The organism is Pseudoalteromonas sp. SG45-1, assembly GCF_014164135.1.
GTDB lineage: Bacteria > Pseudomonadota > Gammaproteobacteria > Enterobacterales > Alteromonadaceae > Pseudoalteromonas > Pseudoalteromonas distincta.
Genome location: NZ_JACJEP010000004.1, coordinates 1 through 57,671 on the forward strand (window position 1 = coordinate 1; position 57,671 = coordinate 57,671).

Consider the following 57,671-nt stretch of genomic DNA (forward strand, 5'->3'; position numbering starts at 1 on the left):
TTTCAGTTTTGACTTGTTCAATGAGTGTATTCATGACTTACCTCCAAGTTATGGGATAACCCCAAGGTAAGTGTGGCTCAAATGGTCAGAATAGGATCTCCGCGTAGCGGCTTAGTTCAACAATTCAATAGTGCGCTCATCGCGCATATTTTTGCCGACGCTACGCTCATTTTTCTGCATGATATAGTTTTAACAAATAACCTAAGGTATTACTATCACTAAGTTTTCTAAGACTTTAAAGAAAAGTTAAATAGAACAATATGAGCGCGTCGCTCATTTTCATGAATATATGCGCAAAAAGCAGTTTGACCAATCAATTAACTACTATATTTAGCCAATCTGAATGACCGCTTCTCGCTGTGAGCTCAAACCAGACCATTCTAATTGGCTATACAAGCTCAATAAACGTAATGGCTAATTGAAATATAATGGCAAACACACCCAGCAATAACAAATAAATGCCAAATAGCGTGGCTAAATTGGGTGCTTTTAGCGCTGTAAAATAATGTACCTAAACTATAAAAAATGCCGCCGGCAAGTAGCCAGTAAAGTGCCTTCACATCAACACTTGAATAAAGCGGATATACAATAGCCAGTGCAAACCAACCCATGAGCAAGTAGGTGGCGAGTGATATTTTTTTATTACCGTTTTTTACAAATATTTTGTACGCAACGCCCGCCAGTGCCACCGCCCAAATAAATGTAAGTGTTGCCCATGACCAAGCACCGGTTAATGAGATTAATAAAAAGGGAGTGTAGGTGCCGGCAATTAATAAGTATATGGCGCAGTGATCGCACTTTTTATAAAAGGCTCTTAAGCGCGGTTGAATACTGCCATGGTACAAAGTGGACGACAAAAACAGCACAAATAGGCTGCTGCCGTAAATTGCAGTACTAATATATGCTTTAGTGCTGGTGGCTAGGCTAAATAAATCCCACATAACAAATGCGGCAAATATAATACCGAGTGCATGGCTGATTACGTTTAGTTGTTCTTCTTTTTTAGAATAGGGCGCTTCTAACGACATGACAGATCCTACCACTATTTGAATGAATTTTAGTGTACAAGTGTACGCTGAGTTTTTCAATATTATAATTTTTATATGAATACAATAATTTATTGTTTTTCATAAAGTTGAAACATCAATTTAACCAATGCGTAATTAATAAGACGTAAAAAAGTCGTAATAGTTCGTTAGATTACTGGTAATTCCTAAAAACAATTAACCGGACGAACAGTGAAAAACATGAGAAATAAATTAACAACACGGCCTTTTCTTAAACTTACTAAATTGTCTGTGGCGATGATTTGCGTTACATCAACAAATAGTTTTGCAGATCAAACCATAAATAAAGAACTTGATGAAATAGTGGTTGTTGCTCAAAAGCGTGCGCAATCAATACAAGATGTGCCCGTAACAATAAGTGCCTACGATGGCGACTTTTTAGAAAGCTTAGGTATTGGCGAACTAGATACTTTATCTGAAATAACACCAGGGCTTGTTATTCAAGAGCAAAGCCCTAACAACCCGGGTTTTGTAATTCGTGGTATTACGTCTGATAGTGGGTCGTCTCAATCATCCCCTCGTGTGTCTATTTATTATAACGGAGCAGATGTATCACGCTCTCGTGGCTCATACTTTGAGCTTTTTGATGTAGAAGGGATTGAAGTTGTTAAGGGACCACAAGCGACACTGTTTGGAACAGCAGCTTCTGTAGGTGCTATTAGTGTAGCAACACGTAAACCAGAAAAAGATTTTTCGGCTCAATTAAAAGCATCCGTTGGTAATTACTCAGCCAAAGGTGCTAGTGGCTTTGTAACGGGTGGCAATGATTTATTGCAAGGCCGTGTTGCTTTTACTTATCGTGAACGTGATGGGTTTATAAAAAATATTGCAGGAGATAGTAACTCCCAAAATCCGGCTGGGTTTAAGCAAGATGACATGCATGCTATTGAGCGTTTTTCTTATCGTCCGTCTTTACGTATTACACCTAGTGACGATGTAACGATTGATTTGGTGTATACGTATGAAAAAAATGATGACTCGGGTACATCTTTTAAAAATGGGCTTTATGCACCCACCGGTGGTGATACAAGTCCATATAGCTTTGTTGAAATGCCAGGTAGTCCGTATGCAGAGTCTGTGTTTGGAAAAAAAGACTTAGGTGTGGAGCGCACAGTTAACGATTTAAATTTGACTGTAAATTGGGATGTAAGTAACGATTTAACAATCACCTCAATTACTGCAGGGCGTAATTTTGATTCTTTAGAAGTGTTTGATGCTGATGGTACGCAAGCATGGTTTTTAGAATTTGCAGAAGCTGCTGAGGGCGATCAATTTAGCCAAGAATTACGCGCTGTTTATACGCAGAATAAGTTCACTAGTATTTTTGGTGTGAGTTACTTTGAAGAAGATGGTAGCCAGCGTATTACATTTAGTACAGAGGAGTCTATATTTTTAAATTGCTTAGGCGTATTGGGCTCAGGTGTTCCTTGTATTAATAATGATGGTAGCGTTAATATTTTAACGCCAGTATTAACAGGTGGTGTAGTAAACGAGTTGCCATATTCACTAGAGTTTACAAACTATGGTGAAAACAAAGCGTACTCAGCGTTTGCTGATGTAACTTATGCTGCAACTGAGGCACTAGAGTTAACAGCGGGTCTTCGTTATATAAAAGAAGAAAAGCGCAGTGGTTATAGCTCTGCAGCACCCAATAGTGTTTTAACACAAGCGCCATTGTTTACGGTTGATACAAATGGTGAAACATTCTATGGCGATGCTGATTATGATGATTGGCTGCCACGTTTTAATGCGCTTTATATAATAAACCCTACTACAAATATGTATGCGACTGTTTCAAAAGGGCGTCGTTCGGAAGTACTTGAAGTAAGTTCGGCTAACGATGAACAAGGGAGTGTCGAAGCTTCTATATCAGAAGTCCCAGCGGAAATTATTTGGAACTACGAAACCGGTATTAAAGGCAAAGCGCTTGACGGGCGTTTAGATTACTCTGTCGCTGTATTTTATCAAGATTACTCTAACTTTCAGGTTACGTTACAGGATGATGAAGGCGTTGCGTTTTCTGCAGATGCGGGCTCTGCCACTAATGTTGGCGCAGAGGCTGAAGTAAGGGCGTTAATTAATAATGAGTTTGAGGTATTTGCCAATGCGGCTTACCTTGATGCTGAAATAGATAATGATAGTAATAACGGTAACCTCGCAGGCAATAAATTTAGATTACAACCAGAGTGGACGTTTAGTACGGGGCTGTTTTATTCAACAGAATTGTCGAACTCACTTAATTTAACGAGCTCTTTAATATATAGCTACCGCTCTGAAGTGTATTTTGAGCCAGCAAATGCGCCAATATCAGGCTTAGATATTAGCCAACCTGGGCTTGGATTAGTCAGTGCGCGCTTAGGAATTGCAAGTGATGATGATTGGGCCGTTAGTGTATTTGCCAGTAACTTATTAGATAAAGAGTATTTAGTTGATGCAGGTAATACTGGAGGGGGATTTGGCAACCCAACATTTGTTGCAGGGGCACCTCGCTTTGTTGGTATTGAGTTAACTCTCGGGTTTGGCGGACAATAATACATTTAACTACTTGATATTTTAATTGAGCCACTGCAAAGTGGCTTTTTTATGTGATCACGTTAAAGTGAATTTATATTAGGTAAAAATGAAACAAGATCTAAAAGCTGCTTTACTTACCGCCATTGTTTATCCTGGAGCGGGGCATTTTTCTTTAAAAAAACACCTTATAGGCGCTATTTTTGCGGGTGTATTCTCTGTTCTTTTAATTTTAACCTTTCAAGATATATTTGCGATTGCACAGTGTACTGCAAATGAAATTGTAAACGGAAAAATACCCATGTCGGTTACGGCCATTTTAAAAGCCGCGCAACAACCTTCTGACGCCTGCGCTCAACTCGCTGAATATAAGTATGTACCTTTAATGATTATAATTTGGGTGCTGAGTATGCTGGATGCATATCGTTTGGGCAGAAAAGCGCTGCCTACTAAAAAATAAGCCAGTTAATCAGAACTCGGTTTGGTTGGCTTATTAATATTTACTCTGATATTTAGCTATTATTGATGGCGGTAATAATTATTACCGCTTTTTCCATTTTTATACATATTTTTTGTAACCGAGATTTTTGCCTGCACCATGTAAACATCGTGTAAATACCTGTATATACCCAGTAAAATCCTCAAACCTCGTTAAATTGCTCACTTGTTGATACTTAGTTAATTAAAACCCTTCTCCTTGTACCTTTTTGTTCATTTAATGCTAATAAATAAATGGTACTTTCTGCTCGCCAAATTAACTTTGCTTAGCTATTAAGTATTGGTTTGGTATCAATTTATTACGTCAAGCAATGACGACTGATAATTTCAATTTAAGGAAATACGATGAATAACAGTTCAAATAATCACAAAAGAAAGGATTTTAAAGTGGCGAGCTTATCGTTAGCTTTATTATTAGGATGCTCAACAATAGCCAATGCCGCTGTTGAGAAGTTAACGGTGAGTGGGAACCAAATTCTTGCAGGTGGAGAAAACACAAGCTTTGCAGGACCTAGCCTATTTTGGAGTAATACGGGGTGGGGCGCTGAAAAATTTTACACAGCAGAAACAGTAGCAAAGGCAAAAACTGAATTTAATGCAACATTAATTCGTGCAGCTATTGGGCATGGTACGAGTACCGGTGGTAGTTTGAACTTTGATTGGGAGGGCAATATGAGCCGTCTTGATACTGTTGTAAACGCAGCTATTAGCGAAGATATGTACGTTATTATTGATTTTCATAGCCATGAAGCACATACCGATCAAGCAACTGCAATTCGCTTTTTTGAAAACGTAGCGACCAAATATGGGCAGTACGACAATGTTATTTATGAAATTTATAATGAGCCGTTACAAATTTCGTGGGTTAACGATATTAAGCCTTACGCAGAAACAGTTATTGATAAAATTAGAGCAATCGACCCTGATAACTTAATTGTGGTTGGTACGCCTACGTGGTCACAAGATGTGGATGTGGCATCACAAAACCCGATAGATCGCGCCAATATTGCTTACACTCTGCATTTTTATGCTGGTACGCATGGTCAATCGTATCGAAATAAAGCACAAACTGCACTCGATAACGGCATTGCACTATTCGCCACAGAGTGGGGTACAGTTAATGCTGATGGCAATGGTGGTGTTAATATTAATGAAACCGATGCATGGATGGCATTTTTTAAAACAAACAATATTAGCCACGCTAACTGGGCTTTAAACGATAAAAACGAAGGTGCATCGTTATTTACTCCAGGCGGTAGTTGGAATTCACTAACCGCTTCAGGCACTAAAGTTAAAGAGATCATTAAAGGTTGGGGTGGTAGTACGGTTGCTTTAGACTCTGATGGCGATGGTATAAGTGATAGTAACGATCAGTGCGATAACACTCCCGCAGGTACAACGGTTGATAGTATTGGTTGTGCAGTAATTGACAGCGATGGTGATGGTATTAGCGATAGTGTTGATCAATGCCCTAATACACCTGCAGGTGAAACTATTAATAATGTAGGTTGCGTTGTTGAAGTAGTTGAACCACAAAGCGATGTGGATAACGATGGTGTGAATGATGATATTGATCAGTGCCCAGATACACCTGCAGGTACTAGTGTTGATACAAATGGATGCAGTGTTGTGAGTTCAACCGATTGTAATGGTATTAATACATACCCTAATTGGGTGAACAAAGATTTCTCAGGTGGTCCGTTTACTCACAATAACACCGACGATAAAATGCAATATCAAGGCAATGCATACAGCGCAAATTGGTATACAAATAGCCTTCCAGGAAGTGATGCTTCGTGGACGCTTCTTTATAGTTGTAATTAAGCACGTTTTATAAAATATGCGAAGAAGGTAAATAATACATTTACCTTCTTTTTAAAAGTATTAGCCTTTATAAACACTTTGATGCTGGTTAACTATGTTATAACTTGGGGAGTTTATGTTATCTATATAACGCCAATCGGTTGTGATTTGCTCTTTAGTAATCGTCAGTAACATATATCCACGGTGTGATAAGTCACAATAGTTTAAGTCGTTTATTAGCAATGAAAGCGAGTCTGCCATTTGTTTTGCTTGTGCCGTATTAAGCGCTAAATAATGCTCCATACCTGGGGATGTAACACCTGGTGTTGCAAACTCTACTCCTACGCTTTCGCCTTTTGCATTTTTTAATGTGCCATGCCACGCATTGTGCGTATCACCTGCAACCACAACTAACTTTTTATTTAATGCAGTAACGCTTTTGTATAATGCTTCGCGCTCGCTTGGGTAACCATCCCACGCATCTAAATTGTAAGGCATTAAAGTATTTACGCGTGCGAGTTGCGCGGGTGTTACCGCTTTATTTGCTAACACGGCTTTTTTAATGGCAACAAGCTCTTTTAACACCTGGGGTATTTTGGTGCGATCGGATTGCGAGAATATTTCAGTAGGTAGCCACATTTTAGTCATCAATACTTGCTGGCCTAATATTTGCCACTTTGCATTCGATTTAGTTATTGCACTCGTAAGCCAGTTAAGTTGTGTGTTACCTAGTAACTGCCTTTTTGGATTATTTAAATCACTGGCAAAGCGAGCAACATCCATTTGTTTGGTCTCTAGGTTTTTATAGTCGCTGTAAGCGAGTTGTTTATCGCGTGCTATTACGCGAGTATCTAGCATGTGTAAGCTTATTAAATTACCAAAATCGAAGGTGCGGTATATTTGCGGGCTTTGTTCGCCCATTGGCGGCCTAATTGGCAGCCATTCGTAATAGGCTTGAATAGCTGCTGCACGGCGCTTAAAAAAGTCACCTTCATCAGGGGTATGATTTTCAGCACCACTTTTATAGGTATCGTTGGTAACTTCGTGATCATCCCATATTGCGATAAATGGCGCTGCAGCGTGAATTGCTTGTAAGCCTTGGTCTGTTCTGTAAATAGCATAACGCTTACGATAGTCGCCAAGGGTAATAATTTCACCGCTGTTATCGGCTGCTAATTGGCGGCCAATGTTTTCAGCATTTTCGGTAGCGTATCCGCCCATTGGGTATTCGTAAATGTAATCTCCCAAATGCAGTACTACATCTAAATCTTTTTGTTTAGCGGCATCGGTGTAGGCATTAAAGTACCCAGCAGGGTAGTTTGAGCACGACACAACAGCCATTTTTATTTGTTCAACATTGTTTATTGGTAGTGTTTTAGCCCGGCCAATTGGGCTTTGTGTATTTAAACCCACAAATCGATAAAAGTACTCTGTGTTTGGAGCAAGTTCTTGCACATCTATTTTTATTGTAAAGTCTCTGCTTTTATCTGTTTGTTCGCACCCGCTGCGGATGATGTTTTTAAATTGAGAGTCACTTGCCAGTTCCCAAGCAACAGTAACTTCAAAATTTGATTGAGAAGTAGTTGCACGTGTCCAAATTATTAAAGCATTACTGAGCGGATCGCCACTGGCTACACCGTGTTTAAATTCAATAGCCGATAGAGGTTTTTTTGTTAATGTTTGAGCACAACCTGTAATGGCACTCGATACTGCGACGGTAAATATGCTTGCTGCTGAGGTTTTTAAAAAATTTCGACGTGATGAAAGGGTCATACTGCACTTTTTGAATTATTTATAGTGGTGTGCACTTTAGCGGGTAGATATGACGTTTTTATAAACGCTAAATGTATTTAGTGTGACGGTATTAATACATTTAAACCCTTTTATTTATTAACTAAAAAGTAGTCAAAAAAATAAATTAAATGGTTAAATTAACAAGCTATGAATTTTTTAAATTAAAGCGATGCATATAAAATTGTTTAATTACAGTTGCTTACGATTTGTTTTTATGTTGGCACAACCCTTGAGTATGTAACTACGTCTAAACAATACACAAACAAGGAATACCATTATGAAACATTCAATTAAAATCGCTATGGCAAGTTTATTAGTATTAGGTTCTGCGCAAGTACATGCAACAGAAGTGGACCTAGATGTAACTGATATATTAACTCAAAGTGTAGCAAGCTACGTAAAGCAAACCACAATCGAGCTTGAAAAATCACTAAAGGAAACGCTTTATTTTGATGCTAAAACTGTTTTAGAGGGTTTATTAGATAAGCCCGCTTTAACAGATAGCACAGCGCTTAAAAATACTGACACTAGTATAAAAAACGTAAAATAAATCATTTAAAGGATTAAAACGATGAGCAGTGAACTTGGATTATTTGCATTAATGTTAGCACCCGTAGTCAGTATGATTAGCGCTTATTACTCGGTTCAAGTGTTTAAAGCTATGGGAGGTTGGTTTAATCTTTAGCCAATTATATAGCTGGTAATTAATTCGATTCATACAAAGCTGATCGACTTAGCAAAAGCGCACGTAAATAAAGGCAGAGTGTTTGAAAGAAGTAGACTTTATGAAACGTGCGATTTTTCCATTACCCATTTTTATGTTACCAGAAGGCTATACGCGATTACGCATATTTGAGCCTCGCTATTTAAATATGGTTAAAACCGCATTAAAAAACAATACAGGGTTTGTGCTTTGTACATTTGAGCACGACACGCCATTTAATATAAGCGCGCAAGGTTGCCTTGTTGATATTATTGATTTTGACCAAGACGACAACGATGTATTATTAATCGATGTGTTTGCTTCTCAAAGCGTTCAAATAAATGACGTTTATCAAGACGAGGACGAACTGCGACATGGTTTGGTGTCTTCTTGTAATACGCCATATTGGTATAAGGATTCTAACAACTCAGTTGGCGAACATGACTTATTGCATGATGCGCTTTTAAACGTGTTTAAAAGTAATCCAGAACTTAATTTACTGTACAAAAAAACTCACTTTGACAAACTGCCTTGGATTGCAGCCCGTTGGCTTGAGCTCCTACCTATTTCTATTGAGAAAAAACAGCAACTTGCGTTTGAAACGAACTTTGATAACTTACTGAATTTCCTCCATACTGTGATTAATAACGAATTTGCCTAAATTTTATGATCCTAAATTAATTATTGCCCGTATTACTTAATACAAAAGCAATAACGGGATAAATTATTATGGTAAGTCAACAACAATCACCACGTTGTGAACCTAATACAGGTAAGTACACTGCCATGCCAGAAACGCCGAGTAAAGAACTCATGCAAGCGCTTATAGATGTTGCACAGTCACGCGATAAAAAAGCATTTTCCTATTTATTTGAATACTTTGCGCCAAAAATTAAACGCTTTGGAATTAAGCAATTTGGTGTTGAAGCTCAAGCAATGGAGCTTGTGCAAGAGACGTTAACATCTGTTTGGCGTAAAGCACATTTGTATCACAGTGATAAAGGTGCGGCTACTACGTGGGTTTATACCGTTATGCGTAACGCTTCATTCGATATGCTTCGTAAAATGAAAAGTAATAAAGAAGAAAACATAAGCGAAGATATTTGGCCGTTATTAAACGAATCACAAGATACACATCACGAATACAGTGATCATTTAGAAGATAAACAAATTAAACGTTATTTAGACAAATTACCTATTGCTCAACGCGAAGTGGTAAGAGGCGTTTATTTTCAAGACATGTCGCAAGAGCAACTTGCACATCAACTTAATATTCCAGTAGGCACGGTAAAATCACGATTACGTTTGGCCTTGCAAAAATTACGTAATGAAATGGGAGATCAGCATGATTAAACATCACCCGAGTGAAACTTTACTGACACAGTATTGCGATGCATCACTTGCTACATCATTGAGTTTAGCCGTTTCTATACATGTAGATATGTGCCCTGTGTGCCAAGCTAAAGTAGCTAAAATTGAGGCAAGTAACGCAAACGCATTATTTAGCGAAGAGCCAGCGCAGTATGAGAAACCTCAAGCTGAGCAACCTGAGTTACTTGAAGAATTTGAATTGAATGTGCTTGATATGATCACGTCTGATGATTCTATCGACGAAGTTTATGAAGTAGAGCCTGTTTCTATTAAAGTTAATGAGCATAACTATCAGCTTCCACGTGCGCTAACGCGTATTTCTCACAGTAAATTTACCCAAGTGGGTAAGCTTGCGAGATCGCGTATTGCACTTGATGATGGCCCATTACGCTCTAGCTTGTTACATATTGATGCTGGTGGTGAAATACCAGAACACACGCACACTGGCTTTGAAGTTACTTTACTCCTAGATGGCGAGTTTAGTGATGAAGAAGGAAAATATGTCCCAGGTGACTTTATATGGCAAGATGGTAGTCACCAACATACACCTTTAACAAAAGATGGTTGTTTGTGCTTTACAGTTGTCAGTAGTGCGCTACATTTTAATAAGGGCTTCAGCAAGTTACTAAATCCAATAGGTAATTTGATTTACTAAGAGAATTTATGCACACAGATATAATAAAAATAGGTATAAGCGCCTGCTTAGCAGGCGAAAAAGTTAGATTTGACACAGGTCATAAAAAGTCAAATTTCTGTATGGATGAGTTAGGTAAACACGTTGAATATACACGGTTTTGTCCGGAGGTAGCGGTAGGTTTACCAATACCTCGACCAACTATTCGCCAAGTTAAAGTGGGAGATACTATTAAAGTATGTCGCCCAGATGGTACTGGAGACGTAGGCCAGCAACTTACCGAATATGGTAAAAAAGTTGCAACAGAACAAGCTAAAGAGTTGAGCGGGTTTGTATTTTGCGCAAAAAGTCCAAGCTGCGGCATGGAGCGCATTAAAATATACAACGAAGCAGGCACGGGTAATACTTCTGAAGGCGTTGGTTTTTTTGCTGAGCAAATAATGAAGCACAACCCATTATTGCCATGTGAAGAAAACGGACGTTTAAATGACATGCACTTACGTGAAAACTTTGTAATGAGAATTTACGTATTTAAAAACTGGCAAAAATTAGTACAAGAGCCGCTTACGGTTCACAAGCTTACTCAATTTCATTCTCAGTATAAGTACTTGTTGATGGCTCACAATTACCAAGCTTATCGAGATTTGGGTAATCTGCTTGGAACGTTCGTAGGTGACAATATAAATGCAGTTGCGGATGAATATATTTTAGGTTTGATGACGGGTCTGAAAAAGCCAGCTTCTCGCAGAAATAATTGCAACACCCTAATGCATTTACAAGGCTACTTTAAAAATGATTTATCGAAGGTTGAAAAACAAGAACTTCGTGATGCGATAGACGAATACCGCGAAGGATTGGTGCCATTGTATGTACCACTTACCTTGTTAAAACATCATTTGAAAGTTCATCCGAATGAGTACCTTGAAAAACAAGTGTTTTTTAACCCATACCCTCACGATTTAAAACTACGATTTGGTATTTAATGGATACATTATTTTGGTTTAGGCGCGATTTGCGCCTTTTTTCTAATGAAGCGTTAATTCAAGCGCTAAATAATGGCGCTAAACACGCCATTTTTTTTGTGTCTGAAAAACAGTGGCAACAACACCAAGCTGCGCCTATTCAGATTGACTTACTCAAGCGCCGAGTTACTTATCTTCAATCACAACTTGCTGATTACGGTATTACTTTACATATTATTGAAGCGCCTAGCTTTAGTGATTGTACGCGCGAGCTGATTAACTTTTGTAAAGCAAACGATGTAAAACACGTAATTGCTAATACAGAGTATGAGCTTAATGAAGTAAACCGCGATAAAGCAATTTTGCATGAATGCGATGAGCTTTCTATTACTTTTACTTTGTACGAAGGTGATTTAATTGCACCTGCAGGCTCTGTCAAAAATCAAAGTAATGAAATGTATAAAGTGTTTACTCCCTTTAAACGTGCATGGTTAAAGCAGTATCAAGATACACACTTTAGTTTGCCACAATGGCCTTTAACTTCTGAGCCAATAAAATTTGATGAAAGCGACTTACTAAAAAGTGATGGATGCTCAGATAAGTGGCCGGTTGACGACGAAACACTCTCTACCGTGGTCGATAACTTTATATGCGACAAACTTACAAGTTACGACGACCAGCGTGATATTCCCAGTGTAAAAGGCACATCGGGTTTAAGCCCGTATTTAGCACTAGGTATTGTAAGCACAAAGCAACTGCTTATTAATATTCAGCAGCGTTATCCTGATATTTTAACTACATCAAAAAGTAAAACGTTTACTTGGATTAACGAGCTTGTTTGGCGCGAATTTTACAGACATTTAATTGCTGAATTTCCGAAGCTTTCGCGCGGCGATAACTTTAACGAAAAGTATAATGCTGTAGTGTGGCGTAAAAGTGAAAGCGATTTTAAAGCATGGTGCGAAGGGCGTACAGGTTACCCATTAGTGGATGCAGCAATGCTACAACTTAAGCAAACCGGTTGGATGCATAATCGTTTACGAATGGTTGTTGCAAGCTTTTTAACTAAACATTTATTAATAGACTGGCGTGAAGGTGAACGCTTTTTTATGCAGCACTTAATTGATGGCGATTTAGCCTCAAATAATGGTGGTTGGCAGTGGGCTGCAAGTACGGGCTGTGATGCTCAGCCTTATTTTAGAGTTTTTAATCCTATCAGACAAAGCGAGCGCTTTGATCCAACGGGCAAGTTTATCCGTAAGTATTTGCCAGAGCTTGAAAACGTGCCAGATAAACACATTCATTTTCCACACACTTATTTAGCCGCAACAGGCAAAGATAAGGAATGTTACTGGCCAGCAATAGTTGATCATAAAGCGGCACGAGAACGTGCACTTGCTGCATTTAAGGTGTGATATGGATAACCAGTTACCAGTAGATAAATTTGTTGAAATATACCAACAGCTTGATAGCACTAATCTTGATTTATTGAGTGATATTTACTGTGACAAGATACAGTTTATAGACCCGATGCATGAAATTAACGGCATTGTAGAATTGCGCAGGTACTTTGCTAACTTATACAGCAATGTTAAGCATTGCCAGTTTGATATTAGTGATTCGTTTAATAGCGGTAACAATGCTTTTATTTATTGGACTATGCATTATGCACATCCAAAGCTTTCATCAGGTAAAACTATCTCGGTAGACGGTCATAGCAAGCTTATTTTTAAAGATGGCAAAATTATTAAGCACAGAGACTACTTTAATGTGGGCGAGTTGTTATACAAACACATTCCTTTACTTGGTAGCGTTATAAAGCTAATTGATAAAAGGGCAGGTTAATTATGATCACACTTATAACGGGTGCTACATCAGGTATTGGCGAGCAGCTAGCAATTAAATATGCACAGCTAGGAGACACTGTTATAGCTTGCGGTCGTAATAGTGATAAGCTCGCCGAGCTTGCTAAATATGACAATATCCAAGCATGTAAATTTGATGCAACTAACCTGCAAGATATAAAAGAGTCGACAGTTGGCTTTCCTCATTTTGACCGTGTTATTTTAAACGCTGGTAATTGTGAATATATAGATGATGCGCGCAATTTTGATAGCGCGTTGTTTGAGCGTGTAATAAACGTTAACTTACTTTCTATCGGGTATTGCCTTGAGGCGTTACTTCCTAAAATAAATCCAGGCGGCCAACTTGTTTTAGTTAGCTCAAGTGTTACTTACCTTGCGCTACCTCGTTCAGAAGCTTATGGCGCATCAAAAGCGGGTGTAAGTTACTTAGCAAAAAGCTTAGCGGTTGATTTAAATGATGTTGATGTGACTTTAGTTCATCCCGGGTTTGTAAAAACGCCACTTACTAATAAAAATGATTTCCCGATGCCTATGGCCGTTACTGCTGAAAAAGCAGCTGACTACATGATTAAGGGTATTCAAAAACGCCGCAAAGACGTTCATTTCCCTTATCGTTTTACACTTATATTAAAAGCTTTACGCATTTTACCACTGCCGATTTGGCTTAAAATCGCAAAAGGATTAGCCCGTTGAAAAAAATAGCAATAATAGGAACTGGTGTATCTGGTTTAACATGTGGGCATTTGCTTCACAAACATTACGATGTAACCGTATATGAAAAAAATGATTACATAGGTGGCCACACAGCAACGGTTGATGTTGATGTGTGTGGCATCAAATACGCAATAGACACTGGCTTTATTGTATTTAATGACCGAACTTACCCATATTTTGAAAAGTTACTTTCGCGCATTGGTATTGATAAACAAACAACCCAGATGAGCTTTAGTGTGCATAACGAAGCTACTGGTTTTGAATACAATGGACATACGTTTACAAGCTTATTTGCACAGCGTCGTAATATTTTTAGACCTAAATTTTGGCGATTATTGTACGACATTGTTAGGTTTAACAAACTGTGCAAAGCAATGCATGAAAAAGGTGATTACCAGTCTGATCAATCATTAGGGCAATTGCTTAACGATAACCAGTTTAATGACTTTTTTAAATACCATTATATTCTTCCTATGGGCGCGGCTATTTGGTCTACCAGTATTAAAGAAATGGAAAACGTAGGTGTTGAGTTTTTTGTTAAGTTTTTCTTTAATCACGGGCTTTTAGATGTAACCAATAGACCACAGTGGTATGTAGTACCAGGAGGCTCTCGTCAGTACATTAAGCCGCTGATCAGAGGTTTTGCCGACAAAATTAACCTCAATGCAAATATTAAATCAGTTACGCGTCAAAATGATGAAGTAACAATAGAGTTTGCCAATGGTGAGCAAAGTAAATTTGATAAAGTAATATTTGCTTGTCATTCAGATCAGGCGCTTGCACTACTGGGTGATGCTACTGAGCAAGAAAAGTCAGTATTGGGTGCAATAGCTTACACTGAGAACTCAGTGGTGTTGCACACCGATACAAACCTTTTGCCAGATAGAAAAGCGGCATGGGCAAGCTGGAACTACCTACTTAACAACAACACTGATAAAGCTGCTGTTGTAACTTACCAAATGAATATTTTGCAAGGTATACAATCAGATACACAGTTCTGTGTAACGCTTAACCATCTTGAAGGAATAAGCCAAAGTAAAATTTTGCGCGAGTTTACTTATCACCACCCTGTATTTAACCAAGAGTCTATTGCGGCTCAAAAACTTAAACACAGTATTGACGGACACAACAATAGTTATTTTTGTGGCGCTTATTGGTACAATGGTTTTCATGAAGATGGCGTACACAGTGGTGTAGATGTAGCCAAGCAACTTGGGGTCGAATTTGACTAGTGCAGTGTATTTAGGCGATGTTAAACATCGCCGTTTTGCTGTTAAAGAACATCGCTTTAGTTACCCTCTGTATATGATGTGGGTAGATTTAAATAATCCTCAACAACTAAATGGTGTGCATAAACACATAGGTACGTCAGGCTTAAAGGCGTTAAAGTTTAATGAAGCTGATTATCTTAAAGGCACCTCACAGCTTGCTAAACGTCCTCTTATTGAGCGTGCACACGAACAACTTGCCAATTTAGGTATTACTGAAACCTTTACTCATATTTACATGCTTGGGCAACTTCGTTGTTTTGGTGTGTATTTTAGTCCTGTTAATTTTTACTTTTTTGGTCATAACGACACCCGTTTTAAATACATGATTGCTGAAGTAAGTAATACACCATGGAACGAACGTCATTATTATTTAGTACCTTTAGAAAAAAAAGTGAACTTTAAAAAGGTTTTTTCCGTATCACCTTTTATGAATCTAGATATGAACTATCATTGGCATGTTAAGCAATCGCCTGATAAAACATTGATACACATTGAAAATAAGCGAAATGAAGAGCTATTATTTGATGCTACACTTCGCTTAAAACGTAAAGAACTTACTAAAGAAGAAGTTAATAAGTTATTTAAACGTTTTCCGGCCATGACATGGTCTATTTTCAAAGGTATTTATTATCAAGCGTTAAAGTTGTTTATTAAACGAGTTCCTTTTTTAGGCCACTCAGGCAAGCCATAAAGCACATAGATAGTCAGGACAATTAATAGGTATTTCAATGGATAAAGTGTCGAGCTTAAATTGCGAACAAAGCACAAACTGGTTAACTAACATATATAAAAAATTAGTGACTAAAGCCTTCTCGTCAATTGAAACAGGTCAAGTTGTTTTAATTGAAGGGAATGAGCGTACAGTTTTTGGCGACCCATCTTCAGTGCTAAAAGCAACAATTATTGTAAACGATAAAGCTATGTATAAGGCATTTGCATTATCTGGGAGCGTTGGCGCTGGTGAAGCGTATATTTTGGGGCATTGGTCTTGTGACAACTTAACCTCTTTCATTGAGATATTTGCTATAAATGAGAAGCAACTTGATGAGTTTGAGAAGAAATTCGCATTTTTTAGCAATATTGCACACCGGTTTAATCACATAAAAAATAAAAATTCTGAATCGGGTTCTAAGAAAAACATCGTTGCTCATTACGACTTAGGTAATGATTTGTACGAATCATTTTTGAGTAAAGAAATGCTTTACTCAAGTGCTGTATATCCTTCAAAAGAAGCGACGCTTGAAGAGGCTCAACAATACAAGCTGAAACGCATTTGTGAGCAAGTTGAGCTTCAAAAAAATGATTCAGTAATTGAAATTGGTACAGGGTGGGGGGCTTTTGCTATATATGCAGCCACACATTACGATTGCCATGTAACAACAACAACCATATCTGATGAACAACATGATTATGTCGCTAATAAAATTTCAGAGCTTGGTCTTGAAAGTAAAATTACATTACTTAAGCTTGATTACAGGCAATTGAGAGGAAAATACGACAAGCTTGTTTCTATCGAAATGATAGAAGCGGTAGGTCATGAGTACTTACCTAGCTTTTTTACCCAATGTGGTGAACTGTTAAAAGACGACGGTGCAATGCTCATACAAGCTATAACTATTGGCGACCAGCGTTATAAGCACTACTTAAAAAACTCTGACTTTATCCAGCAGTATATTTTTCCGGGCGGATGCTTGCCATCGCTTAACGAAATGAGTGAGCAGATTAAAAATAATACCGATATGGTTATTCACACTGTTAATGATATTGGCGCTCACTACGCACGAACATTAGCAGATTGGCGAACCCGTTTTATAAAAAGCTGGCCTGATTTAGACCGCTCTAAATTTGATGAACGCTTTTATCGTTTATGGTTATTTTATTTTGCTTATTGCGAAGGTGCATTTAGAGCCAGAGCAACAAGTACGGTGCATTTAATGGCGCGTAAACCACGCTTTGTTAGCGATAACGATGATATTGCGCTCGGTTACTAATTTTGTTTTATTTCAAGCAGTGTGGTTTTTATCCTTGCTGCTTGAAGCTGATTCGCTACTTTTTAGCGGATTGATTATTGTTTTAATGTTTTGGTTGTCAAAACAAAAAAAACAAGACACCTTACTTCTAATTAAAGCCCTGCCTTTAGCGCTATTGTTAGAGTTTATTGCAGTAAAGTTAGGCTTGTTAGAATTTGAAGTTTATCCCTTCCCTCTATGGCTCGTCTTTTTATGGGCTGCGTTATTACTTTCTTTAAATACTTCTATGGTTTTTTTGAGTAAATTAAAGCTTTGGCAGGCCTTTTTAGTGTGCATGGCTTTTGCGCCAGCAAGTTATTGGGCTGGAGCACGCTTTGAAGTAATAAGTTTAGGTTTACCTTTATGGCAGTTTTGGCTCGTTTACGGTGCGCTTTGGTCTACAGTGTTTATTGTTATTCTTTTTATAAACCAAAAAATCAAGTTATTCATCAATCGCTGATCGCCCACAATTCCCATTTCGTAACATTACTCATTGACTCAAGGGAGCTTATTTTGAAATTTTTACTAAAGGCAGTTACTTTTTATTTGCTTACAACTTCAATTGTTTTAGCTAACACACAGTTTAACAAAGTAGGTGAAGCACGAATGGAGTATTTATTTTGGGATGTATATGACGCGGTTTTATTTACCTCTTCAGGTAATTACAGCGCAGGAACGCATCCTATTAAATTTAAACTTACCTATTTACGTGACTTTGAAGCTAAAGAAATCGTAAAAGCAACAAATGAGCAGTGGGAGCATATTGGAAAAAAAGAGCTAGCAGACAAATACGACAGTAAATTATTGTCTATTTGGCCTGATATTAGACAAGGTGATTCGCTAACGTTAGTCACAAATGAGCAGGGTATGAGTACTTTTTATCATAATGATGAAAAAATTGGCGAAATAAATGAACCTCAATTTTCGAGTGATTTTTTAGCCATTTGGCTGGATGAAAAAACCTCTGAGCCGAAACTACGAAAGCAACTATTAGGGAATTAATATGAATGTATTTAACGCGTTTAAAACAGCTCTTGTATGCTTATCTGCTTTGTTGCTCATAAGCTGTTCGGCACCAAATGTAGAGCATTATAAAAATACATCGCCAAACTTTGACTTTAAAACATTTTTTAGTGGAAATTTGAAAGCCTACGGTGTTGTACAAGACTTTAAGGGTGAATTGACCCGCAAGCTTGTCGTAGATATGAATGCGAGCTGGGATGGTAACCAGGGCGTTATTGAAGAAGACTTTGTTTATGACGATGGCGAAACTCAAAAGCGTATTTGGAAAATAACGTTAAACGAAGACAATAGTTTAACGGGTGTGGCAGATGATGTTATAGGTACTGCAAAAGGTAGAAGTGATGGCAGCGTATTTCATTGGAATTACGATGTAGAGCTTCCATACGATGGCAGCACTTTAAAAGTGAATTTTGATGATTGGATGTACCTGGTTACACAATCGCGCTTGATAAACCGCACATCTATTGTTAAGTTTGGAGTCGAGGTCGGGGAAGTGACCTTAGTGATCGAAAAAATATAGCTTATTTACCCAGTTGCTTAACTTGCGCCAAAATTGTACTCAAATTAAGTCTTTGTTAACCCAACACGCTGTATTTTACAGAGAATTATTTAAATTTTACTCATTTTTTAAGAATTTAAGCAAAAAATGCAATTTGCTGTTGCTAACTCTTTAAAAATGCATAAAGATAGGTTTTGCGAAGGCAAAATAATAACGAATAGGAATCTAACAATGAATAAAGCTCAATTAGTTGAAAAAATTGCTACTGATGCAGAAATCTCTAAAGCCGCTGCTACTCGTGCTCTTGACGCGTTTACAGGTGCTGTAACTTCTTCTTTAAAAGAAGGTGATTCAGTAGCATTAGTTGGTTTTGGTACTTTCTCAGTAAAAGAACGTGCAGCTCGCACTGGCCGTAACCCACAAACGGGTGCTGAGATCCAAATCGCAGCGGCAACTATCCCAAGCTTTAAAGCAGGTAAAGGTCTTAAAGACCAAGTAAACCCTTAATAGGTTTAACGAATTAAATTAAAAAAAGAGCTAATTAGCTCTTTTTTTTTATGTTTAATAAAGACATCAATTGATGCCTTTATATTTTAAATTTATGCTTTTAAGGCTTTATCGCCTCGACCAATGCCAACAGCGCCAGAACGTACAACTTCAATAATATCGGTTTCATGACGAAGAGTGTCTAAAAATGACTCTATTTTGTCTGTACTGCTCACTAGTTGTAGACTATAGCTTTGTCGGCCCATATCTAAAATAGCACCTTGGAACACATCAACTACTCGCGTAACCGCTGCACGAGTCGTCTCGTCTTGAGCAAATACCTTAACAAGCAATAGCTCACGTTCAATGTGACTCATTTCTGTTAAATCGATAATTTTAAGCACGTCGACTAATTTGTTAACCTGCTTTGTAATTTGCTCTACAACTCTGTCATCACCCATAGTGGTAATGGTAATACGTGATAGTGATTGATCGTCAGTTGTGCCAACAGTTAGGCTGTCGATGTTATATGCACGTTGTGAAAAAAGCCCAACAATACGTGATAGGGCACCTGGTTCGTTTTCTAATAAAATAGATAAAATACGACGCATTATGCTTTTACTCCTTTACGTAACCACATCTCATCAATGCCGCCTAACTTAATTTGCATTGGGTATACATGTTCTTTTTCATCAACGTTTATATCTAAAAAGACTAATCGGTCGTTAATTGACATTGCTTTATCGATAGCAGGTTGTAACTCATCTAGTGTGTTTACTTGTATGCCTACATGGCCGTAGCTTTCAACTAACTTAACAAAATCAGGTAGTGAATCCATGTAAGATGATGAATGACGTCCACCGTAAACCATGTCTTGCCATTGGCGTACCATACCTAAAGAGCGGTTATTAAGTGATACAACTTTTACCGCTAGGTTGTACTGTAAACAGGTTGATAGTTCTTGAATATTCATTTGAATAGAGCCATCACCCGTAATACACACAGACTCTTTATCAGGAAAGGCTAGCTTTACGCCCATTGCAGCAGGTAAACCAAAGCCCATGGTGCCTAAGCCGCCTGAGTTGATCCATTGACGAGGATGCTTAAATGGATAATATTGCGCTGCAAACATTTGATGCTGACCAACGTCAGAACTTACGTAAGCGTCGCCATTAGTAGCTTTATAAACCGCTTCAATTACAGCTTGTGGCTTAATTTTGTCGCCATCAGTGTTGTAGCTTAAGCACTTTTGTTCGCGCCAGCTGATAATTTGTCGCCACCAATCTTCTTGCGCGCTGCGGTCTATTTTAATTGGGCTTTTATCAATACCCGCTTGTAGTTGTTCAAGTACGGTTGCTAAACAACCTACAACTGGTATGTGTGCTTTAATTGTTTTAGAAATTGAAGTTGGGTCAACATCAACATGAACAATTGTGGCATTAGGGCAAAACTTTTGAACATTATTAGTTACCCTGTCATCAAATCGGGCACCAAGCGCTAAAATCACATCGGCGTTAGCCATTGCTTTGTTTGCCTCAAGCGTGCCGTGCATGCCTAACATACCTACAAAGTTTGGATGCACACCTGAAATACCACCCAATCCCATTAGTGTATTTGTAATGGGGGCATTTAATGATTCAACTAAATGCGTTAATTGCTCTGATGTATTTGAAATAACAATACCACCACCAGAGTAGATAACCAGTTTTTTGGCCTCTAAAATAGCTGTTACGGCTTTGCGAATTTGTTTTGAGTGCCCTTTAGTATTAGGGCTGTACGTTCTCAGCTCGGTGGTTTTAGGAAATTCGTATTCAAACTTAATAGCAGGGTTAAGCATATCTTTTGGAAGCTCAACAACGACAGGACCTGGGCGGCCAGTGCTAGCAATATAAAAAGCTTTAGCTAAGATTGTAGGGATGTCTTTAGCACTTCTACAGTTAAAACTGTGTTTAACTACAGGGCGAGAACAACCCACAATATCGGTTTCTTGGAATGCGTCGTCGCCAATCAAATTTGTAGGCACTTGGCCTGATAACACAACCATAGGAATTGAATCCATGTAGGCCGTTGCAATACCTGTAATACAGTTTGTAGCGCCAGGGCCTGAGGTTGCAAGTACAACACCAACGTCTCCAGTAGCGCGGGCATAGCCGTCAGCCATATGTGTTGCAGCTTGTTCGTGACGTACTAATATATGTTCAATGTCATCTTGCTGAAAAAGTGCATCATATAAGTCTAAAACCGAACCACCGGGATAGCCAAATATGTATTTTACCTTTAACTCTTTTAATGCCTGAACTACTAGTTCAGAACCATTATATTCTTGTTTGCTCATCCTCATTCCTCTGTGCGCTTTTTTATGCATAAAAAAACCCCCGCGTAGTGCGAGGGTTTTTAAAAAGCAGTATCACCTTTTAATACATCCCCGCTGGGCTTATAACTAAGACCAGTACGAGTACGACTAAAAGATTAATGTGTGTGTTCATAGTTTTTACTCTACTTAGCAAAACACTGCTTTTAAATTAAAGATTTTGTATAGGTTTATTTTTAAGGGTTTTAAGCCTTCATGTCAACCTTGAAAGCTGTTTTTTGCATTTTAAATTCGTTTTGTGGCTTTTTTTTAATTTAAACCTGCAGAAAGCCTATGTTTAATTGAGTTTACTGGCAGAAATTATGCATTTTAGGTTGTAAGTTCGATTTTAGATATAAAAGAGTGTGAAAGACCATTAGCTTTAATTGCATATGTTAACTATATGTTTTTATCGCATGTTTAAATTTCTATTATTAGGTATGATTGCTACATAATTATGTTTGAGGAAAACACAGTGAAAAAAGTGACGTTAATTGCGCTTTTAACTACGCTATTAAGCCCTATGGTGGCGGCTAATAACTTAAGTCCGCATGATGTTGGTATAACTAACGAAGAGCGTATTTCATATTGGCTTAAAAAAAGAGACCAAATATCTTCAAGTGAGTTAGATAGTTCATTTAAGTCATATATGAGTAACAAAGACGTTGCCAATCACTCAATTAAAAATGGCTTTAGGCAATTTAAATCCTCTTCCAACTTTTTTTCAAACACAAATAAACAACAGGTCGCTTTTTCAACGTCGCTAGTGCCAGATCAAAGCGTTAATGATGTAAAAGTGTTAGGTATCTTAATTGATTTTCCTGATCTTAAACATGACGACAATCAACTTGTAGAGCAAGACACCGACATGTTTTACGCTGATTATTCAACTGAGCACTATCAGCAAATGCTTTTTAATACTCAAGGTTATACAGGCCCTGATGGACAAAGCTTAAAAACGGCTGCTGATTATTATAAAGCGGCTTCGGGGAACAGCTTAAACTTTAGCGGGCAGGTATATGGCTGGGTAACCGCTAATAGTAATGCAAAAATATATGGTGAGCGCCAAGGCACTACACGGGATATAAATGCACCTGCTTTAATTAAAGAGGCTGTGGAGAAGGCGGTTGCAAAGTTTAATATTAATTTAGCGGATTACGATTTAACTGATTTAGATGATATTGATGGCGACGGTATCCTTAATGAACCTAATGGCATTATTGACCATGTAATGATTTTTCATTCAAGTATTGGCGAAGAAGCGGGTGGCGGTTACCTAAGCACCGATGCTATTTGGTCGCACCGCTACTATGTATTTGATGAAAATAGTGGGCCGAGCGAAATTGCAGGCAGCAACATTAAGCTCTTTGGTTATACCATTAACCCTATTGATGCCGGGATTGGTGTGGTTGTGCATGAGTTTGGGCATGATTTAGGATTATTAGATGAATACGACTTACAATCTAACACGGTAGGTGAGCCTGTCGCGTCTTGGTCAGTTATGTCGACAGGAAGTTGGGCTGGTTCGCCAAGAGGCTCAGAGCCAGTTATGTTTAGCCCTTATGCGCTTGAATATTTACAAAAGCGGTACCAGGGTAACTGGGTTAACCAGCTTACGCTTGATATGGATGAGATAGAGGCTAACTCACAGCAAACATTAATTAATACTGCGAGTACTTCACAACAGCAAAATCAAATAAAAATAGCACTACCACCAAGGCTCGAAAAATTTAGGGCTCCAGTAGAAGGTGATTTTCAATACTATTCAAATACGGGCGACAATATTAGCAACAGCTTAGCTAATACAATAGCGCTACCAAGCACAACTGAGACACTTACTTTAAGCTTTATTGCTTATTACAGTATTGAGCGCGATTACGATTTAGTTCAAGTAAAAGTAGATGGCGAGCCAATCGCGAGTAATTATACGCAAGCGCTTAATCCATACTACGGTGATATTGGTCCGTATATCTCAGGTGATTCATTTCTTAATAGTGATGCTAAGCAACCTAACGGCTATTTGACCCATAAGTTTGATTTATCAGCTTATTCTGGGCAAACAATTGATTTAAAAATTGAATACATAACAGATGCGAACACACATTATTATGGTTTTGTTGTTGATGATATGCGCATTGAGCAAAGTGATACTTTAATTTGGCAAAATAATGCACAAGATCAAGTTAACACTGAGTTTAATGGCTTTGAAAAAGTAGGTAGTTACACATATGCATCGCCATCTCATTACTATCTACAACTGCGTTCATACACAGGCGTTGACAGTAGTTTGCAAGCACAGCAGTACTCACCAGGCTTATTATTGTGGTACAGCAATGAATCTCAAGCAGATAATAACACTACCGAGCATCCAGGCAGTGGTTTTGCATTAGTGGTAGATGCTGATCAGCGCTCGATAAATAAAGGCAGTACGCAAACTCCGGCTGCTTCAGCAATTCAAATTCGTGATGCTGCTTTTAGCCTATATCAACAAAGGGCAGGGTTAGGTGATGATGATTTATCAGCTATCACCGGGTTTACTGATAAAACCGATTATAGCTTTGCAGCGCAAAAACCATCGGGTGTTGTGCTTCCACAGGTTGGTTTTGGCTTTAATATTATAAGCCAGTCAGCAGACAGTGAAGATATAGAAGTAGAGCTTACTTACGATGTTACTAAGGGAATTAATTTTACTAAAAACGGTTTAACCGTTAATTTTAGTGTAGAAGGTTTTGCACTTACTCCTGCGGACAAATTTACGTGGAGTTTTGACGATGGAAGCTCCAGCACAGAGTTAACGCCTACTTATGAATACCAAGACTATGGCACTTATAACGTTGAGTTTATGGCAGATAATGGTACTTCACAGCAAGTCGCTGTAGCACAAGTTACATTAGTTGAACCATTAACTGTAAATGAAATTGAATATGTAATAAACCAAGGAGCTTTAACAGCTGAGGCATCGCTTACAGGTGGAATCGCACCGTATACTTATAATTGGCAGCTAGGAGATGGAAGTACTTTAGCGACTCAATCGCTTACGTATAATTATTTGTACTCTGGCGATTACCAAGTAACGCTTACAGTGACAGATGACGAAGGCACTGAACAATCAAAAGCGATTGATGTAACTGCTAATGTTCCGCTTAGCATAAACGCAAACGCTACAGTTAGTGATTTAAGCGCACAATTTAATGCCCAAGTAACCGGCGGCTTTAATAGTTACACTTACAGTTGGGATTTTGGTGATGGCAGTGCGTTATCAAATTTACAAAACCCAAGGCATACTTATCAAGCTGACGGGACTTATAACGTAACGTTGAATGTTACTGATACTCAAACCAATGATACTTTTACTCAAGAGTTATCTGCTACTGTACAAAAACAACAAAGTAGTTCGGGTTCAAGTGGCGGATCACTGGCGGGTTTATTAGGATTACTACTTTTGGGCTTAATTAGGTTTAATACTAACCTGCATAAATACACTAGGTAGTAAACGTAGTTAGCAAACACAAAAAAGCCCGCTAAATTAGCGGGCTATTTAAATTAATAACAATATTAATTATAAACGGTCAATTACTGATTGAGTGAAATCAGTTGTACCGTGGCTGCCACCTAAATCGCGAGTTGTACGGTCGCCTGATTTAATTACATCAGCAACAGCACTACGAATACGCTCTGCAGTATCGCCCATATTTAAATGCTCAAGCATTTGAATAGACGCTAAAATTACAGATGTTGGGTTAGCTAAGTTTTTGCCAGCAATATCTGGTGCACTACCGTGTACAGCTTCAAAAATTGCTGCGTCTTCACCAATGTTAGCACCAGGTGCCATACCTAAACCGCCAACTAAACCAGCACAAAGGTCAGATAAAATATCACCAAATAAGTTAGTCGTAACAATTACGTCAAACTCTTCAGGTGTCATTACCAGCTTCATACATGTTGCATCAACAATCATTTCATTTGATTCAATTTGTGGGTAACGCTCAGCTACTTCACGTGCTACTTTTAAAAACAAACCAGATGTTGATTTTAAAATGTTAGCTTTATGAACTGCAGTTACTTTTTTACGACCTTCGCGTACCGCTAGCTCGTATGCAAAAGTTACGATTTTTTCTGCGCCTTCACGCGTAATTATCGACTTTGCTTGTGCTTCATTACCGTCTTCACTTACTACTTGGCCAGCACCTGAGTACATACCTTGAGTGTTTTCACGAATAGTGATGATATCAATATCGTCGTAACGCGCTTTAGTACCAACAAATGATTTAACTGGACGTACGTTAGCGTATAAACCAAATTGCTTACGAAGTGTTACGTTAATAGATGTAAAACCTTCACCTACAGGCGTAGTTAATGGGCCTTTAAGAGTGATTTTGTTTTTAGCAATTGTATCAACTGTTTCTTGCGGTAATAACTCACCTGTTTTTTCAAGTGCAGCTAGGCCAGCATCAACAAATTCATAATCAAAGTCGCAACCTGCGGCTTTTAATATTTCAAGTGCTGAGTCGATAATGCTCGGACCGATGCCGTCGCCTTTGATCACTGTGATGGTTTGTTTGGCCATTGACTTTTCCTTTAAAGAGTTTGATTTGCACATAAATTATTACTCTGAGAGAGTAACCGCTTGTTAGAACATTTATGTGAACGTGCTTGAAAATTTAAGGGCGCATTTATACCAATTTATCACCCATTTTGCTAGTTTATACAAAAAATACTGGGTATACACGAAAGTTATAATGGGTATAAAGACATAAAATAGCTTCTAATAAACTAAATACTATTAAACAACTCAAGAGATTCTAATTGTTGATAAAAATCAGCTTGGTTATGCCACTTGAGTATTTTTAGCTGTTCGTTTAACGTTTGCTGCTGCCACGGAGTTAGCGAAAGTTCTGGTTTAAACACGTTTTGAGCAACAATCTTAAGTGTAATCCAAAGTTTATGGGCCTCAGTTAAGTGCTTTCTAGGTGTTTGCTCTGCCTCTAAGAGTGCTGCAGTCCATGGGTTATCACTCAATAAATGAGTAAGCTGTTGTGTTAGTTGTTCGGTGTTAATTGCATTTACTCCAAAAAATGAGCAAATAGGGGCACTCAATGTTTTATTTGGTGTGTCGTCAATCAGCGTTTTACGAGAAAGCTGTGTACTGCATTGCGTTAATAAAAAATGAGCGTAAGCGTATAAAGGTAAAGTGATGTGCTCAAACTGGTCGTGATCATTTTTACTAACCAATAAAGCCATTATTTTTACTAATCCATTTAATCTGTTAGTCACGTAGGCTTGCAATGGATGTGGGGTAACATTAACTAATTGTTCAAAAACAACCCGTTGAATTATTGCAGGTGCATTATAATAGCCGACCATAGATAAACTATGTTTTAAGTCTTTTGCGGGCTGATGTTCTTTATTATATGGTTTTACTGCCTCGCATAAATTAGCAATTACGAGAGGGTGAGGCGCCATCAGCAGGCTTAATCCTTTATAGCTGTATTCGTGCTGTAACTTAATATTACTTATTAGCTCAAGTAAAGATTGTGCCTTATCAACCTCAAGCTCACTTTGTAGTTTTACATGTTCACTGTTAAATACTTTAAAGCTAATGGTTTTATCAGTGCAATGCCATTGTTTTGGATTATCGTTAAGCGTTGCTTTTACTCTGTACCAGGTTAATTTATTTGGATTTGCTGTACTAATTAAAACATGCCGTTGTTGTGCATCAGTTGCTAAATAAATCATGGTTTGCTCAGCGTATAAAACGCGGCTTCCCGGTAATAATGGCCCTAAATGCGCTATTAGTGATTTAATTAATTGCAGTGCGAACAAGTTAGGTGTGCGAATGTACAAATCGGTAAGTGCTTTATATAAGCTAATATGTTTATTAGCCGTGTTGCTCGTAATGTTCATGCTAATAATATTTGCTAGAGCAATCAGCGTTATGCCCCCATCGTAAAGCATTATTTTAGGAGCACTTACCAATGCTTGTTTATACTTATTTAATTTAGCTAGTAACTGCGTAACAGGTTTTGCTGAATCGCCACTAGCTAACATTACTTTTGCTGCTAACTGATGACGCATTTTCCAAATTTTTTTATCAGAATCTTGAAAAGGTGTTTGCTCGCAAAGCTTGTTTAATTGCGCTCCAACACATAAATGTTCAATGAGTGTAGCGGCTATGTATAGCTCACTTAAGGCACTATTATAATTTTGAGATTTACACAGGGCAGCAGTTATGACGCTCTGACTAACAACTAAATTTGTTGCATAAGAATAACTTGGATTATAAAGCGTTAATCGGGATTGTAATGCGAATGGCTGTTTGCTGTAGAGCACTCTATATTGCTCAGCTAGCTTACTTGCCATTGGATATAGAGCTGTCCATTTTTGTTTATTGTTATAATAACTTAAAAACAGCTGCGTATTATTAAGCAGCTGCTCTAAGGTAGTTGAAACAGCTTCATCCATTAAACCTTCACCTAATTTTGTTCTTGGTATTTATTGTATGCACTCGGGCCCCATAAAAACAGCTGCCCATTTTTAAATAATAGGCCAGTACATTCATCCATAGTGGTAATACCGTCAGATGTTTTATGTTGTGTACGATAAAAAACTATCTGAAATACTTGTTCACCATCTCGTTTGGCATAAGTAAGATCGGGGCTGCCTAAGTAATCAAGAACACTATTTAGTGTTGTTGGCTGCTCAAGTGATAGTTTTTCGATGTAACGTTTATTGAAAGCCTCTCGGTCTTGCCAAATCATAGCTTGAGGATCGTCTTTATAAAAGGTAATCACCAATGCAGCTATCAGTGCATATAGCCCTAAACCTAAAATTAAATATCGGATAAATTTTTTCAATATGGCTTACTCTGACTCCGGTAACTAATATCAGTATACGTTTTGTAATGTTTAGAGGCTATTAACTTGCGACTAATTAAGTCTTAACTGCTTTAAACTAAAACCTAAATTTATATCGGTGCGTAAACTAACCAAGTGCTTTGAAATTACGTACATATCCATATTAGCGGCTAACTTTGCTTTAATACTCGGGCTTAGAGACTCATCTTCGGCTGCTTGTTCAATTGAGTTATAGTTATTAACTATTTGCTGCGCAGATTTAGTACCTATTCCTTTAACTCCCGGAATATCATTTGTTTTATCGCCCGCTAATGCCCAAAAATCAACGAGTTTATTTTGCTCAACACCAAAACGCTCTTTTATACTTGTCTCATCTAAATATAGCTTTTTAAAGTAATCGTAAACTGTAATGTAAGGGCCAATATAAGGTAAAAAGCCTTTATCAGTAGAAACAACAGTGCTCGTTATTTGATTATTTGATGCCTTAAAGGCAAGCGTTGCAATAATATCATCAGCTTCATCGTTAATAGGCTCAAATACTACAATACCTGTTTCTTCAATTGCGGCTTTAAAATGCAATAGAGCATCTTTTAATACTTGGGGCATTGGCGCGCGTGAATGTTTGTAGTCTTTATAAAAATGATAACGCCAGCTTTTGTCACCATCGAACACAGCAATGGCATGGGTTGCATTACTCGTATCTAAAAGCTTTTTACAGGCGTGGGCTACACGTGCACAGCACGTTTGTATCATTTGCTCGTCGCTATGATGTTTTTGATTCGCGTCAACGGCGTAAATGCGCCTAATTAAATTAAGCGCATCTATAAGAAGTAAATGGGGTTTCAAACTATAAAACTCATGCTTTTATTTTGTAACATGGAACATATTTACTACCAGGGAGCTTCATGCGACCTTGAAGAACAAATGCCTGTAATAATTTATCCATATTTGTCATAAGGGCAGGTTCGCCACTTAAAATGTATGGACCGTTTTGTTTAATGGCTCTAACGCCTTCGTCTTTTACATTACCAGCAACAATACCAGAGAAAGCTCTACGCAAATTAGCCGCGAGTAGCTGTTTAGGCTGATCAAGGTGTAAATCTAAACTTGCCATATTTTCATGTGTTGGTGCAAAAGGTTGTTGAAAGTCGTTATCTATTTTTAATGTCCAGTTAAAGTAATAAGCATCACCTTCACTTTTACGGTAATCACGAACATTAGCCATCGATGACTTTAGTTTTTGACCGACTAATTCAGGATTATCAATAATTACTTCAAACTTATCCAACGCTTCCTTACCAAGTGTCATTTCAACGAACTCGCATAGCTCTTTAAAGTACGCCTCGCTTTGTTTGGGGCCTGTTAAAATAACAGGTAAACATTGCTTAGTATTATCTGGGTGCAACAATATGCCTAATAAATATAACAACTCTTCAGCAGTACCTGCGCCACCAGGAAAAATGATAATTGCGTGAGCTGTTCTAATAAAAGCTTCAAGGCGTTTTTCAATATCAGGTAAAATAACGAGTTCGTTTACAATAGGATTTGGTGGCTCGGCAGCAATAATGCTTGGCTCTGTTAAACCTAAGTAGCGATTATCGGTGTTACGTTGCTTTGCGTGGCCAATAGTTGCGCCTTTCATTGGGCCTTTCATGGCACCAGGACCACAACCGGTACAAATATTTAATCCACGTAAACCAAGTTCGTAACCTACTTGTTTTGTGTACTTATATTCAACCTCGTTTATTGAATGTCCGCCCCAGCAAACAACCATGTTAGGCTCGCTTTTAACACGCAGTGCACCTGCATTTCTGAGCATATCGAACACCATATGGGTTATGGCTTTTTGCTCTTTTAAATCTTTTTCGTATTTTTGACAAATAAACAAAATATCACGAATAACAGAAAATATATGTTCGTGAATACCGGTAATTATTTCGCCATCAACAAATGCGGTTTCGGGTGGGTTTTCAAGTTCAATTTTAATACCTCGTTCGCGGCTTACTAAACGAATATCAAAATCTTTGTATTTGTTGTATATATCGTTACTGTCGTCGGTATGACTACCTACATTGAGGACTGCAAGTACGCAGTTTCTAAATAATTTATAACGCTCACTAGCAGACGATTGCTCTAATAAATCAACTTCTAATTGCGACAGTAAATCTAAAACCCCAGTTGGGTTTAACTGTATTAACATAGACGTGCTCCTACTACTAAATCGTAAAACTACTTGTCATAAAAGTTATAATAGCTATGACATTATTTACTGGTACAAAGTCTATCTCGCCCTGAATTTTTGGCTTCGTAAAGTGCATCATCAGCTCTATCAAATGCCTTTAATAGGGTATCGCCTTTCTTAAATTGAGTTGCACCTACCGAAATAGTGATCTCAATTTGTTTTTCTCTAAATTTAAAAGGTATATTTTTAATTACCTTTCTTACTTTATCCAGGGGTAATGTTGCGTTTTCTAGCGACACACCTGGCATTAATAGTACAAATTCTTCACCGCCATAACGCGCTATAAAATCAGACTTTCTTACCGATTTTTGCAACGCTTTTGATATAACTTGTAAGGTAATATCACCTGCGGTGTGGCCAAATCTATCATTGATAGATTTAAAGTGGTCAACATCAATAACTGCAAGCGTAACATCTGATGGCTGCACATTAAACAAATGCATTTCGTGATTGTAACGTTCGTCAAATGCAGCCCGGTTAGGCAGTTTTGTAAGCCCATCTAGTAAGCTTTTAAAGCGCTGTTCGTTTAAGCGTTTTTTATACGTTGTTAACTTATCTTCTAAAGTAACAATTCGAGTATTTATTTCATTAAAGCTAGCGCTAAGCATTTCTCTGTCTTTTCGTTCTAACTTTTCTTTTGCTATAAAATCTTCGCTTATTGATTTTAATTCGTTATCTACGAGTTCTTTTAAAGATGAGATTGATGTAGCTTTTTGCGTTTGCTCATTAAGATTTTTTATTTTTAGTTCAATGCTTTTATTAAGTGAGTCAAACTCAACTTCCATAGACTCAGAGTGCTTGCTAGTTGAGACGATAGAGTTATGAAGATCTTCGAGGGTTTGATTTAATGAAACTAAAAAGCTTTGCGCGGATTTACGCTCTTTACTTATATTTTTTACCACTACATCAATAATACTAATTGCAACATCAAGTAATGTATCGATTGAGTCACTTTCTGTAATATTATTTTTTATATTATTAATTTGTAGCGTAGCTTCTTCTTCAAGTATAAGTTCATTTGCGAGCTCAAGTAGTTTTTTTGCACGCGCCTGTTTTACTGGGCGCTGCTGATCAACTTGAGGGTTTTGCTTGGTAAGCAACGCTTCATGATAAAAGCTAATAAGTTGATCAAGTAGCGGAATGTAACCATGAGTTGAATGAACGTTATTAATCTCGTGATCGAGTAAATTTCTTAGAGTCCTACGAGTATCGTCAGGTAAACCTTTGGTTTTTTGTAATTGTTTACCGGCACTTTGCACACTGTTGTATAAATTACGTTGCTGAGCTTGTTGAATCGATTCTTGGTTTTTAAGTAGGATTAAAGTTTCACTAATAAGGGGAGCAAGGTTTTCAAAACTCATGCCTTTATTAAGCGCACTTCTAAATTTGGCGAGGCGATTATCTAACTCGATATCTAGTCCTTTACAGCTCAACGATAGTTTAGCTGTAAAGTCACATAGAACATCTACTTGATGTTTACGAGCGCTCTCAACAGCCATACGCGCATCAATTGCTTGTTTTAGCTTTTTATCTGTTGCGTTAGATCTTTGTGACACCTAAGCATACCGCCATCAAATTAATTTCATTATCTTCAGTTTACAACAAATTTTTATTATGTGTAGTTATCTAGTAAAAAACTTAGAAATTTTAATAAGCTACTACTTATAAACTCGTATATAGGGTCATTTATCGTATTTAATTCACTTTTAAATAGGGGCTTGTTAGTCTTGTAAGCAATTAAGTTTCCACTAAGAGTCTCTATGAAAAAGTTATTAGCCCTTTCAATTTTAGCTGCATGTTCAGCGCCTGTATTTGCCGATGTAAATTATTCTTTAGAAATCTCGCAACCACAGCATCATTTAGGTGATGTAAGTGTTGAGTTTCCAAAAACAGCGCAAGCACACCTTGATATAAAACTTCCTGCGTGGCGCACGGGTCGCTACGAAATGTTAAATCTTGCAAATGGCATTCGCTACTTCAAAGCCAAAGATGAAGATGGCAAAGAACTAAAATGGGAAAAAATAGATCACAGTACATGGCGTGTACATCTTAATGAACCTACAGAAGTAAATGTTGACTACCAGGTGTATGCAAATGAGCTTGGTAAACGTGCTCGCCACATTGACGACAGCCATGCATTTATAGATGCGTCAGGCTTTTTTATGTTTAGTGAATCATTTCGCCAAGAGCCTGTAACCGTTAATTTAGACGTGCCTAAAAAGTGGCGTTCTGTATCGGGTATGAATAATTTAAAAGGCAAAAATTCATTTAAAGCAGCCGATTACGATGTACTTGTTGATTCACCAATCGAAACGGGTATTAACCAACTACACACATTTGAAGTAGAAGGGCGTGAATACGAGTTAGTTATATGGGGCGATGGTAACTACGATGTAGAGCTAATGCTTACCGATCTTAAAAAATTAGTTGCCACGGGTAATGTAATTTGGGATGGCTATCCGTATGAGCGTTATGTATTTATGGTGCATGCAACATCAGGAGCTGGTGGTGCAACAGAGCATTTAAACTCAACAATTATTCAACGACCACGTGACCGATTTGGTAGCCGCGAAGATTACTTAGGTTTTATTAGCACCGCTGCGCATGAGTTTGTTCATACATGGAATGTTAAAGCATATCGCCCTCAAGGTTTAGTGCCATACGATTACACTAATATGAACTATTCAAAACTGCTGTGGATTGCAGAAGGTTCAACAAGTTACTTTGAAGATCATTTATTAGTGCGCTCAGGCATTCAAACAACAGATGAATTTTTTAAAGTAATGAGTAAAACCATTAACCGTCATTTGCAAACACCGGGCCGTGAAGTGCAAAGCGCAAGCGAAACAAGCTTTGATAAATGGATTAATCAAGGTGGCGATCACGCACGTAACTACAGCACCAATATTTATTCAGAAGGTTCGTTACTTTCACTTGCTTTAGATATTGACTTACTAGAAAAAAGCCAAGGTAAAATAAGCTATCGCGACGTGCACAAAGCACTTTATAACAATCATAAAATGCCCGCTGGATTTACAGATACAGATGTACTTAATATCTTAAAAGATTTAACAGGACGTGATTATTCAAGCTGGTGGCAAGAAAATGTAGAGTCGCCTGCAAGTATTAACTTTGACGATTTACTTACTAAAGTAGGTTTAAAGTTTGAGCGTCCTGAAAAAGCAAAAGCACTTGCAAGTATTGATGCTACCGCCAAAAATACAGGTGAATTACTGACGTTAAGTTATGTACGCCGTGGTGGCAGTGCGTGGAAAGCGGGTTTAACTACCGATGATAAAATTGTCGCTATAAACAAACATCACGTAGGTAAAGATTTAAAAACTAGCCTAGAAACGTTTAAGGCAGGCGACAAAGTAACCGTTGACTATCTTCGTCGCGATGCACTTGAAAGCTTAACATTAGTATTATCAGAAGATTTCGATAAGCCTAAAAAAGTAGTTGCTGATAAAGAGGCAACGCCACAGCAAAAAGCACTATTCAAAGCATGGATTGGCGTGGAACATCCAAATGATGTGACAAAAAAATAAATTCAGTTTTTATAGAGTTTAAATACAGTTAACAATTATTAAAAAAGAGCTTCGGCTCTTTTTTTGTTTTGTATAATGGCGTATATAATGTACATGGAAATTTAATATTAAAATTAAATTTAATTATTATTTGGTGTTTTTTATTACTAAATAAAATTACTTATGGATATAGCCTCAAAATGCAATTAGACGACGTTGCTTCAGACTTAACCAACTAATTTGTAATTAACGACTATTTGCACCAGTTATTTGATGCGGTAAATGTAATTTCTGTTCAAGGTTATGACAATGAGCGTCGTGTTATTTATTGGAATGAAGGCAGTGTGCGACTTTACGGATACACCAAAGAAGAGGCCATAGGGCAAAAAATAGAAGACCTTATAATTCCAGAATCAATGTGTGAATTTGTAATTGACGCACACAGTGATTGGGTAGAAAAAGACCTAGAAATTCCAGCATCCGAAATTACCCTAAAAGGTAAAAATGGCGAAAGTGTATCTGTTTTTTATAGCCATGTTATGTTTACAAATCAATATAATACAAAACAAATGTATTGCATTGATATTGACTTATCTGAGGTTAAAAAGGCACAAGCAGATGCATCATTTAATGAGGATATGCTAAAAACTATTTTTGAGGCAATTCCTGACTTATTTTTCTTGATGGAAAATGATGGAACTATTATTGAGTATCATGCCAGTAATGAGACCGATCTCTACACCAAGCCAAAGCAATTTATTGGTAAAAAAATGGGTGATGTACTTCCGCGCGCTGTAGCCAAAAAATTTGAAACCTATATCAGCCTCGTATTAGAAAAAGAGCAGATGATGAGCTTTAAATATGAGCTAGCTTTACCCCATGGGCTCGTTTTTTTTGAAGCAAGAATAAATAAAATAACAGAACATAACATAACCAGTTAATGGTTATTATTCGAGATATTACAGAACAGCATAAATCAGATGAACTAATTAGACATCAAGCGTATTACGATAGTCTAACTTTACTCCCTAATCGTTTTTTAGCACTTGATCGTTTGTCGCAATTGCTTATTGAAGTACAAAGAAATAACGAGAAAGCTGCGGTACTGTTTTTGGACTTAGATGACTTTAAAAAAATAAATGACTCTTTAGGCCATGAAACAGGAGACAAACTTTTAATTGAATCAGCGCAAAGGCTACAAGAGGCACTGCGAAAAGACGATACGTTAGGGCGCCTAGGTGGAGATGAGTTTATCGTATTACTACGAGGTATAACTGATCACCATGCAGCGCTAAAAATCACTGAAAAATTGGTCAATAACTTTAGAGCCCCTTTTAAAATTGAGGGCCGAGAACACATACTAACAGCGAGTATTGGTGTAGCCATATACCCAGAAAATGGTACAACTGTTGCTGATTTATTACGAAATGCTGACACTGCAATGTATCAAGCAAAATCATATGGTCGTAATACTTATTCATTTTTTACTAAAAAATGAACGTAATTATTCAGCGCCGACTAGTAATAGAAGAGCAGATGCGTGCCGCCCTTGAGCGTAATGAATTCGAGTTATTTTACCAGCCCCAATTTGACGCCAAAAATAAACACATCATTGGTGCAGAAGCGTTATTACGCTGGCATAACCCTGTGCTAGGTAATGTAACACCCGATGAGTTTATACCTATTGCCGAAAATACAGGATTAATTGTACCTATTGGCAAGTTTGTAATTAGCCAAGCATTACACTTTTTAAACACATGGCAAAGTACCTGTAAACGCCAACAAAAATATACAATGGCTGTTAACTTATCTCCTCGCCAATTTAGAGACGTAGGGCTGCTCAGTTTTATTCAAAACTCATTGAGTGAAGCAAACGTAAATCCCGAAAGTTTAGAGCTTGAAATAACTGAGGGAGTGCTGATGAGTTGCCACACTAATGTTGTCGATATATTGACTGAAATAACAGCATTAGGCATTAACTTATCAATGGATGACTTTGGTACAGGTTATTCATCATTAAGTTATTTGAGGGAGAATCCGTTTAATGTACTTAAAATAGATAGAAGTTTTATTGACGGTATTGTACTAAACAATGAAGATTGTAATCTCGTAAAGGCAATTATTGCCATGTCGCACAGTTTAGGGCTGACAGTGGTAGCCGAAGGCGTAGAAACAAAAGAGCAGCTTACTTTATTGAACGAATTAGGCTGTGATTTTATTCAAGGTTTTTACTTTAGTAAACCCATACCAGCAAAACAGTTTCTTGATTTTTCGATGAATTTTGATAAAAAGTAAGATTAAACACTCGATTGTAACAATTCATTGCACGGCTATTGACCTCATTAGCTACTGACGAGTAACCTGTTATAGAAACAAATAAAAAGGATTCTATAATGCGTTTAAAACCTCTTGTAGCTACATTAGCAGCCACATTTTCTTTATCACTTTCAAGTAGTGCCATAGCCGACGAAGGCATGTGGCAACCACACCAACTTCCAGAGTTAGAATCAATTTTAAAAGCCAAAGGGCTTGAAATTGATGTTGAATCTATTTCTAAATTAACCGAATTCCCAATGAATGCGGTAATTAGCCTAGGTGGCTGTACAGCATCGTTTGTATCGCCTAAGGGTTTAGTTGTGTCAAACCATCACTGTGTTTATGGCTCGGTGCAATACAATTCAACACCTGAAAACAACATATTAGAAAATGGCTTTTTAGCTAAAAGCCCTGTTGAGGACTTACCAGCAGCGCCGGGTTCACGCGTATACGTCACAGAAACAGTTACTAATGTGACTGACAAAGTTAGTAAAGGTATTGAAGAGCTAAGCGGTAAAGCACGCTACGACGCAATAGTAAAAAACGAAAAAGCGCTAGTAGCCCAGTGTGAAGCCGACGAAAGCTACCGTTGTAACGTGTATTCGTTTCATGGTGGTTTAGAGTTTTACCTAATTAAGTCACTTGAAATTAAAGACGTACGTTTATCTTACGCACCAGCTATGGGCGTAGGTAAATACGGTGGCGATATAGATAACTGGATGTGGCCGCGCCACACAGGCGACTTTGGTTTTTACCGCGCTTATGTAGGCAAAGATGGAAAACCAGCTGAGTACAGCGAAGACAACGTACCTTACGTACCAGACTCTTACCTAAAAGTAAGTGCCAAAGGCGTGCAAGAAGGCGACTTTGTAATGGTTACAGGCTACCCAGGGCGTACTAACCGCTACCGTATAGCAACAGAGGTAGATAACGTATTTAACGACAGCTACCCTAAAGCACGCGTTCATAACTCAAAATACGTGTCGCTTATTGAAGAAAACTCAGAAGACGGCAGTAAAGCGCGTATTGCTTACGAAAGCACCATTGCAGGTTATAACAACTATATTAAAAACTATGGTTCGATGATCGAAAGCTTCAAAAAAGGCACTATGCTTGAGCGCAAAAAACAGTTTGAGAAAGAGTTAACACAATGGATCAATAGCGATAGTGAGCGTAAAGAGCAATACGGAAGCGTATTAGGTGAGCTATCTGAGCTAATTGCACAATCACAAGAGCACAGTGAACGCGACCGTATGTTAGGTTATGTACATCGCTCACAAATGATCAGCACAGCACGACGTTTATACCGCCTAGCTTACGAAAAACAAAAGCCAAATAGCGAACGTGAATCTGGTTATCAAGAACGTGACTTACCTCGCATTAAAGCAGGGCTTGAGCGCATGACGCGCCGTTATGATAGCAAAGTAGACAAAGCTATTTTACTGCACTTTTTAGAGCTGTATGCAGCACTTCCAAAAGAAGAGCGTTTTAGCGAGGTTGATAACGTATTTAAAGTACAAAATGGGTTTGATAAAGCAACCCAAAGCGCGTTACTTGATAGCATGTATGAACAGTCAAGACTTGATAATGCCACTGTTCGCAATTCATTATTTGAACAATCGTTTAGCCAGCTAAATCAAAGCCAAGACCCATTTGTGCAGTACGCTAAAGCAATCTTTAAAGTAATGAAAGCAGAGGAAGATAAATCAAAAGCACTTGCAGGTAAATTACAAGCAGCTCGCCCAAAGCTAATGAGCGCAATAATTGCGTTTAACAAAGCTAAAAACAAACCTGTATACGCCGATGCCAACAGCACATTACGAGTAACCTATGGCACCGTAGGCGGCTACTCACCTCAAGATGGCTTGGTAGCAACACCTTTTACCTCGCTTGAAGGGTTACTGGCTAAAAACACCGATGTTGACCCATTTAATGCACCTAAAAAGTTACAAGAGCAAATTAAAGCCAAGCTTTACGGTGATTACACGGGCGGCATGAATACAGTACCCGTTAACTTCTTATCAAATGTAGACACTACCGGTGGTAACTCAGGTTCGCCAACACTTAACGGCAAAGCAGAGCTTGTTGGTTTACTGTTTGACGGTGTTTACGAAAGTATTATTGGTGACTGGGATTACAACCCTGAGCTTAATCGCTCAATCCACGTTGATTCACGCTACATGCTGTGGGTAATGGATAAAGTAGATAATGCACAAAACTTATTAGACGAAATGACAATCGTAAAATAAGTAATTAGTGAGATAAGAGAAGGGCGCTTACCGTAAAGGAAGCGCCTTTTTTGTTAATCATAATGGGTTACGGTTTGTATACGTCAGTAGCATAACTTAGTTTTGCTAAGCACGCTTCTCTTCATCGCGAAGTGTTAAAACTTCGAAGCCCGTTTCTGTTACTAGAACGGTATGTTCCCACTGAGCAGAAAGTTTCTTGTCTTTTGTTACGACTGTCCATCCATCTTTTTTAGTTTTTACCTTCTTGGAACCTTGGTTGATCATAGGCTCTATAGTAAAGGTCATACCTGCTTCAAGCACTAACCCTGTATGAGGTTTACCATAATGCAAAACTTGCGGCTCTTCATGCATTTCTTTACCAATACCATGACCGCAATATTCACGTACTACACTATAACCAGAAGATTCAGCGTGCTTTTGAATAGCATAGCCAATATCACCAAGCGTTGCTTTTGGCTTTACCACCTTAATACCTTCCCACATAGCATCATAAGTCGTTTTAACCAATCGTTTGGCTTCTGAGCTTGTCGCTGCAAAAGTATACATTTTACTTGAATCACTGATATAACCATTTTTCTCTAAGGTAATATCAATATTTAAAATATCTTTGTTTTTTAATTTATAAATATTATTGGGTACACCATGGCACACTACGTCATTAACAGATGAGTTCAATGAATACCGATAGCCATATTGGCCTTTACTGGCAGGACGAGCATGTAACACATTGGTAATATAGCTTTCTACTTTAGTGTCTATATCTAACGTAGTTATGCCCTCGCAAATAAAATCATCAAGCATTTTAAATACCTGAGCTAAAAGCTTTCCTGATTCTCTCATGAGCTCAATTTCTGCATCAGTCTTTATTGTTGCTTTACTCATGCAAAAGATCCTGAATAGTAAGCTTTTCTTTTATGAGTTGTTTTTTAATTATTTCATGGTAGGTAAGTGTCGGATTTAACTCAGCAAGCATGCCTATTTTAATCCAAAACTCTGCTTGTGAATTGATAGATCTGGACATGATATTACTCGATTTTCTAATTTCTTCATGCAGCCCATCTGATATTTTCACTATTCCCATTATATATACCATATATGATTTATGCATGTATCGTATATAATGAAAACATGGATGTCAACTTGGAGGTCTTACAATCAAAAGTGTATTTCTCGGCCACTTCACAAGAAAAATGATTAATAAGTAATACTTTATGTTTGCATTGAATTGTATAAGCAATCCTTTTAAACTGCATTGGGGCAACTGATAAATTTAATGGGTTATAATATGAGATTGAATGTGACAAGAAGTGCGACTAGTATTTTATATAGCGCTATTTTGTATTTTCACTGTATTATTTTTGCACTAGGAATGGTTGAATCTACTTTTTCTGGGTATGAATTAATGAAGGTGATAAGCCCCACGACGGCAATAATTTCACTGTTAATTGCAGGCGTTTTAGCAACCATAAAAAAAGTAAGTCTATATACAAAGAAGTATTGCATCGCAATAGCTACAGTTGCTGCATTGTGTTTTCTATTTATTCAGTTTTCTTTTTTATTTCATATGCAGGTTAATTTCGATCTGGGAAGCCTTGATAACAACCCATTTACTTTATCATTGTACGCCATTTTTATGTTTACTTGTTTTTCAGCAATTACTATCAAAGCTTTTCATAAAAATATAAAAATAAATGAAATGAAAAAAATAAAATTAGTCGTATTTATAGTTGTATTAATCGGTTCAACTGTGTGGCATCAGTCAACTTTGAATCTAGTCAGAACCCAAGATGCTAATGCAAGAGAAAAAATACACTTATTAGAAACAATGATAAACCGCTCTTTGGCTTCACAGAAAAAAGCTCTAGCTAGAATAAAGACTAGAGTAGAAAAAGTTAGTTTTGAAGATTTTATGCGTCTAATTAATATAGACTCAAAAAATTACATTAGTGATTATAATATAATCAAAGGTGTTTTAGTTCTTGATAATGAATTAAATTATATTTCAGGCGATAATTTTTCTAGCAGTTTTTACTTAAATGGAATGCTAGAAAAACCTACAATAAAATTATGGCTTAAAAGAGATATAGAGGAAGTCCAATTTGCAGCTAACTCATTAACTCTAGACTCCGATATACCAATTTTAATGTTTTTAGCCCCTGTTAAACTTGCGAATCAAAGTCGTTTTTATATATTAAATTTACTAGATATGAACTTATTATTAGAGAAAAGTTATTTAAAATATCTTAGTCGGTATGATACATATTTAGAATTAACTCCAAATGTATACTTTTCACTAGACTATAAAAATAAAACTCAGTCTGATTTAAACAAGCTAACTAGCCGTTATAACCATTTTATCACTGAAAAAATAAATGTGATGGGTTTAGTTGAACATAATGTCTATACCTTTATCAATGACTATGAAGCAATACACATTGATACTATAATTGATCAATTAATATTATGGTTTACGTTTCTATTTATATTTATTTTTGTACTGGTAGCTGATTCATCAAGAGCCTTAGAGTTTAGTACAAAGCATGATGAATTAACTGGTTTACTGAGATTGAAAGCTTTGGAAGAAGAGTTTCTGCAACTTAGCTCGGTTAGAGGATATAGTAATTTTGCAACTGTAATAGTTAAACTAGATTTTTATGAAGAGATACATAACTCTTTAGGTTATGAAATCAGTGATAAAATTCTGAAAAAAGCTTCTGAAAGAATAAGTATAAATGTTGACAACCGAGTATTAATTTCTAAGGGAATTAACGATAGCTTTGTTTTATATTTTACAGATACTACACCAGCTATCCTTGAGCAAAAAATTGAGGCTCTAATACTCGATTTATCTAAAGCGTACTGTATAGACACATTTGACTTCAATCTTACTGCAAGTGCTGGAGTGGTATTTTATCAAACCCCCGAATTATTTAATTTTAAGCTTAACCTTCAGCAAGCAAATATAGCCCTTGAAAAATCTACAGAGCTTGGAGGGAATCAAATACACTTTTATCAACAAATAATGGATGATAAACACAGCGAAAAAATTATTATCCGAAATAATTTACACACGGCTCTAAAGAACAACGAATTAGAAGTGTTCTACCAACCTATACATAACTTGAATGGGAACCAAATTGTAGGTGTTGAAGCGCTAGTTAGGTGGTGTTGTAACGGTGAATGGATCTCTCCGGCAAAATTTATCCCTGTAGCAGAAACTACGGGTCAAATAGTTCAAGTAGGTAAACAAGTTTTAAATCAAGTCCTTCACGATATAAAAAAACATTCGCAACTGCAAAATATAACCGTAGCAGTTAATTTTTCAACCAAGCAGATTATTAAAGACAATTTTTCTATCGACTTACTCCATTTACTTACTCAAAATAACATCACATATAAAAATTTCACTGTTGAAGTCACTGAATCCTCCTTTCAAGAAAAGACATCTATAGAGAAAACATTACTTGAATTAATTAATTCAGGTTTGAATGTTGCTATAGACGATTTTGGGACTGGTTTTTCAAGTTTGTCATATCTTGCTAATCAGCCCGCGAACATTATTAAAATTGATCGAGAGTTTACTCTTGGAGCGGATAAAGATACGAAAGAACGAAAGCTTTTAGATACCATTATCAAAGTTTGTTATGACTTAGGCAAAAAAGTAGTAGTAGAGGGGGTAGAAGATGAAAAGCTAATTACACACTTATCTAGATATAAAGGTATTAGGATTCAAGGATACTTTTTCTCAAAGCCGCTTCCTGTTGACCAACTTATTGAATATATTCGAGCCATACAATACAAATAATATTAGTAATTTATGTTGTCCTCTAAAGTTTCTAATACATATTTCGATTAAGCTTGTTTTATTTAGTGCTTAATACTAATTCATTAAATATAACCTTAAAATAACTTACTACCTAATGGAAGAACACAGCCATATAAAGTTTTTTTATATGGTTTTTCTAAAAAGTTCAAAAGAACATAATCCTTGAACTCATAGCTATTAACCGCCTTAGCTTAAATCAAATCACCTTAACACCCTTAAATATATTTCATGTACATTTTATAACCAAGAAGTGCTAGGTTAGTGGTAAATTAATTGAAGGAAATAATTATGAAATTAGAGTCATTAGCACTGCACCACGGTTACGAATCTGAGCCTACGACCAAATCGGCAGCCGTGCCTATTTATCACACTTCTTCTTATACATTTGACAACACGCAGCATGGCGCTGATTTATTCGATTTAAAAGTACCTGGAAATATTTACACCCGCATAATGAACCCAACCAATGCCGTACTTGAACAACGTATTGCCGCGATGGAAGGGGGCATTGGTGGGCTGGCTGTTGCCTCAGGGATGGCGGCTATTACGTATGCTATTCAATGTTTGTGTGAAGTCGGTACTAACATTGTGAGCACCAGCCAAGTATATGGCGGCACGTATAATTTATTTGCCCATACATTACTACGCCAAGGTATTGAAGCACGTATGATTAAAGCTGATGACTTTAGCGCATTCGAGGATGCCATTGACGACAGCACCCGTGCTGTTTTTTGTGAATCTATTGGTAACCCGGCAGGTAATATTGTTGATATTGAGCGTTTAGCACGTATTGCACACAGCAAAGGTGTGCCGCTTATAGTTGATAATACCGTGGCTACGCCGTATTTATGCCGTCCATTTGAGCTGGGCGCCGATATAGTGGTTCACTCACTGACAAAGTATATAAACGGGCACGGTACTGCTATTGGCGGCATGATTGTCGACTCAGGAAAATTTGATTGGAAAGCAAATGCTACACGTTTTGCAATGATGAACGAGCCCGATCCGTCGTACCACAATGTGGTTTATACCGAAGCTTTTGCTGAAGCTGCATTTATCGGTCGCTGCAGAGTAGTGCCACTTAGAAATACCGGCGCAGCGCTTGCCCCTAAAAACGCATCTGACATTTTAATCGGCCTTGAAACCTTAGGCTTAAGAATGGATCGCCACTGCGAAAATGCACAGCACTTGGCTGAGTATTTAGAAAATCATCCAAAAGTGCTTTGGGTTAATTACGCAGGGCTTGAATCAAGCCCGTATAACGAAATGAGTCAGAAAATTACCAGTGGTAAAGCATCGGGTATTTTAAGCTTTGGTATTGCTGGTGGCCTAGAAGCAGGTACTCGTTTTATTGATGCGCTAAACATGATTTTACGCTTAGTTAATATTGGCGATGCCAAGTCGCTTGCGTGCCATCCTGCGTCTACTACACACCGCCAATTAAATGATGAAGAGCTTGCTAATGCGGCTGTAAGTCGCGATTTAATTCGTTTATCGGTTGGTATTGAGAACATTGCAGACATAATTGCTGATGTAAGCCAAGCGCTCGATAAGGCTTAAAATTAAATTATTTAGAAATGCTTGTTCAACTTTACTGTAAATACAGTATCGTTGGTTAAAAAGGTTTAAGTTTTCTAAACCTTTTTAACCAATCATTTAGCAACAGTTTAAATACAGGCGGTAGGCTAAATATTTATTATTTTAACTTAAATAAAAATGGCTAAAAGTAGTGATTTTTCACAATAGTTGGTATGTTACAAGTAACATTTTATTTAATTGTGTGTGATGAAAAAAAACAAACGTTCTTCTCTTCAAGATATTGCCGATGCGGTTGGTGTAACCAAAATGACGGTGAGTCGTTATTTACGTAATCCCGAAAAAGTATCAGAGTCTACTCGCACTAAAATTAGTGCAGCTATTGATACGCTAGGTTACATTGCAAATAAAGCCCCTGATTTACTCTCTAATGCTAAAAGCTACTCTATTGGTGTACTAGTCCCATCGTTAACGAACCACGTATTTGCTCAAGTTATAAAAGGTATTGAAGATGTAACAGGGCCTGCAGGATATCAAACAATGTTAGCCCATTATGGTTACAACCCTGAAATTGAAGAAAAGCGGGTTGAGTATCTATTGTCGTATCACGTTGATGGTTTAATTTTATCAGAAACCACACACACAGACAGAACGCTAAAAATGATTGAAACGTCAGGCGTACCTGTGATTGAAATAATGGATACTCATCACTCTCCTATGCAGCAAGCGATTGGTTTTGATAACGTTAAAGCCGCTTTTGATATGACGACGGCACTTTTAAATAAAGGCTATCGCAATATTGTTTATATAGGTGCAAGGCTCGATGTACGAACACGCCTAAAATTTCAAGGTTATTCAGATGCTATGTTAGCTAAAGGTTTTACGCCTAAAAGTGTGATGACTGATCAAGCTTCATCTTATAGTTTAGGTGCTGAACTTTTACAAAAAGCGCGTACTGACTACCCAAATACTGACTGTTTGTTTTGTACTAATGATGATTTAGCAATTGGGGCTATTTTTGAATGCCAGCGAAACAACATTTTAGTGCCTAGCCAAATGGGGGTTGTGGGTTTTCATGGCCATGATATTGGCCAGGCAATGGTGCCTCAATTAGCAAGTGTGATCACCCCTCGTTATCAGATAGGTAATGTTGCGGGAAGAGAGTTGTTGAGCCGGATTAATTCCGATTTAGATACTAGCATTAATTATAAGCAAGTAATTGATACTGGTTATATAGTTCATCTAGGTGAAAGTGTTTAAATACTCTAATTATATGAGCCTAATTACCTGTGCCTAATTACCTGAGCCTAAATATCAAAAGGCTCAGGTAATTTTTATATGTGTGATGATAACTCTACATACTGTAATTTTACAAAAACAGAGAAATAATCATAGCGATAAGTGCGCCAACAGTACCAATAATAGTTTCCATTACCGTCCACGTTTTAAGAGTTTGCATTTCGCTCAAACCGAGATAGCGACTCGCTAACCAAAATCCTGAGTCGTTTACATGGGAGAGCACAATAGAGCCCCCACCAATAGCGATAGTGATAGCGGCAAGCTGCGCTCCATCAAGGCCTAAAGGCTGAAGCATTGGAATAATTAGGCCACACGCTGTAAGCATAGCTACTGTCGCAGAGCCTTGAATAACCCGCACAGCGGCTGATAATACAAAAGCGAGTATTACAATCGGTAATCCTGAGCCAGCTAAGTAATTACCTAGTGCAGTACCTACTCCTGAATCAACTAATACTTGTTTAAATACCCCACCGGCACCAGTGACAAGAATAATAATTCCTGCAGGTTGTAAGGCACTACCACAAATTTCCATGATTCTAGCATTAGGGACACCGCGCCTTGCACCGAGCAAATAAAATGCCATTAGGCAGGCAACTAAAATTGCTGTAAATGGATGTCCTATAAAGGCTAACCAATTATATAAATCAGAGTCTCTTTCAACAAAGCGACTACCAATAGTATTTAAACTAATCATAATTAACGGCAGAGCAATTAAACCTAATGCTAATCCAAAACTAGGCGTCCCTTTACCAACTCTTTGGTTATCGTCGATTTGTTCGTGCTGTGGGAGTTCTACATGAATAGATTTAGAAATAATAGAGCCCCAAATTGGACCTCCTATAATCATTGCCGGTATGGCAGCAATAAGGCCAAATAAAATCATATAACCATAGTCAGCGCCTAATTGAGAGGCAACCAAAATCGGCCCTGGCGCAGGAATAAGAAACGCCTGACAAGATGCTATCCCAGCAAGTAGCCCAATACCAATTTTAACAACGCTGCCACCGCCTTTTCGTACCACAGCAAAAACAATACCGATTAAAAGTACAACGGCTACATCAAAAAAGAGGGGGAGGGCACAAATAAAGCCCGTAAAGGTAAGCGCCCAATTAGCGTTTTTTTCTCCAAAACGGTGTAAAAGTGTGTGGGCAATGCGATCCAGCGCGCCGGTTTCTTCCATTACTTTGCCAAACATGGCGCCTAAAGCGACCACCACCGCTACAAAGCCTAGTGTTCCGGCCATTCCTTTTTGAATTGTAGCGGCAATTATTTCTGGGCTCATTCCTGAGAATAATCCTGCAATCATAGAAACAAGGATCAAAGAGACGACAGCATGTAGTCGTACTTTCATTACTAAAAAAAGCAATAAAAATATGGAGCCTACCGCTGTTAGTATTAATGATAAATCTGACATTTTTCCCTACTTATATTCAGTGTGAATTATGATGTTTAGTGTGTGTTTAACTTCACTTTCGTATTTGTTACGCGTAACATGTTACCCGTAACTCAATATAATATATACATTGAAAATAATTAATTATTAAATTAAGGCGAGGGTAAATACATGAGTAACACAAATGTAGGTCGTATTTATATTGTAATGGGGGTTTCAAGCACAGGAAAGTCAAGTGTGGGTGATGCATTAGCAAAGCGCATTGGCGCTAAATTTATCGACGGAGACGACTTACATCCCAAGGCTAATATATTAAAGATGTCATCTGGGCAGCCTTTAAATGATGCTGATCGTGTGCCTTGGCTCGAAAGAATACGTGATGCTGCATTTAGCATTGAAAAGAAAAATGAAGTCGCGGTAATAGTCTGCTCAGCATTAAAAAAGAAATACCGAGAACAAATATGTGATGGAAATATAGGCATTACCTTTTTACATCTTTTTGGTGATTTTGAGCTGGTTAAAAGCCGTATGCAAGACAGAAAAGGGCATTTTATGCCTGTTGATTTACTCAAAAGCCAATTTGAAGCGCTAGAAGTTCCAAAAGAAGATGAGCCCAATGTTATAAATATAGATATTAATAACTCATTTGAGCAAGTAGTCGAAAGCTGTATTAGCGCAACTAAAATGAATAGCCACAACAAGTTAAAAGTTTTTAGTTAATCAATTAACTGTTACTTTTAACATTTAGGGGCTTTATTTGTTATGAGTTAGCGTCTGCTCGTGGTGTTTCTAAAATCGCTTTTTTTTCATCTTCAGATAATATTATCCAATCAAAAATTTCTTCGTTAGTACGCCCACAACCGGTGCAGTAACCGCTGCGCCTTTCGCATATTCCTAGGCAATCAGTTTTAAATTTAGATTGTTTTTTGTTTTGATTTAATTGGCGCATATTAAAGTCCTAGTGGTGGTGCAATTTCAAAGCGAGAAGAAAACCCGTTACCTTCTTGATTAGTAGAGAGTGTAATGACTGGGGTTTTAGTATCAAGTACAAAGGTGCTGTAAATTGAACTTGCTGTTTCTTTTTGGCTTTCCAACCAACCTGTTTTGGTTAAGCATTGGCGCAATTGCTTAGCCAGTTTTTGATGAGACTTTATTGTTTGCGTTTGTGTTTTAACAGGTGTTTGGCATTGGTAGCTTGCTTGCTCTGACTTATTTAAAGTAACCGTACAGTTTGCTCCAATCATATGAGCACTAGTACGCCATTGATTAGTAAACTGGTTATTTACTTTATCTGTTTTGATTGAATTAAAACCAGACTCATAACTGCTTATAAGGTTATTTATGGTGCTGCATTCATCGGGTGTTACTGTGGTTTTTACAGACTGATTCGTTGTAGTAGTAGTGGTTGTTGTAGTTGTAGTCTGATTAGTTTTGCTGGTACAGCCCGCTAAAATAAACGCGACAATAGAAGGAATAATATAGTTTTTCATAGTTCACAGTAACCGAGTAATTTAGCCACGCACTATATCACACGTGATTTACTGTAAAAATAAAAAGGCCCATATAAATATGAGCCTCTTTGTTAGTCACAACTAATGCTATTTATGGCGACCTTGCAAGCATTTAACTACATCTTCAAGGGCTAAGCCTTGGCGTTGTAGTAATACAGTCAGGTGATAAATTAAATCAGCAGATTCGTTTGTTAGCTCATCGTTATCGTGTTTCATAGCGGCAAGGGCAACTTCTACGCCTTCTTCACCTACTTTTTGACAACTACGGCTTAAGTCTTTTGCAAATAATGACGCTGTGTAGCTTTTTTCAGGGTCGTCATTTTTACGCGCAACAATCACATCTTCTAACTGTGCTAAAAAGCTTAAACTTGGTTTTGCTTCATCACCAAAACAGCTTTGTGTACCTAAGTGACACGTTGGGCCTTCTGGGTTGGCAAGTACTAAAATTGAATCGTAGTCACAATCTGTATGCACAGATACTACGTTTAAGTAGTTTTCTGATGACTCGCCTTTAGTCCATAAACGCGATTTTGAACGCGAGTAAAACGTTACCTTATTGGTATCAAGCGTAACAGCGAGTGCTTCGCTGTTCATAAAGCCTTGCATTAAAATAACACCAGAGCGGGCATCTTGAATAATCGCAGGGATCATATCACTTTTAGCGAAATCGACCTGAGCTTGGTTTTGTTGTGTTACTTGCATAATCTTGCTGCCACTTGGTTATCTGTTAAAAATTTTTTTAGTTCGCCAATGTTAATCACATTTTTATGAAAAACGCTGGCAGCTAATGCACCATCTACTTTGCTTTGTTTAAATACATCAACAAAATCTTGCATACTACCCGCACCGCCAGAGGCGATTAAAGGAATGTCACACAGCTCGCGAATTTTACTTAGTTGCTCGTTGTCGTAACCGTTACGAACGCCATCTTGGTTCATACAGTTTAATACAATTTCGCCTGCGCCTAGGTCTTGTACGCGTTTAACCCATTCTTGTGTTTTATAGCGCGTACGGCTTGATGCATTAGGATCGCCGGTTAATTGGTAAACTAAATACTCGCCGGTAATTTCATCAAAAAAGCTGTCAATGCCGACTACAACACATTGCTTACCAAACTCATCGTGTAATTCTTTAATAAGTTCAGGACGCGCAATAGCAGGGCTGTTAATGCTTATTTTGTCTGCGCCGCGCTCAAGTACCCGCGCTGCATCAGCCACTGATTTAATACCGCCCGCTACACAAAATGGAATATCGATATTACGTGCAATGCTCTCTACCCAGTTTACATCAAGTAGGCGTTTTTCAACGCTTGCACTGATTTCGTAAAAAACCAGTTCATCGGCGCCAGCTTCGCTGTAGGCTTTAGCCATTGTTAAAATATCGCCAACTATTTCATGGCCTTTAAACTTTACGCCTTTAACTACTTGACCGTCTTTAACGTCTAAACACGGGATTATGCGTTTTGATAACATGCCAGTGCCTCCTCAACGCTAAATGCGCCATCAAGCAATGATTTACCTAAAATAACGCCGCCCACACCAAGCTCTTTAAGCTTTTTAATGTCATCTAGTGAGCTTACGCCACCTGAGGCTTGCACTTTAATTGTGCTGTTATGGCGAGTTAAATCTTCGTAAAGCTCAAACGATGGACCCGTCATGGTGCCATCTTTACTGATGTCCGTGCATAAAAAATCAATAACACCTAAGCTTACATAAAAATCTACCAGCTCAAGTAAACCAAATTCAGATTCACTTAACCAACCGTGCGTTGCTGGTGCCCAGCCCGTGGCTGTTTTATTTACATCAAGAGCAATTACAAAATGCTCTGCGCCAAATTGCTCAATCCAGGCTTTTACTTGTTCGCGTTTTTCTACTGCCATTGAACCAATAACAACTTGGTTTGCACCGGCTTTTAGCCAATCACTTACATCTTGCTCTGAGCGAATACCGCCGCCCACTTGGTACGGTACGTTAAGTGCTTTGGTTGCAGCTTGAATATGTTTCCACTGTTTTTTACTTGGATCGCGTGCACCTTCTAAATCCACAAGATGTAGTTTACCTGCGCCACTGTCGGCGTATTCTTTTAAACGCGCGCCAAGTTCGAAAGGGTAAAACTGTGCTGTGTCGTATTTACCTTGGTACAAGCGCACAATTTGATTTTGTAATACGTCTAATGCTGGAATAATCACAAATAATCTCTTTTTTGTTAGTTAATGGGCAGCTTACAATTGCCAATCAACAAAATTTTGTAATAAACGTGCGCCAACTTTTGCGCTGCGCTCTGGGTGAAATTGCATGCCTGCGTAGTTGTCTTTAGCAACAATGGCTGAAAAGGTTTGACCATATTCGCCGCTCACTAGTGTGGCGTCGTTTACGGTGTGCGCAAAGCTGTGAACAAAATACACTTGCTCATCAAGCGTTAGCCCTTTAGTTAATGCATGCTCTTTGTTAACGCTTAAGTTGTTCCAACCCATATGCGGCGACGTTAAATTGCCTACATCAAGCGCTTTTACTTGTCCTGGTATTTTACCTAGGCACTGTACGTTACCTTCTTCGGTGCTTTCGCACAGTAACTGCATACCTAAACAAATACCCATAAGCGGGCGCTGGTATTCATTTATAGCTTGTTGCCAACCGTTATCGACTAGGCGTTTCATAGCAACCGATGCATGGCCTACACCTGGCAATATAGCGCGCTCAAAACCCGCTAATTGCTCTGGTGATGTTATTACTGTTGGCGTTTGGCCTAAGCGTTCAAACGCAAAGCGTACGGAATTAATATTGGCACAACCGGTATTAATTATGGCAATCATAAACATCCCTTAGAGCTGGCTGTTTGTTGGGTCGTGTCTTGTGCTACGGCCATACGAAGAGCACGTGAAAACGCTTTAAATAAGCCTTCTACTTGGTGATGACAGTTACCGTCGCTTACCGATAAAATAAGGCTAATAGCGGCGTTATCACTTAAGCTTTTGAAAAAGTGCTCAACCATTTGTACGTCTAAATCGCCAGCTTTTTCGCGACTAAAGTTAGCGTTTAATACAAATGATGCACGGCCCGATAAATCAATTTGTGCTTCGGCTTTACACTCGTCCATAGGAAGCGCAAAACCATAGCGTGCAATTTGAGATTTGGTGCCAAGCGCTTGTTTAAGTGCAACACCAAGAGCAATACCAATGTCTTCAACAAGGTGGTGCTCATCTATGTGTAAATCGCCTTTGGCTTTAATGTTTAAACCAATGTTTGCGTGGGTGCGAATTTGATCTAGCATGTGATCAAAAAAGCCAAGTCCGGTGTCTATGCTGCCATTTTTAGTTTGATCTAAGTTTATGGCTACATCAATTTGGGTTTCTTTAGTGTTGCGTGTAACACGACCTTCGCGGTTTGCGGTAGTCAATTTTGTCACTATCGCACTCCAATCGCCGTCGTATAAAATACCTTCACAACATAAGTTTTGAGCAAGGCCAATATCGGTCTGGCGATCGCCAATAACAAAAGAGCGCGCTAAGTCTACTTTGCCAGAGCGCATAAGCTCGGTAAGTAAGCCCGTTTTAGGTTTACGGCAATCACAGTTTTGCTCATCAAAGTGTGGGCAAATTAATACTTCGTCAAAGCTAATGCCTTGGCTTTGCATTATGTCCATCATTTTGTCTTGTGCTATGTCAAAATCAGCAGTAGGAAAGCTATCTGTGCCTAAACCATCTTGGTTAGACACCATTACTAAACGGTAACCTGAGGCTTGTAATTGTAATAACGCAGGAATAACACCAGGTAAAAATGCTAGCTTTTCAAGGCTATCTACCTGTTTGTCGGTAATTGGCTCTTCAATAATAGTGCCGTCGCGGTCTATAAATAAATAGGGGTTACTCATGATACTTCGTTTCCTGCTAAAGATGCTGCGGTAGCCGGCGTTTGTAAGCCATCTAACCAAATTTTTACTTGTTCAAGTTCTTGTTCACTGCCAATTGAAATTCGTAGCCAGTCGTCTTCACCGTATAGTGTAAAAGCGCGCATAACCAAACCTTGCTCAAGTGCAATTTTAAAGTAGTTTTTGTCGGCTAATTTTAAAGTAACAAAGTTACCTTCACCAGTGAGAATTTTTAATGCAGCAGGGGAGGCGTTTAGCCAATCTACCAACTTAGCTTTTAAGCTATTTAGAATAGTAACTTGGCGGCGCATTGATGTAATTGCATCGGGTGCAATTGCTTGCGCTGCAATACTTGCTACAACACCTGATACCGGATACGGCGCAATGACTTTACGAATTGGCGCTAGTACGCTCACTTGTGCAAGCGTAAAGCCTGTTCTGAGCCCTGCTAGCGCAAAGGCTTTAGAAAGCGTACGCAAAACCACTACATTACTAAACTCATTAATAAGTTTAGTCGCGCTTTGCTCTGGGCAAAACTCTATATAGGCTTCATCAACAATAACTAATGCTTTACCTGCAAGTGCTGTTGCAATCGCTTTTACTTTATCAAGTGGCGTTAAGCTGCCAGTTGGATTATTTGGGTTACAAATAAATACCAGCTTTGAGCTGCCAACAGCTGCAACTATTTCATCAACACTGCCACTTAATAATAATTCTTGTGTAAGCGCGTTAATACTAACGTTGTGTGTATCGGCGGTAACTTTGTACATACCGTAAGTTGGTAAAAATAGCGCAATACTATCTTTAGCTGGCTCACAGTATGTGCGCACTAAAAGCTCAATGCCTTCATCTGCGCCGCGCGTCATTAATACATTTTCGCTTTCAAGATCTGTATAAGCTGCGTACCTGTCAATAACCAGTTGCGGTTGTGGGTCGGGGTAGCGATTTAAATCCTCAATACTCAGTTCAAGATTTTTAGCATACGGGCTTTCGTTAGCATTTAGCCACGTAGTACCGGTTAGCTTTTCACTTTTTGCAGAGCTGTATGCAGCAAGGGCTGCAATATTCTTAGGTAATAAGCTAGACGCTTGTGCGCTCTCATTGCTCATTTTTAATTGCCTCTAAACGAATTGAAACCGCATTAGCGTGGGCATCAAGGCCTTCTGCATCTGCAAGTGGTAAAATTGCTTTTGAAAGCTGCGTTAAACCACTTTTAGTAATTGTTTGCACTGTGTATGTACGGAAAAAATCAAGCAAGTTTAAACTCGAGTAAGTTGCACTGTAACCATATGTTGGTAACACGTGGTTAGTACCCGATGCGTAATCGCCTGCAGATTCTGGTGTGTAGTCACCTACAAATACTGAGCCTGCATTTTTAACTTTATCTAGGTAAGGTGTTGCATCGCCTAGTTGTAAAATTAAATGCTCTGGGCCGTATTGCGCCGATACATCAAATGCTTGCTCAACAGAATCAACCAAAATAAGTGAAGAATTAGCGAGCGCTTGCTCGGCTGTTTCTTTGCGGCTCAAATTAGCTAACTGGCGTGTAAGTGCCTGCTGAGTTTGTTCTATAATACTTTCGCTGTTACATAATAAAATAACTTGCGAGTCTGCGCCGTGCTCTGCTTGTGAGAGTAAATCGGCGGCTATAAATTCTGGGTTTGCACGTTCATCTGCAATAACTAATACTTCAGAAGGACCTGCTGGCATATCAATTGCCATACCTGGGATAGTTTGCGCAACGAGCTGTTTAGCCATTGTTACGAAGCTATTACCTGGGCCAAAAATTTTGTTTACTTTAGGAACCGATTCGGTGCCATAAGCCATTGCTGCAATTGCGCCTGCGCCACCACTTTCTATCAAAGTAGTAATGCCACATAACTTAGCTGCATATAAAATAGCAGGGTTAATTGCTTTATCACCTTGTACCGGCGTAGCTAGTACAACGGTTTTAGCGCCGCTTAACTGTGCTAATACACCTTGCATAATAACCGACGATGGCAGTGGAGCACTGCCACCGGGTACATAAATACCGACTGCTTCGATGGCTTGATATTTCAGTTCACATACAACGCCTGGTTGGGTTGATAATTTAATATCTTTTGGCAACTGCGCTTCGTGAAAACGTTTAACATTTGCATAAGCGGTGTCAATTGCGTATTTAAGCTCTGCACTTAGTGCTTGCTCAGATGCGTTAATTTCATCTAGCGGTACGCGCAAACGTGGGTTAGCTCTATTATCAAACTCTTTGGCCATGCTAAGTAAGGCCTCATCGCCTTGCTCTTTTACATTAGCTAAAATAGTTTTGCATATTGCTTCAACCTTTGCGCTTACAGAAACTGCAGGGCGCATTAGCGCCGCTGCTTGTACTTGTGAAGATTCCTCATTCCAACGAAGCATGGTACTTACTCCATCATTTTTTCAATTGGCATAACTAAAATAGAGTTAGCGCCTAGGGCTTTTAACTGCTCCATTGTTTCCCAAAATAATGTTTCGCTGCTTACCATGTGCAGTGCTACGTATTCTTCATTACCCGCAAGGGCAAGTAGAGTCGGTTGACCAGAACCAGGTAAAATTTCACAAATTTCATCAAGTTTGTTTTTTGGTGCGTGTAGCATGATGTATTTGCTTTCTTTAGCTTGTCTAACACCACGTAGGCGCGGCATAAGCTTATTGATTAGTGCTAGTTTGTCAGCGTCTTGCAGATCTTTATTTTGAATTAAACATGCGTTTGATTCTAAAATTGTATCACCTTGAATTAAGCCGTTAGCTTCAAGTGTTGCGCCAGTAGATACTAAATCACAAATTGCATCAGATAAACCTGCACGTGGTGCTACTTCAACAGAGCCAGTAAGCATTACTGTACTTGCGTTGATGCCTTCGCGCTTTAACCACTGAGTTAAAATTTCTGGGTAGGTAGTTGCAATACGTTTGCCTTCAAACCAGCTCTTATCGCGAGCGCCTAGCTCTTGTGGCCAAGCAAGTGCAAGACGACAGTAACCAAAATCTAGTTTTGAAAGTTTGTTTACTTCGCTTGGAACACCTTGGCGTTCACGTTCTGCTTGAACTTCTACTAGTACGTTTTCGCCAACAATACCTAAATCACATACACCGTCCATTACTAAACCAGGAATATCGTCATCGCGCACACGTAGTACGTCAATTGGCATATTAGTTGAGTGTGCAATTAAGCGTTGTTCACGAAGGTTAAGTTTAACACCTAACTGTTTTAACAGATCTTGACAATCTTTAGATAGGCGGCCGCCTTTTTGGATGGCGATACGTAGACGATTTGTGTTACTCATTATTCATTTTCCTTTAATTTAAAAACTAAAAACCCCGAGGGGAACCTCAGGGCGAAAATGAATCAATGTTTTTTGAATCGCCAGAGGTTCCTTTTAGGAATAACCTCTCAGCGAAAGACCTGACAGGTTATTCCGGTGAATGGTGGTGATGATGTACTGTTGTCAGGTTTAAGCGCATTTTTTATCCTATTTAACTGCTCGTTGTTATAGTAACGTTCAGTTGTTATCTGTTTAAATAAATTTCGCATTCATAAAAACATAAACAGCCATATTATGGCAAGTTTTTTTTAGCTTAATTAAAGCATATCTTATAACTGTCGATAATATTAAGAAGGGAAGTGCATTTTTTGCATATATTTGTTTGTTTATTAGCCAAACCAAGCGTTTAGATAATTTAACAGTAAACTAAGGAAGTGTGTATGGATATCATGATTCCTTATTTAGGAAGAATAACCAGACTAGAAGTTGAGTCAAAAAGTGCTTTTCATATTGCGGGTGTGCAAAGTGGATCGGCCGCTGAAAAAGTTGAGCTAGAGAATAAAAAAAGGCGTGAGTTACAAAAAAAGAAAAAGCTCAATATGCTTGACGACCAAAATAGTAAAAAAAAGTCTAACGTAGATGATGACGAAAACCCCCATTTAGATACATGGGCTTGATAATACCAATTTTACTAAATACATAAGCAATTAACTAAAAAGGCCCTTGCGGGCCTTTTTACTATGTATTTTGCTTATGCCAATTAGCTTAAACTCTTAAGCAGATAGGCATTACTATTGGTTTTTGCTTTTAAATATATAAAAGCTAAATATAGCGAACACACATACCTGAGCTACAATACCTTGCCATGTTGACTTAATACCAAGCCATGCTATTTCAAAGCTCATTGGTAGCGACGCAATACCTATTATATCGGCCTCTTGTAATGCAATAACGGCTTTGCCCATAAGCACAAACGAGAGTGCAAATAATAGGTAAGTGGTAATTGCAAAAAACTTAGCAACCGGTAATTTAATTGAGTACTTAATTAATACCCACGTAATAATAGCCAGTATTGCTACAGCTATCGCGAAACCCGATGCAATAGATGAATATTGAGCAGGCGAGCTTTGCGTTAATAAAGACTGATAAAACAATACGGTTTCGAATACTTCTCGGTACACGGCAATAAAAGAAAGCCCCGCTAATCCCCAAAGTGTTCCCGACTCAAGACGCTTATCTATATTGTCTTTTATATATTTTTGCCATTGTTGCGCACTTGTTTTACTGTGCATCCATACGCCAACATACAGTAAGATTACAGCGGCAAACAATGCACCAGCACCTTCCATAACTTCGCGACTTGCACCACTTATTTCTATTAATGTTTGCGCAGCAGCCCATGTTAAGCCACCGGCAATAAGTGCGGTTACCCAGCCAACATGTACGTATTTAAGCGCATCTTGACGTTTCGTTTTAATAAGCACAGTCATAAGGGCAATAATAACTAAGAGTGCCTCTAAGCCTTCTCGCAGTAATATTATTAAACTCGCTGAAAGTAGAGCGCCATCAGTTAGCTTGGTTTCGTTTAGCATGCTATCTGCTTTAGCGAGTTGTGTTAGTGCGGCATTTACTTTTTCGGCAACGACGGCTGTATCTTTTTCGTTTTTGAATGTTTGGCGTAGGTTCATCAGTTGTACTTCGATGTTTTTACGCAGTGTTTCGTCGTAGGCATTTAAGTTGTTTTCAACAAGCTCAAAGCCATCTAAGTATGCGCTAATTGCTAAATCACTTGCTTGTGAGTAATTGCCTTTAGCATGCGCAGCTTGCGCTGCAAGTAACTGCGTGCGAGTAACTGTTATCGGATTTTTGTTAGCGCTAAATAATTGCTCTGGATTACCACGAAGCCATTTAACGTAATGTGCTTGTGCCTCACTTTGACCTGCCGATAATTGTGCAGGGTTTAGGTTTACAATCTGCGAAGCGGTAATGTTTTGTTCTACATTTTGTGGTTTTTGAACATCTTTAAATGCCAAGCTACCTACATAAAAAGCTAAAGACCATCGTTGTTGTTCATTAAATTGGGTAAAAGCAACCATAGGTGTGTCGTCAATGCCGTTACTTACAGCGTCAAATAACCCCATTAATGAGCGGTTTGTTGCGCGCTCTTCGTCGGTAAAGTTGGTAGGCTCTGGCGATAAATTTTTTGC

Annotated in this window: 50 protein-coding genes and 1 pseudogene (1 of these 51 running past the window's edge); 27 read left to right on the forward strand and 24 right to left on the reverse strand. The window is 38.2% G+C overall.

What is annotated here, in order from left to right; genetic code table 11:
* Nucleotides 1-398: 398 nt before the first annotated feature.
* Nucleotides 399-1,028: a hemolysin III family protein gene (locus tag H5117_RS04950; RefSeq protein ID WP_182736366.1), complete on the reverse strand. Its 630-nt coding sequence runs from the start codon at nucleotides 1,026-1,028 to the stop codon at nucleotides 399-401.
* 219 nt (nucleotides 1,029-1,247) lie between these two features.
* Here H5117_RS04950 and H5117_RS04955 point away from each other — a divergent pair, with 219 nt between their 5' ends.
* The 3 genes from H5117_RS04955 to H5117_RS04965 all read left to right on the forward strand — a co-directional run bounded on the left by H5117_RS04955 (nucleotide 1,248) and on the right by H5117_RS04965 (nucleotide 5,900).
* Nucleotides 1,248-3,599, forward strand: a complete 2,352-nt coding sequence (locus H5117_RS04955; protein WP_182736368.1) for a TonB-dependent receptor — start codon at nucleotides 1,248-1,250, stop codon at nucleotides 3,597-3,599.
* An 88-nt stretch (nucleotides 3,600-3,687) separates the two neighbouring features.
* Nucleotides 3,688-4,038, forward strand: a complete 351-nt coding sequence (locus H5117_RS04960; protein ID WP_182692446.1) for a hypothetical protein — start codon at nucleotides 3,688-3,690, stop codon at nucleotides 4,036-4,038.
* A gap of 383 nt (nucleotides 4,039-4,421) precedes the next feature.
* Nucleotides 4,422-5,900, forward strand: a complete 1,479-nt coding sequence (locus tag H5117_RS04965; protein ID WP_182736370.1) for a cellulase family glycosylhydrolase — start codon at nucleotides 4,422-4,424, stop codon at nucleotides 5,898-5,900.
* A gap of 60 nt (nucleotides 5,901-5,960) precedes the next feature.
* Here the strand turns inward: H5117_RS04965 and H5117_RS04970 are convergent, their stop codons facing one another.
* Entirely contained in the window at nucleotides 5,961-7,652 is a 1,692-nt protein-coding gene (locus tag H5117_RS04970) for an alkaline phosphatase (RefSeq protein ID WP_182736372.1), read from the reverse strand.
* 298 nt (nucleotides 7,653-7,950) lie between these two features.
* Here H5117_RS04970 and H5117_RS04975 point away from each other — a divergent pair, with 298 nt between their 5' ends.
* The 15 genes from H5117_RS04975 to H5117_RS05045 all read left to right on the forward strand — a co-directional run bounded on the left by H5117_RS04975 (nucleotide 7,951) and on the right by H5117_RS05045 (nucleotide 19,231).
* Nucleotides 7,951-8,223: a hypothetical protein gene (locus tag H5117_RS04975; RefSeq protein WP_182736374.1), complete on the forward strand. Its 273-nt coding sequence runs from the start codon at nucleotides 7,951-7,953 to the stop codon at nucleotides 8,221-8,223.
* Between the two features lie 235 nt (nucleotides 8,224-8,458).
* Nucleotides 8,459-9,037 carry an LON peptidase substrate-binding domain-containing protein gene (locus H5117_RS04980; protein ID WP_024596915.1) on the forward strand — a complete coding sequence of 193 codons (579 nt, stop codon included), beginning with the start codon at nucleotides 8,459-8,461 and terminating at the stop codon, nucleotides 9,035-9,037.
* Between the two features lie 68 nt (nucleotides 9,038-9,105).
* Nucleotides 9,106-9,729: a sigma-70 family RNA polymerase sigma factor gene (locus H5117_RS04985; RefSeq protein WP_002962457.1), complete on the forward strand. Its 624-nt coding sequence runs from the start codon at nucleotides 9,106-9,108 to the stop codon at nucleotides 9,727-9,729.
* Nucleotides 9,722-10,402 (forward strand): ChrR family anti-sigma-E factor, encoded by a 681-nt coding sequence (locus tag H5117_RS04990; protein WP_002962459.1) that lies wholly within the window; start codon nucleotides 9,722-9,724, stop codon nucleotides 10,400-10,402. The genes H5117_RS04985 and H5117_RS04990 overlap by 8 nt, the downstream gene beginning before the upstream one ends.
* A gap of 8 nt (nucleotides 10,403-10,410) precedes the next feature.
* A complete protein-coding gene (locus H5117_RS04995; RefSeq protein WP_024606012.1) occupies nucleotides 10,411-11,364 on the forward strand; it encodes a DUF523 and DUF1722 domain-containing protein in 954 nt (317 codons plus the stop codon).
* A complete protein-coding gene (gene phrB / locus H5117_RS05000; protein WP_024606011.1) occupies nucleotides 11,364-12,758 on the forward strand; it encodes a deoxyribodipyrimidine photo-lyase in 1,395 nt (464 codons plus the stop codon). The genes H5117_RS04995 and phrB overlap by 1 nt, the downstream gene beginning before the upstream one ends.
* 1 nt (nucleotide 12,759) lies before the next feature.
* Nucleotides 12,760-13,188, forward strand: a complete 429-nt coding sequence (locus H5117_RS05005; RefSeq protein WP_182736376.1) for a nuclear transport factor 2 family protein — start codon at nucleotides 12,760-12,762, stop codon at nucleotides 13,186-13,188.
* A 2-nt stretch (nucleotides 13,189-13,190) separates the two neighbouring features.
* The gene (locus H5117_RS05010) at nucleotides 13,191-13,901 is read left to right on the forward strand and encodes an SDR family NAD(P)-dependent oxidoreductase (RefSeq protein WP_182736380.1); all 711 of its coding nucleotides are present in this window, start codon (nucleotides 13,191-13,193) and stop codon (nucleotides 13,899-13,901) included.
* Nucleotides 13,898-15,154 carry an NAD(P)/FAD-dependent oxidoreductase gene (locus H5117_RS05015; RefSeq protein ID WP_182736393.1) on the forward strand — a complete coding sequence of 419 codons (1,257 nt, stop codon included), beginning with the start codon at nucleotides 13,898-13,900 and terminating at the stop codon, nucleotides 15,152-15,154. The genes H5117_RS05010 and H5117_RS05015 overlap by 4 nt, the downstream gene beginning before the upstream one ends.
* Nucleotides 15,147-15,884 carry a DUF1365 domain-containing protein gene (locus tag H5117_RS05020; protein ID WP_182712420.1) on the forward strand — a complete coding sequence of 246 codons (738 nt, stop codon included), beginning with the start codon at nucleotides 15,147-15,149 and terminating at the stop codon, nucleotides 15,882-15,884. The genes H5117_RS05015 and H5117_RS05020 overlap by 8 nt, the downstream gene beginning before the upstream one ends.
* A 37-nt stretch (nucleotides 15,885-15,921) precedes the next feature.
* On the forward strand, nucleotides 15,922-17,184 hold the full coding sequence (locus tag H5117_RS05025; RefSeq protein ID WP_182736398.1) for a cyclopropane-fatty-acyl-phospholipid synthase family protein: 1,263 nt from the start codon (nucleotides 15,922-15,924) through the stop codon (nucleotides 17,182-17,184).
* Nucleotides 17,162-17,662 carry a DUF2878 domain-containing protein gene (locus H5117_RS05030; protein WP_182736400.1) on the forward strand — a complete coding sequence of 167 codons (501 nt, stop codon included), beginning with the start codon at nucleotides 17,162-17,164 and terminating at the stop codon, nucleotides 17,660-17,662. Before H5117_RS05025 ends, H5117_RS05030 begins: the two co-directional genes overlap by 23 nt.
* Nucleotides 17,663-17,715: 53 nt before the next feature.
* Complete coding sequence (locus H5117_RS05035) at nucleotides 17,716-18,204, forward strand: chalcone isomerase family protein (RefSeq protein ID WP_165724281.1); 489 nt, start codon at nucleotides 17,716-17,718, stop codon at nucleotides 18,202-18,204.
* Between the two features lies 1 nt (nucleotide 18,205).
* Entirely contained in the window at nucleotides 18,206-18,745 is a 540-nt protein-coding gene (locus H5117_RS05040) for a DUF3833 domain-containing protein (protein ID WP_165724279.1), read from the forward strand.
* A 210-nt stretch (nucleotides 18,746-18,955) separates the two neighbouring features.
* Nucleotides 18,956-19,231, forward strand: a complete 276-nt coding sequence (locus tag H5117_RS05045) for an HU family DNA-binding protein (RefSeq protein WP_002962474.1) — start codon at nucleotides 18,956-18,958, stop codon at nucleotides 19,229-19,231.
* A 92-nt stretch (nucleotides 19,232-19,323) separates the two neighbouring features.
* On the opposite strand, the gene ilvN is transcribed toward H5117_RS05045, so the two are convergent.
* Nucleotides 19,324-19,821, reverse strand: a complete 498-nt coding sequence (gene ilvN, locus H5117_RS05050) for an acetolactate synthase small subunit (protein ID WP_002960314.1) — start codon at nucleotides 19,819-19,821, stop codon at nucleotides 19,324-19,326.
* On the reverse strand, nucleotides 19,821-21,545 hold the full coding sequence (locus tag H5117_RS05055) for an acetolactate synthase 3 large subunit (RefSeq protein ID WP_024596926.1): 1,725 nt from the start codon (nucleotides 21,543-21,545) through the stop codon (nucleotides 19,821-19,823). Before H5117_RS05055 ends, ilvN begins: the two co-directional genes overlap by 1 nt.
* Before the next feature lie 490 nt (nucleotides 21,546-22,035).
* Here H5117_RS05055 and H5117_RS05060 point away from each other — a divergent pair, with 490 nt between their 5' ends.
* A complete protein-coding gene (locus tag H5117_RS05060) occupies nucleotides 22,036-25,050 on the forward strand; it encodes an immune inhibitor A domain-containing protein (RefSeq protein ID WP_182736410.1) in 3,015 nt (1,004 codons plus the stop codon).
* A gap of 69 nt (nucleotides 25,051-25,119) precedes the next feature.
* Here H5117_RS05060 and H5117_RS05065 read toward each other — a convergent pair whose 3' ends face one another.
* The 6 genes from H5117_RS05065 to H5117_RS05090 form a co-directional block, all read right to left on the reverse strand.
* Nucleotides 25,120-26,127, reverse strand: coding sequence for an isocitrate dehydrogenase (locus tag H5117_RS05065; RefSeq protein ID WP_002960311.1), 1,008 nt, complete (start codon nucleotides 26,125-26,127; stop codon nucleotides 25,120-25,122).
* Nucleotides 26,128-26,333: 206 nt separating this feature from the next.
* Complete coding sequence (locus H5117_RS05070; protein WP_182736412.1) at nucleotides 26,334-28,022, reverse strand: hypothetical protein; 1,689 nt, start codon at nucleotides 28,020-28,022, stop codon at nucleotides 26,334-26,336.
* An 11-nt stretch (nucleotides 28,023-28,033) separates the two neighbouring features.
* Complete coding sequence (locus H5117_RS05075; RefSeq protein ID WP_024596929.1) at nucleotides 28,034-28,417, reverse strand: DUF3192 domain-containing protein; 384 nt, start codon at nucleotides 28,415-28,417, stop codon at nucleotides 28,034-28,036.
* A gap of 69 nt (nucleotides 28,418-28,486) precedes the next feature.
* Entirely contained in the window at nucleotides 28,487-29,260 is a 774-nt protein-coding gene (xni, locus tag H5117_RS05080; RefSeq protein ID WP_024596930.1) for a flap endonuclease Xni, read from the reverse strand.
* A gap of 10 nt (nucleotides 29,261-29,270) precedes the next feature.
* Entirely contained in the window at nucleotides 29,271-30,614 is a 1,344-nt protein-coding gene (gene ppnN / locus H5117_RS05085) for a nucleotide 5'-monophosphate nucleosidase PpnN (RefSeq protein WP_024596931.1), read from the reverse strand.
* A gap of 62 nt (nucleotides 30,615-30,676) precedes the next feature.
* Nucleotides 30,677-32,212, reverse strand: coding sequence for a GGDEF domain-containing protein (locus H5117_RS05090; protein ID WP_182712414.1), 1,536 nt, complete (start codon nucleotides 32,210-32,212; stop codon nucleotides 30,677-30,679).
* Between the two features lie 204 nt (nucleotides 32,213-32,416).
* Here H5117_RS05090 and H5117_RS05095 point away from each other — a divergent pair, with 204 nt between their 5' ends.
* From H5117_RS05095 to H5117_RS05105, 3 genes and pseudogenes are all read left to right on the forward strand, one after another.
* Complete coding sequence (locus H5117_RS05095; protein WP_182736414.1) at nucleotides 32,417-34,204, forward strand: M61 family metallopeptidase; 1,788 nt, start codon at nucleotides 32,417-32,419, stop codon at nucleotides 34,202-34,204.
* A gap of 224 nt (nucleotides 34,205-34,428) precedes the next feature.
* A pseudogene (locus tag H5117_RS05100) lies at nucleotides 34,429-36,478 on the forward strand (EAL domain-containing protein).
* Nucleotides 36,479-36,576: 98 nt separating this feature from the next.
* The gene (locus H5117_RS05105) at nucleotides 36,577-38,748 is read left to right on the forward strand and encodes a S46 family peptidase (RefSeq protein WP_182736417.1); all 2,172 of its coding nucleotides are present in this window, start codon (nucleotides 36,577-36,579) and stop codon (nucleotides 38,746-38,748) included.
* A gap of 105 nt (nucleotides 38,749-38,853) precedes the next feature.
* On the opposite strand, the gene map is transcribed toward H5117_RS05105, so the two are convergent.
* Nucleotides 38,854-39,630, reverse strand: coding sequence for a type I methionyl aminopeptidase (map, locus tag H5117_RS05110; protein ID WP_024605997.1), 777 nt, complete (start codon nucleotides 39,628-39,630; stop codon nucleotides 38,854-38,856).
* A complete protein-coding gene (locus H5117_RS05115; protein ID WP_024596935.1) occupies nucleotides 39,623-39,829 on the reverse strand; it encodes a ParD-like family protein in 207 nt (68 codons plus the stop codon). Before H5117_RS05115 ends, map begins: the two co-directional genes overlap by 8 nt.
* A gap of 204 nt (nucleotides 39,830-40,033) precedes the next feature.
* On the opposite strand from H5117_RS05115, the gene H5117_RS05120 reads away from it, so the two are divergent.
* From H5117_RS05120 to gntR, 3 genes are all read left to right on the forward strand, one after another.
* Nucleotides 40,034-42,553, forward strand: a complete 2,520-nt coding sequence (locus H5117_RS05120) for a bifunctional diguanylate cyclase/phosphodiesterase (RefSeq protein WP_220491760.1) — start codon at nucleotides 40,034-40,036, stop codon at nucleotides 42,551-42,553.
* 309 nt (nucleotides 42,554-42,862) lie between these two features.
* On the forward strand, nucleotides 42,863-44,134 hold the full coding sequence (locus tag H5117_RS05125; RefSeq protein WP_182736419.1) for an O-acetylhomoserine aminocarboxypropyltransferase/cysteine synthase family protein: 1,272 nt from the start codon (nucleotides 42,863-42,865) through the stop codon (nucleotides 44,132-44,134).
* Nucleotides 44,135-44,359: 225 nt separating this feature from the next.
* On the forward strand, nucleotides 44,360-45,370 hold the full coding sequence (gene gntR, locus H5117_RS05130; protein ID WP_182736422.1) for a gluconate operon transcriptional repressor GntR: 1,011 nt from the start codon (nucleotides 44,360-44,362) through the stop codon (nucleotides 45,368-45,370).
* A gap of 109 nt (nucleotides 45,371-45,479) precedes the next feature.
* Here gntR and gntU read toward each other — a convergent pair whose 3' ends face one another.
* On the reverse strand, nucleotides 45,480-46,823 hold the full coding sequence (gene gntU, locus H5117_RS05135) for a gluconate transporter (protein WP_182736424.1): 1,344 nt from the start codon (nucleotides 46,821-46,823) through the stop codon (nucleotides 45,480-45,482).
* A 150-nt stretch (nucleotides 46,824-46,973) separates the two neighbouring features.
* Here gntU and H5117_RS05140 point away from each other — a divergent pair, with 150 nt between their 5' ends.
* Nucleotides 46,974-47,522, forward strand: a complete 549-nt coding sequence (locus tag H5117_RS05140) for a gluconokinase (RefSeq protein WP_182733016.1) — start codon at nucleotides 46,974-46,976, stop codon at nucleotides 47,520-47,522.
* Between the two features lie 40 nt (nucleotides 47,523-47,562).
* On the opposite strand, the gene H5117_RS05145 is transcribed toward H5117_RS05140, so the two are convergent.
* The 10 genes from H5117_RS05145 to hisG all read right to left on the reverse strand — a co-directional run bounded on the left by H5117_RS05145 (nucleotide 47,563) and on the right by hisG (nucleotide 55,485).
* Nucleotides 47,563-47,751: a DUF1289 domain-containing protein gene (locus tag H5117_RS05145; RefSeq protein WP_165723885.1), complete on the reverse strand. Its 189-nt coding sequence runs from the start codon at nucleotides 47,749-47,751 to the stop codon at nucleotides 47,563-47,565.
* Nucleotide 47,752: 1 nt separating this feature from the next.
* Nucleotides 47,753-48,292, reverse strand: coding sequence for a hypothetical protein (locus H5117_RS05150; protein ID WP_182736426.1), 540 nt, complete (start codon nucleotides 48,290-48,292; stop codon nucleotides 47,753-47,755).
* 108 nt (nucleotides 48,293-48,400) lie between these two features.
* Complete coding sequence (hisIE, locus tag H5117_RS05155; protein ID WP_007376299.1) at nucleotides 48,401-49,015, reverse strand: bifunctional phosphoribosyl-AMP cyclohydrolase/phosphoribosyl-ATP diphosphatase HisIE; 615 nt, start codon at nucleotides 49,013-49,015, stop codon at nucleotides 48,401-48,403.
* Nucleotides 49,006-49,785 (reverse strand): imidazole glycerol phosphate synthase subunit HisF, encoded by a 780-nt coding sequence (hisF, locus tag H5117_RS05160; RefSeq protein WP_182720313.1) that lies wholly within the window; start codon nucleotides 49,783-49,785, stop codon nucleotides 49,006-49,008. Before hisF ends, hisIE begins: the two co-directional genes overlap by 10 nt.
* Nucleotides 49,767-50,501, reverse strand: a complete 735-nt coding sequence (locus H5117_RS05165) for a 1-(5-phosphoribosyl)-5-[(5-phosphoribosylamino)methylideneamino] imidazole-4-carboxamide isomerase (RefSeq protein WP_002960267.1) — start codon at nucleotides 50,499-50,501, stop codon at nucleotides 49,767-49,769. Before H5117_RS05165 ends, hisF begins: the two co-directional genes overlap by 19 nt.
* Before the next feature lie 33 nt (nucleotides 50,502-50,534).
* On the reverse strand, nucleotides 50,535-51,125 hold the full coding sequence (gene hisH, locus H5117_RS05170; protein WP_002960265.1) for an imidazole glycerol phosphate synthase subunit HisH: 591 nt from the start codon (nucleotides 51,123-51,125) through the stop codon (nucleotides 50,535-50,537).
* A complete protein-coding gene (hisB, locus tag H5117_RS05175; RefSeq protein WP_182720314.1) occupies nucleotides 51,122-52,183 on the reverse strand; it encodes a bifunctional histidinol-phosphatase/imidazoleglycerol-phosphate dehydratase HisB in 1,062 nt (353 codons plus the stop codon). Before hisB ends, hisH begins: the two co-directional genes overlap by 4 nt.
* Nucleotides 52,180-53,289, reverse strand: a complete 1,110-nt coding sequence (gene hisC / locus H5117_RS05180; RefSeq protein WP_182720315.1) for a histidinol-phosphate transaminase — start codon at nucleotides 53,287-53,289, stop codon at nucleotides 52,180-52,182. Before hisC ends, hisB begins: the two co-directional genes overlap by 4 nt.
* Entirely contained in the window at nucleotides 53,279-54,580 is a 1,302-nt protein-coding gene (gene hisD, locus H5117_RS05185; RefSeq protein ID WP_024597350.1) for a histidinol dehydrogenase, read from the reverse strand. The genes hisC and hisD overlap by 11 nt, the downstream gene beginning before the upstream one ends.
* A gap of 5 nt (nucleotides 54,581-54,585) precedes the next feature.
* Nucleotides 54,586-55,485, reverse strand: coding sequence for an ATP phosphoribosyltransferase (gene hisG / locus H5117_RS05190; protein WP_002960257.1), 900 nt, complete (start codon nucleotides 55,483-55,485; stop codon nucleotides 54,586-54,588).
* A 419-nt stretch (nucleotides 55,486-55,904) separates the two neighbouring features.
* Between hisG and H5117_RS05195 the strand changes: the two genes are divergently transcribed.
* The gene (locus H5117_RS05195; protein ID WP_002960256.1) at nucleotides 55,905-56,141 is read left to right on the forward strand and encodes a hypothetical protein; all 237 of its coding nucleotides are present in this window, start codon (nucleotides 55,905-55,907) and stop codon (nucleotides 56,139-56,141) included.
* Between the two features lie 114 nt (nucleotides 56,142-56,255).
* Here the strand turns inward: H5117_RS05195 and H5117_RS05200 are convergent, their stop codons facing one another.
* A protein-coding gene (locus tag H5117_RS05200) for a cytochrome c/FTR1 family iron permease (RefSeq protein ID WP_182716667.1) crosses the window boundary here: on the reverse strand, nucleotides 56,256-57,671 show its 3' portion. It continues 438 nt past the right edge of the window; only the last 1,416 of its 1,854 coding nucleotides appear in the window; its start codon lies beyond the right edge, outside the window; it ends in the stop codon at nucleotides 56,256-56,258.

Bases quoted from the DNA above. Each gene is read 5' to 3' on its own strand.
- H5117_RS05070 (WP_182736412.1), bottom strand. From the start codon at position 28,022: ATGGATGAAGCTGTTTCAACTACCTTAGAGCAGCTGCTTAATAATACG.
- H5117_RS04975 (WP_182736374.1), top strand. From the start codon at position 7,951: ATGAAACATTCAATTAAAATCGCTATGGCAAGTTTATTAGTATTAGGT.
- H5117_RS05005 (WP_182736376.1), top strand. From the start codon at position 12,760: ATGGATAACCAGTTACCAGTAGATAAATTTGTTGAAATATACCAACAG.
- hisD (WP_024597350.1), bottom strand. From the start codon at position 54,580: ATGCTTCGTTGGAATGAGGAATCTTCACAAGTACAAGCAGCGGCGCTA.
- H5117_RS05195 (WP_002960256.1), top strand. From the start codon at position 55,905: ATGGATATCATGATTCCTTATTTAGGAAGAATAACCAGACTAGAAGTT.
- hisIE (WP_007376299.1), bottom strand. From the start codon at position 49,015: ATGCAAGTAACACAACAAAACCAAGCTCAGGTCGATTTCGCTAAAAGT.
- phrB (WP_024606011.1), top strand. From the start codon at position 11,364: ATGGATACATTATTTTGGTTTAGGCGCGATTTGCGCCTTTTTTCTAAT.
- H5117_RS04980 (WP_024596915.1), top strand. From the start codon at position 8,459: ATGAAACGTGCGATTTTTCCATTACCCATTTTTATGTTACCAGAAGGC.
- H5117_RS04970 (WP_182736372.1), bottom strand. From the start codon at position 7,652: ATGACCCTTTCATCACGTCGAAATTTTTTAAAAACCTCAGCAGCAAGC.
- H5117_RS05120 (WP_220491760.1), top strand. From the start codon at position 40,034: ATGAGATTGAATGTGACAAGAAGTGCGACTAGTATTTTATATAGCGCT.
- H5117_RS05030 (WP_182736400.1), top strand. From the start codon at position 17,162: ATGATATTGCGCTCGGTTACTAATTTTGTTTTATTTCAAGCAGTGTGG.
- H5117_RS05045 (WP_002962474.1), top strand. From the start codon at position 18,956: ATGAATAAAGCTCAATTAGTTGAAAAAATTGCTACTGATGCAGAAATC.
- H5117_RS04950 (WP_182736366.1), bottom strand. From the start codon at position 1,028: ATGTCGTTAGAAGCGCCCTATTCTAAAAAAGAAGAACAACTAAACGTA.
- H5117_RS05150 (WP_182736426.1), bottom strand. From the start codon at position 48,292: ATGAAAAACTATATTATTCCTTCTATTGTCGCGTTTATTTTAGCGGGC.
- H5117_RS05025 (WP_182736398.1), top strand. From the start codon at position 15,922: ATGGATAAAGTGTCGAGCTTAAATTGCGAACAAAGCACAAACTGGTTA.
- H5117_RS04965 (WP_182736370.1), top strand. From the start codon at position 4,422: ATGAATAACAGTTCAAATAATCACAAAAGAAAGGATTTTAAAGTGGCG.
- hisC (WP_182720315.1), bottom strand. From the start codon at position 53,289: ATGAGCAATGAGAGCGCACAAGCGTCTAGCTTATTACCTAAGAATATT.
- H5117_RS05095 (WP_182736414.1), top strand. From the start codon at position 32,417: ATGAAAAAGTTATTAGCCCTTTCAATTTTAGCTGCATGTTCAGCGCCT.
- H5117_RS05140 (WP_182733016.1), top strand. From the start codon at position 46,974: ATGAGTAACACAAATGTAGGTCGTATTTATATTGTAATGGGGGTTTCA.
- H5117_RS05065 (WP_002960311.1), bottom strand. From the start codon at position 26,127: ATGGCCAAACAAACCATCACAGTGATCAAAGGCGACGGCATCGGTCCG.
- H5117_RS04960 (WP_182692446.1), top strand. From the start codon at position 3,688: ATGAAACAAGATCTAAAAGCTGCTTTACTTACCGCCATTGTTTATCCT.
- H5117_RS05115 (WP_024596935.1), bottom strand. From the start codon at position 39,829: ATGGGAATAGTGAAAATATCAGATGGGCTGCATGAAGAAATTAGAAAA.
- H5117_RS05145 (WP_165723885.1), bottom strand. From the start codon at position 47,751: ATGCGCCAATTAAATCAAAACAAAAAACAATCTAAATTTAAAACTGAT.
- H5117_RS04995 (WP_024606012.1), top strand. From the start codon at position 10,411: ATGCACACAGATATAATAAAAATAGGTATAAGCGCCTGCTTAGCAGGC.
- gntR (WP_182736422.1), top strand. From the start codon at position 44,360: ATGAAAAAAAACAAACGTTCTTCTCTTCAAGATATTGCCGATGCGGTT.
- map (WP_024605997.1), bottom strand. From the start codon at position 39,630: ATGAGTAAAGCAACAATAAAGACTGATGCAGAAATTGAGCTCATGAGA.
- H5117_RS05040 (WP_165724279.1), top strand. From the start codon at position 18,206: ATGAATGTATTTAACGCGTTTAAAACAGCTCTTGTATGCTTATCTGCT.
- hisB (WP_182720314.1), bottom strand. From the start codon at position 52,183: ATGAGTAACCCCTATTTATTTATAGACCGCGACGGCACTATTATTGAA.
- hisH (WP_002960265.1), bottom strand. From the start codon at position 51,125: ATGATTGCCATAATTAATACCGGTTGTGCCAATATTAATTCCGTACGC.
- H5117_RS04955 (WP_182736368.1), top strand. From the start codon at position 1,248: ATGAGAAATAAATTAACAACACGGCCTTTTCTTAAACTTACTAAATTG.
- H5117_RS04985 (WP_002962457.1), top strand. From the start codon at position 9,106: ATGGTAAGTCAACAACAATCACCACGTTGTGAACCTAATACAGGTAAG.
- H5117_RS05010 (WP_182736380.1), top strand. From the start codon at position 13,191: ATGATCACACTTATAACGGGTGCTACATCAGGTATTGGCGAGCAGCTA.
- ppnN (WP_024596931.1), bottom strand. From the start codon at position 30,614: ATGTTAATACAGTTAAACCCAACTGGGGTTTTAGATTTACTGTCGCAA.
- H5117_RS05125 (WP_182736419.1), top strand. From the start codon at position 42,863: ATGAAATTAGAGTCATTAGCACTGCACCACGGTTACGAATCTGAGCCT.
- ilvN (WP_002960314.1), bottom strand. From the start codon at position 19,821: ATGCGTCGTATTTTATCTATTTTATTAGAAAACGAACCAGGTGCCCTA.
- H5117_RS05055 (WP_024596926.1), bottom strand. From the start codon at position 21,545: ATGAGCAAACAAGAATATAATGGTTCTGAACTAGTAGTTCAGGCATTA.
- hisF (WP_182720313.1), bottom strand. From the start codon at position 49,785: ATGTTATCAAAACGCATAATCCCGTGTTTAGACGTTAAAGACGGTCAA.
- gntU (WP_182736424.1), bottom strand. From the start codon at position 46,823: ATGTCAGATTTATCATTAATACTAACAGCGGTAGGCTCCATATTTTTA.
- H5117_RS04990 (WP_002962459.1), top strand. From the start codon at position 9,722: ATGATTAAACATCACCCGAGTGAAACTTTACTGACACAGTATTGCGAT.
- hisG (WP_002960257.1), bottom strand. From the start codon at position 55,485: ATGAGTAACACAAATCGTCTACGTATCGCCATCCAAAAAGGCGGCCGC.
- H5117_RS05105 (WP_182736417.1), top strand. From the start codon at position 36,577: ATGCGTTTAAAACCTCTTGTAGCTACATTAGCAGCCACATTTTCTTTA.